Genomic DNA, 57671 nt, shown 5'->3' with positions numbered 1-57671 from the left:
GCAGGAATACGTCCGGACGCCCGGCTACGTCAGCAACACCGCGACTCACCTGCACAACGTCAGCGGCACGACCGACAAGGCCGCGATGCAGACCCAGTATCAGAAATTCATGATCCTCGGGTCGACGGTCGAGATGTTCGCCGAGTTCGTCTGGGCCTTCGCGGCGGCCTTCATCAATCCCGGCATGGCGATGGCCTGGCTCGCCGCCCGCATCGCGATCTTCCGCTTCATCATCAGGCTGCTGTTCAGCCGCCTGATGCTGGCGGCACTGGGTGCCGTCGCGACCGAGGCGCTGCTGGAGGCGCTGATGGACGCCATCATCCAGCGGATCCAGATAAGACTCGGCACGCGGCAGACGTTCGACGAGGCGCAGTTCTGGCACTCCGTGCGTGACGGCACCATCGCCGGCCTCGTGGTCGCCGTGCTCGGCCCCGCCTTCGGCAACATCGGCGCGCTCCTGAACCGGACCCACATGCCACCCCGGCTGCTCCCCGGCGGCTCGAAGCCGCCCGTACCGACGCCACCGCGACCCACCCCCACCCCGGTCCCCACCCCGACGCCACCGCGACCCACTCCCACCCCGGTCCCCACCCCCATGCCACCGCGACCCACTCCCCCGCCGCGCGCCACGCCGCAGCCCGTGCCGGTCGCTGTCGGCCGCGACGTTCCCGGCCCCACCGCCGGCGTCCCGCCCACCCGCCCGCAGCAGGTGCGCCAGCACACGACCGAGTTCGTCACCGAGGTCGCCGCCTCGATCGGCATCGAGGTGGTCGCCGGCGGCACCGTCGCAGCCGCCAACGGCCAGGGCTTCAGCGTCAGCGCCGCCACGGTGACCTCGGGCGCCATCAGCGGAGCGGGTGAGTCGGGCGCCGGATCGGCCGGCGCTGCCCTGCACGACAGGATCTACCCCGGCACCTCGTCCGTCGACCCCGAGCTGAACGACGAGAGCCCCACGACCGTCGACCCCACCGCCATGACCGGTACCGCCACGACGGACCCGGCCGCACTGTCCACGACGTCGGATCCGACCCTCCCGGCAACGCCGCCCGGTACGGGCGCGGTCCCCGCCCCGACCAGCACCGGCGACGCCCCGGACCGGACCGGCACCGACCCCGGCAGCGGCACCGGCAGCGGCACCGGCAGCGGCACCGGCAGCGGCACCGGCAGCGGGACCGGCAGCGGGACGAGCAGCGGGACGAGCACCGGCACCGCCAGCAGCAGCACCGCCAGCAACGGCAACGGCATCGGTGGCAGCGGCAACACCGCCGCCAGCAACGGCAGCAACGGCAGCGGCGGTGCTCCGGTCGCCAACGGAAGCCCGGCGCACGCCGGCGCCATCCCGGAGCCGGCACGGGCGACCGGCAGCGGCGCGCACGCCGCCGGGACGACCGCGACCGCCTCGACCGGGCCCCGGGCGACCGAGACCGGCAACGCGACCACCGGACAGGCCACCGCCACCGCCGGGATCGGGGGCCCCTCGCCGGTCGCACCCGGCGACGTGGGCATGGCCCAGTCCGTGCAGGACGCGACCAAGGGACCGGACGACTCGTCCTCCGGGGACTCGCCCTACGAGGACTCGCCGTTCGACGACCCGCGGTCCGATCCCCACTCGTTCGACGACACCGATTTCTCCGACACCTCGTCGGAGTCCGATTTCTCCGACACCTCGTCGGAGTCCGGCTTCTCCGACACTTCGTCGCAAGCCGGTCCGGACTCGTTCGATGCCGGCGACCCGTGGTCCGACGCGAGCCCTTCCACCGGCCTCGGCGCGGGGCTCGGGCAGGGGCCGTCCGACCGGGCAGCGGCGGGATCCGGCGTCCCGTCCGGCACCTCCGCCAACCAGACCGCTGGCACCGCCGCACCTGCGGGCGGGGCCACCGGTCCGGCCGCCGAGAGGACCGCACCAGGTACGACCACACCGGCCGGCATGGACACCACGCGCGCCGATCAGACCGCGCCGAAGGCACCGTCGCCGGCCGCGACACCGGTTCCCGGAACCGCGCCACAACCGCTGACGCCGACAAGCGTGGCGTCGATCCCGGGCGCCGGCGAGGGGACGACCGGCAGCGGTGTCGCCCCCGGCCGCGTACACCCGTGGGACCGCGAGGTGCCGACGGACCCGGCGTCCCGGGTGTCCGCGCTCGACGACTGGGTCCGGCAGCGGGAGCACCGGCCCGACGGCACCGGCGATCCCGCGCTGGACTGCGTACCGCTGGCCTGGGACGTGTTCGCGCAGGTGCACGGCCGCCGGGCCAACCCGGCCCGCGGCGCGGACCCGGCCGGCGCGGGCCTCGTCGACGCCGATCGGCGGAAAACCTCCGTCGCCGACACGTCCGAGCTGCTCCGGGCGCTCGGCGGCGACACCGCCACCACCAACGACGGCGACAAGGTGTTGGCCTTCCTGGCCGACCGGCCGGGCGCGATGGCACTGGTCGTCGCCCGGCCGCAGCGGGACCGCGCACACGTCTACTGGGTCGTGGCGGACGGTCGCGGGGCGGAGGTCGTGCCCCGGTGGGTGGATCCGCAGCAGCCGGGCTCGTTCGACCACGACGCCCGGGTGACCGGGCCGGAGACCGAGTTCTGGTCCCGCCAACTGCGGTCGCCGGACTCGAAGATCCTGGTGCTCGGTCCGGACGGCCGGGCGGTGGACATCGGCGCGGACCGGGTCGGCTCGCACACCCGCGCGCTGCTCGACGCACCCACCGGGGCGGCCGCCGCCGGCATGCATCCACGCCAGAGGCCCGATCTCGGTCAGACGTCGGACGACGAGTCCCGGCCGTCGACACCGTCGCGCAGGCTGTCCGGCCTGTTCTCCCGCCCGTCGACGCCGCGCCGGGCCACACCCGAATCCCTGCACCCGCAGACGAGTGTGCCGCGCGCCCGCACACCCGGCCCGCTGCCCGCCGAGCAGGTGCCCGGTGTCTCCGATCCGGAAGCCTTCCGGTCGCTCCGGCAACGCTTCCACCAACGACTACGCCTGGTGATCGAGGCGGCCGAGCAGGACGACTCCCCGGTCGGCGAGCCGGCGACGGTCGCGGCCGACCCGACCGCCGGCGCCGCGCCGATCACGCCGATCAGCGCCGGGGCGAGCCCGGTGACCGGGTCTCGGGGCACCCGGCTGGACAAGGGCAAAGGGCGCGCACTGCTCGCCGGGTCGGAAGCGGCCGAGCCGCCGCCCCGCGACCACGGAACGCCGGTCGACGACGACTTCGACGCCGCGCAGGTCCAGGAAGCAGTTCGACGGTCCCGCCGGCCGGACCGACCGGCCGATCAGGGCGCGTCCGGGTCGCGGCAGCACGCCGAGTCTTCGGCCCGACCGTCGGCCGCCGGGCAACCATCTGTCGTGGAGAACTCGGGATCCCCGGCTCCGCGGGCGCAGCGCCCGACCGCGTTCGAGGTCGATGGGGCCGAGCGGCACCTTCACGAGAACCTCAGCTCGGACGAGACACAGGACATCGTGGCCGCCAGGGAGGATGCCGAGACCCGCGCCGCTGGCACCTACAGCGCCCTGATCCAGGCCTTGGAGTATGCCAATGAGGCGGCCTGGCTGGACGCCTACACCAAGGACGAGGACGAGAGTGCGCTGAATCTCGTCGGTTCGGCCGACGGGATCGAGAGCTTCGATTCGCTGGCGCAGAAGTATGCCGATCTGAAGAGGCATGGCGGGACGGACCTGGCCACGTTTCTCGCCACGAACCGGGAAACCGTCCGGTTCTCGGTGTCGGCACCGGTCGTCGGATACTACGACGTCCTCGGTTACTTGTTGGATCAACTGCGCAGTCGACGACACGGGGTCGCCGACGGAGACGATGCGATCACCAGCCACTGGCGGCCCGGCAACCGCAGCTTCGGCCTGACCATCGACATGGTGGACCCGGACGGGAACCACTGGAGGCTGGACGTCCATACCGAACGGTCGTGGCAGGCCTCCGAGCAGACTCACAGGTTCGACCGGACGATTCGGCTGCGGTCGACGCCGATGCCGGCCCGGGTGAGCGCCTACCTGAACATGCTGCGTATCAACGAGAAGGTCGGCATCAATGCCGAGTTTCCCAACCTGCCGGCTCGGAGCCCTGGTTATCGTCTGCCGCCGAGCCGCGACAACGGCCTGCCGGAGCTCATCGCGGCGCAGCCCGCGGCATGGCAGGAATACCTCCAGGAGCTTCAGCGTGGCGGGCAGACCCTTGCCGATGTCTTCGCCGAGCACGGACTCACCCTGGCTCTCCTGCCGAATCGGCAGGAACTCGGCCTCCCCGAGGATTCGCCCCACTGGCGGGAAACGCCGCAGCCGCCTACCACCACCACGCAGAAGCCGCCCCCAGCGTCCGGGAGCCCGCAGCGGAAGGCGAGCGGAAGATCGTTCGACGCCCACCGGGCCGAGCAGGATCTGATCCACGGGCTGAGTCCGGCCGACGAGGCGGCGCTCCTGGACGCCGCCAGGTTGGCCAAGGCGCGAGCGTGGCAGACCCTTTCGGTGATGAACCGGGTGGCGAACGAGGTCAGTGCGGCGACCGGCCTGACGGTCACCCTCGTGGGCAAGAAGTATCGGGCCAAGACTCTGGTCTCCCTGGCGCGAAAGTTCCGCGACCTGAACCTGCGGACCGGAATCGATCTACAAACGTTCCTCGCCACCAACAAGGACACGGTCCGGTTCTCGATGCAGTTGCCGCCGGCCCGTTACGGTTCGACGGTCCTCGAGGTGCTCGAACGCCTGCGGCCGCACGGGTACGACTGGCGCAGCAGCGACATCGTGAACTTCTGGCGGCCCGGCGGTCGATGGTTCGGGCTGACCACGAGACTGCACGGCCCCGACGGCCTGGTGGAGTTGGAGTTTCCGACCGCGAGGTCGTGGCAGGCGGCCAAGGACGCGCGCAGGTTTCACGAAGTCGTCCGGCTGAAGGTGGCGCCCATGGCGGACCGGGTGAACGCCTACCTGAGCCTACTGCGGCTCTACCGGGACAGCGGCCTGAACACGAACCTCCCCGAGGAACGCCACCTGCTCCCCGACAGCCACGAGAAGGGCCTCGCGGAACTCGTCCGCGCGCGGCGCGGTGAATGGGAGTCGTACCTCACCGATCTGGAACAGGCCGGCAGGTCGTTCCTGGACGTCGCCCTCGATCATGGGCTCACCAGAGCGGATCTTCCGACTCCGGCGGAACTCGAACTTCACCACCGGCCCTATCATCTGACCAGCCAGTCGACCCGCCGCCGGCCGGTCGCCGCCGATCCGCCCGGCGCCCTGCCGCTGCTGACCGCCCTCCTGAGAGGACAGCGGCCGCGTACTGATCGAGGCGGCGGCACTCCGGAGAGCCGGGCCCGGAGCCTGTCCCACGACGCGGCCACCAGGCAGCCCGGATCCAGCTCCCCGGCCGGGCCGTCGAACAGCGAGGCGTCCCCGACCGGCCAGCCGGAACGGGACAGCAGTTCGCCGTACGACAGCCGGCTCGGGCGACGGGCAACCATCTCCGAGGTGCGGTCGCCGTTGGCCGTCGAGGCGGTGCCGTCGGGCCAACCGGCGGAGTCCGAACCACCCCGGACGGGGACGACGAAGAAGCGGCGGGCGACCATCACCGGCGAACCGACGGCGCCCACCGGCGCGCCGTCACGTCAACGGTCACCCGATCCGCAGGAGGTCGAGCGGGATCTGCTCGAGCAGTTGGCCCCGCACGACCGGCGGGTCCTCGAGGAAGCGGCCGGTGCGGCGCGGGCGCGGGGAGACCAGGCGCTCGATCTCATGCGGCAGGTGGTGACCAGGATCGATCCGACCGGCGACCGGGTTCGGCTGGTCGGTACGGAGAATCGCACCAAGACCCTCACGTCCCTGGCTCGGAAGTTCCAGATCCGGCAGGCGACAGAGGGCATCACCGCCGAGAGCTTCCTGGCCCAGGTTACCGACATTGTGCGATGTGCCATTCAGTTGTCCCCGGACGGATACGGCGCCACGGTCCGCAACGTGCTGGCCACCCTGGCCCAACGCGGCTACACCGTCCGGAGCGAGGAGGACATCAAGAACTTCTGGGCACCGGGCAACGACTGGTACGGGCTGCGGGTGATTGTGCGGGATCCGCAGGACCAACCGCTGGAGCTGCAGTTCCCCACCGAGGCGTCCTGGCAGGCGAGTGCGCGGACCCACCCGTTCTATGAGATCTCCCGGCTGGGGACGGCACCGATGCCGGACCGGGTGGCCGCCTTTCTGCAGAAGCTGCGCATCCACCGCGACATCGGCCAGGCCCTTCCGGACGGGCTGGACCTGCTGCCGCCGAGTCGGAGCAGGGGCTTCGCACAGTTCACCGGCAAGCACCCCCGATTGTGGCAGGCCTACCTCGGCGAACTGGATCGTGCCGGCCGGACCCTCTCGGACGTGCTCGTCGAGCACGGCCTCACCATGGCTGACATCTCCGGCACGGAAGGGCGTGACCTTCAGGATGAAGGCGGAACTGCTCGAGTATCACGCGTTGACTCCGGCGACGGCGACCGCACCGGTGGGACTGATCGCGGTACGACTGTGGCCGGGTCCGCTGCAGGCGGTCATCTGGCACGTGCCGCGGAGGCGGTGGGTCTACGCACCGGAGACGGCGGCACCGCAGCTCTTCGGCCATCGCCAGGCCGAGCGGAATCGCCCGGTGGGGCGGGCCGAGGCGGAGCGGATCGCCCGGGAACTCCTGGGGGTCGAGCTACCGACGGAGGTGGAACTCCTCCGGATCTGTCAGGAGGGCGCCGGGAACCGATAGTCGACCGACCGGCGTCCCCCGCGGAGCGGATCCCGGCGCGTACCCCGGCCCGGGGGCCCTTCCTCGACCGGTCCGGGTCGCGAACGGGCTCCCCGACCACCCCGGCCGGTCCACCGGCCGAGCCGGAGCGGCTGCGCCCCGAGGACCGGGCCTTCCTGCTGGGCGACGGCAACCACCTGCTGGCCGCCGTGATCTGCACCGAACTCGACAACGTCGATGGGCAGGCGTTCAAGAGCTCACTCGCGCAGGCCGAACTGAACCAGCTCCGCACCGAGCGGAACGGTTCCCGGCGGGTGGTCAGCACCTCCGGGCTCGCCAACGTCGTGGCCGAACTGCGCAATCAACTCCTGCGCCAGGTCGAGTCGCTCACCACCGCCGACCTCGCCCCGTTCCGGGCGCTGGACGACCCGCAGCTGGCCGCCGTACCGGCCGGAGACGACGCCGCGCTGCGGCGTGCGCTGGCGAGGCTGCTGCGATCCGACGCCGTCCACGCCCACTCGGACGCCGGGCCGATGCTCGTCGGTGTCCTGCTCGACCGCCCGGTCCTCGTGGAGGACGGCACCCGGTCCCGGATGTACGACCGGGCCGGTTCGACCAGCGACCCGATCCGGCTCTACCGCCGCGCCCAGACCGGCACCGGCCACGCCGATTTCCACGCCTTCCTCCCCCAGGCCCCGGCACCGGTCGCCGTCCCGCCGGCCCCGCACCAGGGGAAGCCGGCCGACGCGGCTGAGGTCGACGCCCCGGCCGACGCGGTCGACGTCAACGACCCGCCCATCGCGCTGCGGTTCGCTCCGGGTAGCCACGAGACCCTCGCGGAGGACGGCGCGAACCTGGACACGTTCGCGGTGACCGTCGCCGACCGGGTCGCTCGGATGGCCGCCAACCGGCCGCCCGAGGGAGCTCCGGTCATCGTCACGGTCGAGGGCTACGGCGACGACACCTGGAACGTTCGCGGCGGGTCGGGGCGCGGATTGGGGCGTCGCCGGGCGGAGTGGGTGGCAGCGGACCTGGAACAGCGCGTCCAGCAGCGGCTGTTCGAGACCATGCGTGGCAACGCGCCGATGGTTTTGTTCCGGCACCGGCCGGGAGTCCGGGCATCCGACGCCGCGCGCGGCGGCACCCGCCGGATGCTCCGGAGCCTGGTGCGGGGCAGTTGGCCGGCCCGGGAAAGAGCCGGGCACCTCGGCACGGTGACCGTGCACGTCGACATCGCCGACTCCTGGGACCACCATCGCCCGCCGGTCAATCCGAAGCTTCCGCCGATCCCCGAGGCAGCCGAGGTCGGCGCCGGCCGGCTCGACCGGATCGCCTACGCCGCGGGCATTCCGGCCCACACGCTGCCCGCCCTCGATCGGCTCGCCAACCAGCTCATCCGGCACGCCCGGCAGCGTGGGGTGCCGGAGAACGCCGAAGCCTGGGACCAACTCCCCGGCTTCCTGGTCAACAACTACCGGCACCTGGTCGGCGACGGGATGGTCGTCTTCCTCGGCGGCATCGAGGTGCTCGTCCGGCTCGAGCTGACGGATCCCCGCCGGGAGTCCGCACCGCCCGCGCCGGCGGAGAAATCCGCCGAGCAGACCACGGACGCCGCGGAGAAGCCGGCCGAGAAGACCCGGGTCGCCCCGGAGAAACCTGCCGGCCGGGCCGGTCAGGTACGTGCCAACGAGACGATCCACGGCACCTTCCAGGTCGGCGCCCACAGTGAGAGCCATGCCGGCCCGACCAGTTGGTTCCGCTTCGGCGGCTCACCCGGATTCTCGTTCGGCGTACCGCACATGCTGCTCTCGGTGCGGCTCGGCGCCGCCGTCCGGTTCGTTCGGAATCTCATCAACCGGTCCACCGGCACGGTGCGGGACGCGGAGGTCGGCCGGGTGGAGGACACCCGGGAGGATGCCGCGCTGGTCTCCGCCGCCGCGCGCTACCACCTGCAGGTACGGGACCAGGCGACCCAGACCTGGGCCGACGTCACCGCCACCACCCTCGAGACCGACGAACGACTGACCCTCTCCCTGCCGGAGAAGTACCTGGACCGGGCCGAGCCCGGCCACGCCGCTGCCCTGGCCGCCTCCATCCGGCCGGACGCGAAGGCGCCAGTCGGCGCCGACCGGCGCCTGCCGAAGGTCTTCTACGCCTCCGGCCTGACCAGCCTGCACCTGCTCGCCGACGACATCATCCGGCAACTGGAGCGGGAGCGCGGACCGATCCCGCTGGGCCATCCGCTGCGCTCCGCCGTCTGGCACCGGGTCTCCAATCTGGACACCCACCTGGACAAGGCGGTGAACCGGCATCGCGGATACCAGTTCACGCTGGTGGAGAACGGGCGGGTCGTCGCCGACGTGCGGATCCGGACCCGCCGGGTCGGCCAGGGACGCCCGGTGAGCGCGCCCAGCGACAGGGCGCACATCGAGGAGGTCCGGACCGCCATCTCCGGCACGACCGCCGGGTCCTCGGTCACCAACGAGGCCAGCATCGAGCCCAGCCTGGAGTTCCTCGTCGCCCGGGTGCCGAAGCTGAGGTTCGCGGTGAAGGTGCCGTACGCCCGGTGGAGCTGGGCCAACCGCAACAGCAACTCCGCCGGCCGGCTCGGCCTCTGGGTCCTCGTGTCGCGGTACGCCAAGTCCACCTCGGCCTACGAGATGGAGTTCACCCACCAGGCGACGGTGCAGGTCCGCCGACGGCGCAACGTGCTGGTCAAGGCCCGCGACACCGCGCGGCGCAACCGGCCCCGCAGCCGACACGAGCACCCGGGCGCGGACTACCAGCCGCGGGAGATCAACGGTCGGGCGATGGTACGCGTCCCCACGGCCGACGCCGTCGCGTACGCCATCGAGCCGCCGACCCCGCCGGGAGTGGTGCCGTCGACACCGTCGCCGTCGACGTCCACCACCACGGCACCACCCACCGTTCCCCACCACGCCCGCGACGGCCGGGGCATCGGCAAGGGGATCGTCGAGGTCGACCCGCAGCTCGTCGACAAACTGGTCGACCGGGTCGAACGGGAACTGGCCACGTTCGGCTACGTGGTCCGCGACCCGGACGCGCCCTTCGAACGCCGCTCATGGTTCAGCCGCAAGCGGGACAGCCAGGTCAACAACGGCGTGCTGCTGCGCAAGCTCATCTCCACCGCCGCCCTGGAGTCGCACTTCGACGGCGTCCACCAGGGCGGGTTCTCGATCACCGTCCGTAAGCGGCACACCGGCTGGTTCACCAACTTCGGCGTTCGTTCGGCGCGGGTGACGATCGAGGCCCGCCCGCTGGAGACCCAGAACAAGGAAGGTGAGACGGTCCTCGTCGACCCGACCGCGAATCCCCGGCTCTCCGACGAACATCACATCGTCAACCTGGAGATGGGGCTCGACTTCGGCGGCTCGGCGGCCGGCGGCGGTCAGGGGTTCGCGGCCGGGGCCAAGCTCCGGTTCCTGCCGACGCAGAAGGGCAGGCAACTGCAGGGAGCCGGCCTCGGCATGGAGTGGGACCGGGGCATCGGCGGTGACGAGTCGGTCAACCACGTCAGCAACATGCCCCGGCTGATGGAATACCAGGGCAAGCTGACCAAGTTCGACGTGACGACCCAGTACCGGGTCGTCATCGAGCACGACCGACAGTGGTCGTGGAAGCAGCTCGTCAAGCGGGTCCTGGGCCGGTCGGCCTACACTCGCCGGCTTCCGACACCCCTACCGCCGATCCAGAGCACGGCGACGGTCCACGTGGCCCCCGCCTTCAACACGAAACCGTCGCACGCCGCAGGCCGGGCCGCGCAGGTGCCGGGGCAGACGCACACCCCGGTCGCGGTCTTCGACAAAGCCGCCGTCTCCTACCTGGACGTCACCGGACTGCTGCCGATCGCGCGCAGCCGGATGCGGAAGATGGCCAAGCCCGGTGGCACGGCGGACGAGGAGCTCTCGACCTTCCTCAACCACGCCCAGGTCCTCTCCCACTTCCCCGAGGTGGCCAACGGCCGCTACACCACCGACACGTTCTTCGAGTCGAAGTTCTGGCGCGACAAGCACCGGACGGTGTCGCTCAGGGCCGATGTGCTCACGTCCGACTTCGTGGGCGCGACGAGCGACCCCTACGTGCTCGGCCTGATCAAGCTCTCGCTGACCCAGGCCGGCCAGTCGAGCAGCCGCCGGCGCGGCATCGCGGCATCGCCGCTCGACCTGGGCGCCGGTGGGGATCCCGGGAAGTCGAACGTGACCGGGCTGAGCGCGTCGCTGAGCCACGCGATGCGGTGGGGTCGAAGCCGCTCCCGGTCGACCAGGCAGACCGGCGGTCGCGAGTCGTTGGAACTCAACTTCCAGCGCGCGTACGCCTTCCGGGCGCCGGTCGAGTATTCCCTGCGGATCGGCAAGACCAAACGGGCGAAGCTGCTGCCGAACAGCAATTATCGTCCCGTCACCCGCCCGGTCACCGGCGTCAAGCCGATGACCTACCTGCTGTCCGAACCGGACGCCCTGGAGCACTACGCGAACGGCGACGTCCCGCTCGACGCGGAGCAACTCCTGGACATCGTCACCCGGTGGGTCAGCGGTGAACTCAAGATCTCCCACCAGCTGATGGCCCGCGTCCTCATCCGCTGGGAGCGGACCGCAGCCGCCGGGACGACGCCCGATCTCCATCACGACCTGCGGGTCGACACCGCCCGCGACCTGGCCCGCAGTCACGCGTGGACCGACCTGACGATGCCGGCCGCCGTGATCACGGAACTCGAGTCCGTCTTGAAGGTGGCGATCGCTCCGAACACCACCGCGGACCGGCAACTCAGCGTTCCACCCTACCTGCGCCGGGGCCAGGGCGCCTCCCTGGGCCACAGCGGCATCCACTCACTCGCCCTCGACAACGGAAAACTGTCCGACGTGGTGGCCGACGCCGTGGAGCGGCTGGAGCCCGGCCTGCTCGGCAAGACCCATGACCGGATGATCCCGCAGGACGACAAGATCCCGCAGCACGACGATCCGCCGCGCCGGCGGTGGTGGCGGTGGCGTCGCGCGCCGCAGGTCCCCCCGTACGTGGGGCGGTTGCAGGGCGGCCTCGACGCGGTCCAGGCCCTGTTCGACGGGGGGCGGGACCAGCCGCTGCTCGAACAGGCGCTGGAACCGGACGGGGTCTCGCTCTACTTCGCCAACCCGCACGCCTGGGTCGGCCAGGACATGGTCGAGGTACGGGTCACGGCCCGGCTCACCAGTGATCCGAAGATCGTCGACCTGGTGACGGGCAGCGGCCTGGAGACCTACCGGCACCGGTACGTCGAGCGCCGCAACGCGACGGACCGGCAGTTCACCCGCGGGACCTCGATCGGGTTCAAGGGCACCATCAACCACCGGCCCGCGACCGAGCCGACGGTGGAGGAGCAGCGCCGCTCCTCCCAGCAGCGGGTCACCACCGGTCCCGGTGTCCGGTGGGCCGACGGGGTGAGCCGGTCCCGGGCGACCACCGAGCAGTTCACCTACGAGTCGACGATCTACGACTGGGGCGACTACTACAAGGCGGCGGCCGACGTCGAGTTCACCGTCGAGGTCCGGCGGCTGAAGCTCGGCGGCCGGCGTGTCACCAACTGGCTGACCAGCAAGGTCATCTCGCGGTTCCGCAAGGGCGAGCGGCCACCTGTCCCGCCGGAGGCCGCCGGAAACCGGGTGGTCAGGTTCCTGGCCCGGTTCCGCCGGGCGGAGCGGTCGCTCCCGCGGCAGACGGTCACCGGCACGATGATGCTCAAGATCCCGAGGAGCGTCGCCGAGGCCACCCCGGCGTCGCCGCCGACCGGCCTACGAGCGCAGATCAACCCGACCAGGCTGCCCGGGGACGCCTTCGTCGACGCCGTACAGCTGACCGACGCCGAGAAGGCCACCCGTCACCTGCTCGGGGCGTTGTTCGAACGGGGGATCAAGTGGAACCGGTGGTGGCCCTCGCGCTGGGTGACCCGGTCCGGATACCACACCAGCGCGTCCGTACGCGCACTGGCGACCCGCGACCTGCTCGCCGCCAACCTCATCCCGGCCGCCATGAACCCGGACGGGGTGCAGATCGCCACCGGCGCCTTCGTACCCGGTCACTCGAGCCGACGGGCGGACCTCACGCTGCGCGGCCGGCTGGAGAACCTGGAGGTGATCTCCGAACTCGCCGGCACCGGCACCGGTCGGTACGTGAAGTACCAGCAGGGGGTCAGCGCGTCCACCACCCACGACACGCCCTATCTGTCGGCCGGTCTCAGCGCGGGCGGCCCGGCCAAGCTGAGCGTCACCGACGGCTCCAACCCCAGCGAGTCCTACGGCGCGCACCGCACCGAGGGCGACACCGACCTCAGCCGGCAGGCGCCCAAGTCCCACACCAGCACGTTCGCCGACGCGCACCGGCGCGAGGAGCACGTCAAGCAGCAGGGGCCGGCGGTCCTGGTGCGGATGCACGGCAGGTACCGGCTCGAGGGCCAGAAACGGATCGTGCACTGGTGGCGGCCGACGTCCTGGGGTCGGCACCGGGTCAGCGACGAGTTCAGCGGCGACGTGTACGTGGTGATGTTCAAGGCCGACTACGAGGCGATGGTGGCCGACCAACGCCGCGCCGAGTTCGGCCGGAGGCTGGACCAGGAGGGGCGGGAGCGTACCCGGCCGCCGGTCGGACGGCCCGACTCGCCGACCCTGGACCTGGTCGACGCGTTCGCCCGGGTCGACCGGGACGGCGCCACCCGGCCGGCCGCCGATCGGGACGACCTGACCGTGCGGGCCCTCGCGCAGGACCTCGGCGGGCAGGTCCCGGTCGGGCCGGGAGACGTCCTCGTCGTGGAGCTGCACGCCGCCCGACAGACCGCGCAGCTCCACCAGGTGCTCGACCGCTGGGCCGCCGCCGAACACCTCACGCCCGAACAGATCGCCGCCGTGCACACGGCGCATCGGGCGGATCCCACCGGCACGGACCTGGTCACCCGCATGACCGACGCGGTACACGCCGCCGACCCCACCGGTTCCCGGCGGGAGCCGCCGTTGCACGTTCAGCTCCAGAACGACCCGCTGCGTGCCGGGCGGGTGTTGGCCCGTGGCCTGCACCTCCCGGTCGAGCTGCGGTTGCGCGACGAAGCCGGCGCCGTGACCAGCCGGTACAGCGTCGCGCCGGACGGGTGGTACATCGAGCTCGACCCCACGATCGGCAGCGCCCAAGCGGCGGGCGCGGAACTCGCCGTCGACGGTCTCCGCCCGTCCCTGATCGACAGTGCCGTGCGGCTCGGCGTCACCCGCGACGAGCTGGTCGAGCTGGCCCGGCGGCGCAAGGGCTCGTTCCCCGAGGCGGTGGAACAGTTCATCGAGGCGCGGGAACAGGCGGCACCGCCGTCCGTGTCACCGCCGCTGACGACCGAGCAGGAACGCGCCCTGACCGACCGCGGACTCGTCGCAGCCGAGCGGGAGCCCGGGTCGGACTCCTGGCTCCAGGCCCTCCTGGCGACCGCGCGGCGGCACCCCGAACCGACGGCCGAGATCCAGCAGGTCGCCGCGGCGGCGACCACGGCCGGGCTGCGGACGATGATCGCCCAACGGCAGGGGTTGCCCGACGACGCGCCCCTGCCACCCCCGACGGCCGTCCCGGCCGTGCTGGGCATCGCAGTCGAGACGGTCGCCGCGGACGGGACCACAACCACCGGCGGGCCGACCACCGGCGGGTCGCTCGTGCTGGTCGAGGTGGGCGAGAACGAGTACCGCCCGACCGCACCGGCCGAGGACGCGGCATCCACCACCCGCACCACCGAACAGCGACGGCGAACGGTCACGATCGTCACGCCGGACCGGACCGCACCCATCAGCCCGGCCGCTCCGCCGTCACCCGCCCCGATCAGTCGGACCCTGACGGACGTCGCCGCCGCGGATCGGCCCGATTCCGACGGCGGCCGGGAAGTGCCGTCGCCCCGGACGCGAGAGGCGGCCGAGCCCGTCCGGACGGCGCTGAGCCGGTCCCGATCCCGGCAGATCGAGTTGGACCGCCAGCTCGCCAGGATCACCCGCCGGCTACGCGCCTACATCGACAGCCACCCCGACGCGCAGGCGCGACGGGAGCGGGTGGATCTGATGACGAAGGCCGACACCGTCGGCAGCCTCGCGGACACCACCCAGCTCATCCGGGAACTCACCGACCTGCTCGCGGAGTACCAGCACACGGACACCGAACGGCCGTCGGTGCTGGGCCTGCGGGAGCAGGACCGGGCCGGATCGGCACCCCCGCCGCGCGACGAGGCGCCGGCTCCACCGCGCCGGCCCCACCCGGGGGCGGCCGGCCCTGGCGACGGTAGTCGGGGCGCGCGCGGCGACGCCGAGAACCGGCTCCGGAACTACATCGTGAGCCACCCCGACCCCACGGGCGCGAGGTTGCGGAACCTCGACAATCTGCTCACGTCCGGCATCGGCGAGCAGACCCTGGCGGACATCCTCGCTGCCCGGCTGGCCGACTACCAGGTCAAGGACACCGGCCAACCACGGGTCGGGGGGCCGGTCTGGTGGCACGAGGGCACCGAGAATCAACTCGGGGGCGCGTACGCCCCGCAGCTCTACCAGCAGGAGTGGCTCGAGGACAACCGCGTGCAGGTGGGGTGGGTGCCGGCCGACGGGAACTGCGTGTTCGCGGCGACGCTCAGCACGGTCACGCCGGACCGTGTCACCGAGGGCGCCCGGCTGGTCGCCAGGGCCGCCGGTCTCGCGGAGCCCGGACGCATCGACGACCCGCTCGCGCTGCGGGCGTTCGTCGCCGCCGTGCTGCGGCGATCGCTGAGCCAGCCGGGCATCCGTGACGCGTTGCACCTGGACACGCTCGCCATCTACCCGGCGGATCACGAGATCGCCCAGGCCAGCGAGGCGCTCCTGACCATCGAGGACCTGGCCGCGTCGATGGAGAGACCCGGGGAGTACGACACCGCCCAGGGTGACCACTACTGGCTGATCGTGACCCAGATGCTCCGCTGGGCGAGTGACATCTCAGCCGCCGCCGGCGGCGACTTCCGGGTCGATCTCCAGGGACTCGCGGAAGGCGCCGGCCAGGCGGTGCTGACCGGAGGCGGTGGCACCGCGCCGACCCACGTCATCGTCCTGGTCAACCAGCACTACCTGCCCACCCGGCGTCGGCCGGGGGCCGGCGGTCACGATGCGACGGTTCTTCCGGCCACTGTGGAATGGGACCTGCCGCTGCCCCGTACCGATGGAGGTCCGCCGGTGGGGCTCGCGCGGCTGCGGGCCGAGGTCGAGACGGCCGCCCGACACGTCGACGAACTGGACGAGCGGGTGCGGACCGCGGTCGACGAGCAGGGCGAGGCCGGCACCGACCCGTGGGTCGCGTGGCGGGCCTTCGTCGACGGGCTGGCGGCGCTGCGCCAACGGATCGACGGGGTGACCGAGCAGACGCTGGCCGCCGCCCGCACCGAGTTCGGCAACCTGCTGCTCACCTACCAGCTCGCCCATCAGCGACTGGCCGACCTGGGCACCGTCCTGCCCCGCAGCCGCGAACTCGTCGCACCGGCCTCCCCGACCGACGCGCCGGCAGACGGGGTGCCGGTCGCGCCGGGGGTGCGCCGACCCCGCCGCCCAGGCGAGCCCGAGGGGCTGCTCGGCGGTGCCGCCGGCGTCGAGGTGGAGTTCAACGGCGTCGTGCTCGAGTTCCCGGCGGGTAGGACTCCGCCGGACAAGACGGAGTTGTTCCGCAGAGCAGGTCTGTTGGCGGCGACCTTCGACGTGCAGCGAAAACGATTCGTGCTGGAGGTCTTCACGGCGCCGATGGCTGTCCTGCCCGGCGAAGAGAATCGGGCGCGCCAGCGCGCGGTGCTCCACGCGTTGGCCGATCTGAAGGCGAGACTGGCCTCGGTGACCGAACCCACCCCGCTGTCCAAGGTGTTTCCGCGAGCGCGCGGTTTCACACACCATCTCGACGGGGTCCTCGTCCATCCCCTCGACGACGCACACCCGGGCCAATACGTGCAGTTCACCGTCGGCGCCCCGATGCATGCCCTGATCGCTCCGCTCGAGTTCGTCGCGGCGAACACCCACAACTCGGTGTCCCGCCAACATCTTTCGGACGGACTGAACTTCGCCGCGGCGGTGACCACAGAGTACCTGGCCTCCGTACTCGGTCAGCCCGTTCCGGCGTTCGCGCTGCCCTTCCTCACCGACGTACCGGGCGCCGAGGAGCTGCGTGGCTATCTCGCGCTGGTCTACCCGCAGGTGGTTGCGATCCTGCACCACGGCGTCGAACCGCGGCAGACCCGTGTGATCAGCAAGAACTACGTCGCCGCCGCCCTCCGTACCTCCGTATCCGTTCTGCGCGCCCAACTACCGCAGGACGCGCAGAGCTTCCTGCACCGGAAACGGACTGACATCACCGACCTCCTGCTGAGGTCCTTCACGTTCAGAGTCGAGCGTCCCGTCGATGCGATGACGTTGCTCGCGACGAGGCTCTTCAACCCTGACGCCGGAACCGTCGGTGACTATCTGCGCAACGCGCTGAGTCCGCTGGCCGCCGACGACGACCCAATCAGTCAGCTGGACGCGCTCGAGATCGGCGGCCCCTCCATGCCGGACGACAACGGAGGGAGGCTTCGTCATCCACTGGCCGTCATGGAGGCCCGCAACCTGGGTGGTCCCACCCTGGACGACACCCAACTGCGTGCATACCTCACCTCGTTCGACTACATCATCAATGCCGGATACGAGCGACCGGCGGCGGTACAGGGCCAGCCCGCCGCGCTTCGCGAGCGGGTACTCACTGCCCTCGGACGCATGCGGGCACGCCTGAGCGTGCCGCCCGCGGTCGACCGACTCCGAGAGGCGCTGGTCTTCACGTCCGAACTGGCCTCGGAGTGGCTGACCGCCGACGCGCGACACCCGGAGGCGCGGCTGAACGACGCCGACGGGGTGATCCTGCTGGAGCTGGTGGCGGCGGCGACGGCCGGCGACGACGTCCGTCCCCTCCTGGACCGCGCGCTGGCCGTGGCCCTCCGCTACGCGGGCACGCTGAACCTGGCGCGTTGGTCCGTCCTGGACAACCACGCCGAGATCCTGGTGACCGACCGCGACCGGTGGATCGACGTCGTCCGGGACCTGGGCGACCTCCGTTTCCAGCTGACCGGCCAGCCGTTCGAGCTGGATCTCGCGCCGCTGTCGGCCGACGACAGCGGCGACGAGGCGATGTCGGGCGACGAACTCGGACCAGCCACCGACGACGAGCCGGAGGGCGCCTCCGCCGCAGCCGATCACGCGCCGCTGCGGTTGCGGGGCGGATCCGCCTACGAGACCGGTGACCCGTCCGGCCCCGCCGGCGGGTCGGGCACCGCGCCCGGGGCCCGGTCGGGTCGCGGGACCGTGCTGGAGCACACGGAGCCGCTGCACCCTCCGCGGGAGCATCCCGACGAGCGCTACACCGTCGAGCAGTACCTCCGGGCGCACTGGGACACCACCGCACCCGGCACGACGGACCCGGTCCCGGCGGACATCCCCATCGTGGTGCTCCGCGACCGGGCGATCGACGTCGGGCCGCAGTTCACCGAGGATCTCGCCGATCGCGGCATCCTCGCGATCCTCGAGACGGTCGATGCCGACCAGCGGCGCCAGTACTGGGGTTACGCGCCCCACTGGGCCGACGGGTCGCTCCAGAACCCGGTCTCCGACAACCTCCAGGAACTCGTCGACCACCTTCGCTCGCGGTACATCGAGCAGCTGACCACGATGGCCCGGGCGGTGAGCAGGGAACGCCTGGCGGCCGGCGAGGAACACGTGACCACCGCCGACCTGTGGCGGATCGTGCACACCGCCGTCGGCCAGGTCGGCGGCTTCCAGATCGGTCCGGTCCGGGCCGACGCCCGGCTGCTGGACCCGTCGCTGGACGTGCGGGTCCTCGCCGACGGCCGGGCCAGCATCGACATCGCCCCGGTCGATCCGACGGTCGATCTGCCGCAGCTGCTCAACCGGACAGCCGCGGAGAGCTACCGCGGGACCGTCGACGGGCCCCAGGCGATGATCTTCACTAACGCCGCCTTCGACGACGTCGAGCACCTGGCCCGGCCCGGGGTCATCCTGGTCGCCCGGGAGGACGAGGACGACCCCGGGTGGCGCGCGATGTATCTGCGGATCACCACCGGTGAGCTGGTCCAGATGTCGAACGACGACCTGCTGGTGGCGATCGAGGCGGCACGGACCGCGGAACGGGAGGACCTCGCTTCGGCGGTCGCGGAGATCCAACGGCGCGTGTGGGCGCTCGGTGGCCAGGTGCGGGTGACCCGGGAGACGGTCGATCAGGCCCTCTGGATGGCCGGCCGGATGACCAACACCCTGCCCGGCGGCGCCCGGAACTATTCCTTCCTGGTTGCCGCCTGGATCCTCCACCTCCGCGACGCGGCCGGCGGCCAGCCGAGCCGGGCGTACGAGCCGCCCCCCGACGCACGCGTCGCGTACGGCATGGGCGAGAACGCCGCGTTCGTCGCCGCGATCGTGGCCGCCCGGGACGATCTGCAGGCGTTCCAGGGCTGGACCGAGACCGAGGAGTTGATCCTCGAACGGCTGGACGTCCGGACGGACGAGGGGCCCTCGCCCGAGTACGACACCGACGCACTGGGCGTGTTGGGGCTCAACATCCGCCGGCGAACCGCCGCCTACGTAGACGACCTGCCCGACAGCACCATCGACCAGCTCCGGCCCCGGTTGTCCACTCTTCTGCCCGACGTCGACAACGCCGACGCCGCGGACGTGCGGGCCTGGGTGATCGAGCAGGTCCAGGCCCACCAACCGCACCCCGAGGTGCAGCCCGTCCTGCTGGAGCTCGTCGGACGCCTGGTCGACCGGCCCATCCTGGTCTGGGAACAGCAGGGACCGCCGAACCTGTACTGGCCCCCCGGCGCAGACCAACCGATCCACCTCGTCCGGGTGCCCGCGAGCCAGCAGGGCCGATGGGGCCACCTGGAGCAGTACGCCGTGGCGGCCGCCCTCGGCGACGACTACGACGGACCGCGGCTCAGCGCGGACCAACACATCGAACGGGTGGCGCGAGACTGGATCAGCCCGTCGATCGTGCCGGTGGACCGACTGACCGGTGCCACGACCCGCCGCGACCACGTCATCCCGATCAACGCCCTGGGACATCGGACCGCCCGCGTCCTCGCCCGCACCTACGAGGTGTACCCGGACCCGGTGGACGAACCCGCCGACGACGTCCTGGGGCTGGAAGGCGGATGGAGCATCCGGGATGTCGGCGGGGGCGCGTGGGTCACGCCCGCCGCCGCGACGCCCGCCGTCCCGCCGCCGGTACGGCCGAACACGATCGTGCTGGGCTCGGGCGCACCGGGCGCGCCCGCGGTGCCGGACGGGATCAGACGGTGGGTGCTCGGTCAGGTCGCCCTCCAGGAACTGGCGGCCACCGTCGACGTGGTCACGCCGGGACGACCGCGCTGGTGGGCCTACGTCGGCCGTACCCTGAGCCAGGGCTCCGTCGGGTTGGCGCCGATACCGGCGGGATTCGTGCTGGCCCCGGCCGACGACCCCCGGCTCGACTCCGCCCGGGCCCTGCCGGAGGAGCTCCGCGCCCGGCTCGTCGTCGTGGGCCCGTTCGCGCCCGACGACGTCGTCGCCGCCGTCTCACCGTTGTCCCGGCCGGAACGGCTGGGCCTCGCCGTCGACCTGCGCTTCGCCGACGCCCCGGCGGCCGGACCGAACCTGCGCGAGGTGGCGATCGACCTCGCGAACCGGGCGTGGGTGCCGATCGTCCTCCCCGTCGGCGAACTCACCGCCGGGGGCGCCCTGCCCGGCCACCTCACCCTGGTGCCGACGGACCGGTCCGGTCGGCGGACCTTCGCCGTCCTGGCCGAGGCGGCGGAGATCCGCCCCGCCGAGTACGACGGACCGCCGGCGGACGTGCACGAACTCGTCCGCGCCGCACCGACGGCGCCGGGCACCTACGGACTCTCCGACGGTTGGGAGCTGGAGACGTTGCCGGGACGGCGGCTCTGGGTCCGCCCTGCCGACACCCCGGCCGGCCTCCGTACCGCGGTGCGCGGCAGCGACGCCACGCCGAGATTCGCGGTCGCCCACGGCGACGTGCACGTACCGGCCGGCGTGTGGGTGACCATCACCCAACTCGGTGCCGCGATCCCCGATGCCACCTTCCGACGGGTCGACACCAGATCAGTCGAGGTCGAGATCACCGGCGACGGCGAGCAGGGTTGGCCCGCCGGCCCGTGGACGCTGCGCCTGGGGCCGGACAACCGCACGCCGGAGCCGGCATCGGCGCAGGCGCTGACGGAGGCGACCCGCGCGATCACGGCCGCCGCGCAGGCGCCCGACACGGAGATCGTCCGGGTCACGGTCGAGGCCGCCGGCCATCCGGACCAGGGGCCGGGCGCCACGCTGGCCGCCGTGCGGCGGGCGGACGCGCTGTGGCGCGCCCTGCACGGCGGGGTGGACGAGCAGCACCGACGCCTGGTCCGGCCGCGGATCCACCGCGAGGTGCGCCCCACGGGGTCGGACTCCGCCGGCCTGACCGTCCGGGTCCGGGCCATCCGGTACGCCGTCGTCGTCCGTGGCGGCCGGGACCTCGCCCCGGATCCACCCCCGCCGGTCGGCAAGGGGCAGATGCGGGCGTGGCGCCGAGCCGGCGCCGGCGTCGTGGTGCTCGAACCGGGCCACCTGGAGGCTCCGGACGGCGCGGGCCACACCGCCCGCGACGGGCTCCGGCGGATGACCGACATCGCCGAGGCGGACCACACCCGACCGGAGGCCGGCCTGACGGTGCTCGCCGGCCTCTCGCTGGAGCGGTCGGCGGCGGGTACCCCGTTAGCCGCCGTGCTCGCCGGCGGCTTCACGCTCCAGCATCAGGAGCAGCTACGGCTGCTGACCGCCGCCGCTCTCCTCGACGAGGTCCACGCGCTCGCCCACCTGCCCGGGCCGCCCTCGGGCCTCCCCCCGGCGGAAGACCGCCTGACCGTGGTCCTGGTGGACGCCCGCCAGGAGGCGGTCCTGTTGCTCTACTCCGACCTGGTGCGGGAGAACCAGGCACGGCGGCTCGCGCGTCGTCCGTTCGTGCGGACGTTGACCGTGGTCGACCACGTCACCGGAAGCACGTACCGCTCCGAGTTCGCACCCCTCTCGGCCGCGCGGATCGCCGAGCTGCGCACGACGCGACTGCTCGCCCGGGTACGCCATGAGATCGGTCTGCTCGGTCCGGCGCCGGCCAGCGGCCCGGACCCCGCTCCCGGCTATCAGGACGTCGCGCCGCCGCAGTCCGAGTGGCCGCTTCCGAACGACGGCCCGCCCGGGGACGTGGACCCCTGGCGGCAACGGGCCCTGACGGGCGCATGGCCGATGCCCGGTCCGTCCGAACCGGTCTACCGGATCGAGGCGGACGCACGCTGGGTCACCCTGCCGGAGGACGGCGTCGATCCGTCCGTCGAGGTCGTCGTCGTGCACCACGCGGGCCGTCCGACGGGACTCTGGGTCAACACCCTGCGGGACGGTCGGACCAGGGCCCAGCTGACCGACCATCCCGTCGTCGCGGCGCGGGAGATGCAGCGCCACGTGAGCGAGAGCCACGGAAACTGGTCGGCCCTGATGGAGGGACGGTGGGCCGACCACCTGGAGGCGACCGGCAACGTCGCCGATCTGCACCTGCTCCGGAGCTTGGCCGCGTGGGAGGGCACCCGCAACGTGCGGCACCTCCTGCTGGACGAGCAGCACCCCGACCGGCCGCGGGCGGTGGCGGATGCCGTGGCCGCCGGCCTGCCCGGCCGGTATCCGTCGACCTTCCTCCAGGACCAGTTGCTCGGACTCGTCGACGTGCTGGGCTGGGCGGCGGGCCGGCACGTCGTGGTCGAACGGGGTGAACTCACCGCTGCCGGCGACGCGCTGCGGATCGGCGCGGAGTCCGTGTCCGCCGCCGACTATCTCGACCGGTTGCCCGACGCCGCGACCGGGCGGCCGCTTCTCGTCGTACTCGCCGACGCCTTTCCCTGGGCCGGCGACGGCGGACCGTTCGTCCGGGCCGTGGCGGAGCAGGTCACGGTCGTGCTTCCGGCCGGGATCGTGACGCACGGTCTCATGGTCAACGGTTGGCGCTTCCTCACCCCCGGCGCCCCGGGGTGGGGTATCGCCGGAAGTCTCGCCCACCTCGCCCAGACCACGGTGATGACCGAGCTGACCCGGCGGGTCCGGGCCGGCGCCGCGACCTCCGACGAGGCCGCCGGGCTGCGCCGGCTGTTCGCCGCGACGCCCGCGCCGCCGCCCGACCGCAACGACCACGGCTCGTCGGAGGTCGGGATCGTGGTCGGCCGCGATCTCGTCGGCGGCCCGGCGGCGCGGTGGTTCACCTGGATCGAGTGGTTCGGCTGGGTCCGCGATCTGGCCGCGCTGTCGCGGACCCGGCCGTTCCTCGTGCCGGACGACCGCCCGGTCGCGGCGGACGACATCTACCTCCGGGTGCCGACGGCGGCCGTCCGGTCCGTCACGGTCGGCGACGGGGAACAGGTGCGCGTCGTCGATCTGCAACGGGCCGCCGCCGGCGCGGTGAGCGCCTCCGTGTTGACCGAGGAACTCGCGGAGCGGCTGCCGCGGTCGGACCGGCAGGCCTGGGACTGGGCACGGGCCGCCGGCCTGGTCGTGCCACTGCCGCCCGACTCGCCGGGTACCGTCCATGTCGACGATCCGTCCGCGGCGGCGCTCTCGCCCGTCGTGCTCCGGGGCCGCCGGGCCGCCGCGACCGTTCCCGGGGCGGCACCCCTGGTCATCGTCCGCACCTACGGCTACGTCGAGGCCGCCCGGCTGCCCGCCGCCGACGGCGACACGGCGTCCTCGGTCACGATCGTCGAGCAGATGCGCGGCCTCGCGGCGATGACCCGCTACCGCCGGTCGGGAACCGTCGTGACGGACCTGACGCGCGTGACGCCGTCAGCACAGCCCTCGGCGCTGGAGGCTTTCCTCGACGGTGGGCACATCGTGGTCGAGGCCGGCCGGGTCGACGATGCCACCATCCGCATCCCGACGGGCGTGACGCTGGCCGCCGAGCACTATGCCGACGAGGTGGAGTGGCGGGATTCGCCCCGCATCCTGGTGCTCCTCGAACCCGTCGCCGCCGACGCACCCTTCCTGACCGAACTCCGCCGACGCGGCGTCGTCGTGCTCAGTCGGAGCGTCGACCAGGGCAACCCGTGGCGGGCCACGGTGCCGGGGCCGGCCGGCCGTCTGGTCGACGTCGTCCACGACGACCTGATCCGCGTCGTGCACACGATCCTCCTGCTCGGCGAGGGGGACGCGTACCGGCCACTCAGGGAACTGATGGCCCGGCACCTTCCCACCCCCGCCGGCTGGGGCAATCTTGCCCTGACCGACGCGGAGGCCGCCCAGGTCCACCGCGGCGAGGCGGTCCAGCGGTCGCCGTGGTCGAGGCGGTCGCGGACCATCGTGGCGGTCTCACCGAGGGTGTACCGCGAGGTGCCCCTGGCCGCGGTCGACGGCGGGCGGGTCGGCCAGGCCCGGCTGACTCTCGCCCAGCCGCCCGAGACGGCCTGGCTGAACGCGCTGCCGGCGCGACTGGACCACCGCGTTCTCGTCGTCGACCCGGGTGCCGTCGACGCGGGGGCGCCCCCGTCGTACCTCGTGGTGCAGGCGCTGAGCCAACCGCTGCCGGCGGTGCCGACCGCCGGGGAGCAGGACCTCCCGTGGGTGGCCGTCGTGCCCGGCCGGAACGCGGAGGCACGCGTCGCGGTCGCCACCGACTTCGCGGTCGCCGGGATCCCGGCGGTCACCCGGACCGACGACACCTGGAGTCTGTTCCTCCCCCGGTTCCTGGCGCCCCACCTCCCCCTCGACCCGACCGGACGGTCGGCGCTCCAGGCCGGCCTCACGCTCCCCGAGAGCATCAGCGTCGCCCGGCACAACGCCCGGATCACCAACGCCGCGTACCAGTCACAGGTCGACGAGTGGTTGCGGTTGTTCGGCGTCCCGACCGAAGCGGGACGCACCACTAGCCTCCCGGCGTTGCCGCACAACGAGCCGACGGCCGGCCTGCACCGCACTCCCGAGCCGTACGAGGTGGCGCAACACCGCTACCGCCAGCAGCCGCGACAGTCCGAGGATCCCGCCGACAACTGGCGGGCTACCGCGGCGGAGGCGGTCCACGCGGAGCTGAGGAGACTGGCCCACTGGCGTGGCCATTCCGTGATCCAGGACGTCACCGTCGACTGGGGACGGCTCACCGGGACCGGGGGCGAGAACAGCGACCGGCCCGGCCCGGTCGACCCCGCGACCCACCTGGCGGCGGGCGACGCCGACGAGCGGGGTCGAGGTCAGGTGACGATCATGCCGAGGCGGCCCGGCCGGACCCCGTGGCACGAGGTGTCCCAGCCGCTCGTGGCCAGCCTCGACGACGACGCCGTCGTGGTCGTACCGGACGAGGACACCCATCAGTGGGTGGTGCTGACCCGCGCGGGGGTCGCGTGGTCCTCGGAGCACCTGCACCAGGCGGTCGACCAGGCACACCTGTTGCTGTTGGCGATCCGGGCGGGGCTGGGGATCGGCCTCACGGGCCAGAACCAGCTCCATCTCCGGACCAGGTTCCACGAACAGGAGGCGGAGGCCGGCCCGGCCACCGGCGAGGATGAGATCACCGTGGCGGTGCCGAGCGCCGCCCGCCGCCGGAGTCGTCGTCAACGGCTCCCCCAGACCGACGGCAACTACCTCGCCTTCGTCGAGCGCCCCGACGGGTCCGACCACACGGAGCTGCGGGTCAGCCGCGATGCCGTGCGCCGGGTCCGGCTCGGCGACCAGGTGGTCGTCCTGCTCCGGACGGTGCGCCAGGGCCCGGGAGAAACCGCCTCGCGCCCGGCCGTCGTCCCGCCGATCGCGCGTGCCCGGCGGCCGAGGCCGCAGCGACGTCGTGACGATCAGCAGCCGGTCGCCTTCGGCGATCTCTTCCGGGACCGCTTCGAGGACGAGGACACGAGTTCCGCGCCCCCGGACGGCGGAGCGCGGCCGTCCCCGGTCGACGACACCACGGACCGCTCCGCAAAGGACTCGACGGCCACGGCGGGCGTGCCCACGGCCGAACCGTCCGCGGCGCCGGCACCGCCGGCCCGGCCGGCATCGCCAGCCCGGCCGACACCGCCAGCCCGGCCGACACCGCCAGCCCGGCCGACACCGGCCACGCCAGCCCCGCCGGCACCGGCCACGCCAGCCCCGGCCACACCGCCGCTACCCGCCCCGGGTACGCCTCCGTCGCCCACGCCGCCACCAGCCACGCCGGCCACGCCCGGCACCCCGTCCGGGTCCTCGCCGACCGCGGTCTCCCCGGGTCGCGGTGGGCCCGGCGAGGTCACGCCAGCCACGCCCGCCACGGCCACACCGGCCGAGCCCGACCGGGAGCGGACCGGTGAGGACGAGCCGAGGCCGGCGATGGCGACGGCGCACGTCGAGGTGCCGGTGCAGGGCGACGGCAACTGCGCCGACTACGCGCTGATCGTCGCCGCTCCGCAGGCGGTCCTCGGTCTGGGCGGGTGGACCCGGCAGCAGCAACAGCGGCTGCGTAACCTCGTCACCGATCGTCACGACCGGGCCGCCCACCCGCACGGCTTCGGCCGCGCGGAACTCGGCGACATCGCGCAGGGCCTTCGGCTCCGGCTGGTCGCGTTCATCGAACAGATGGACGACGGGACCCTGGTGTCGTTCCTCGAGGGATATCCGACCGAGGCTCTCGACCTGCGGGAGGCGCTGGCGAACGCGGTCCGCGCCGACTGGCGCACCGACGACGGCGACCTCGTCATGCCGCTGTTGACCCACCTGCTGGGCCGCACGATCATCATCGAGCAGGGTCCGCACACGTTCACTCTCTCGCCGCCCGGCCCGAGCACGGAACCGCCGATCCGGCTCCGCCGGATCTACGAGGTGTCCGACGGGCGACGCGGGCCGGGCGTACCGCGGGTCCTCATCGAGCACTACGCCGCCCTGGTGCCGGCCGAGGAGCCCGCCGCGCCACCGGCGGACGCGACCGCGTCGAGCCCGGCGGAGGACACCGACGGCGGAAGCGACGCCTCGCCGGACCGGTCCGACGACGAGCTGCCGCCGGCCGGGGCACCCTCCGAACGCCGCGTCGGTCCCGTCGTCCGGAACTGGGCGGCCCTGGCGGCGCGGCTGCGGGGTCGGTCGGCGGCCCGGACGCGCTACGACAACCTGGCCGACTTCACGGCGGCCAACGTCCCGTTCGTCTCCGTGATCGCGGAGCCGGGCCGGATCGACGGCGGGCGGATCCACAGCGCGCGGTCGGGATCCCCGATGGACCCGGCCGCGTACGTCGACTCGCTCGACGACCTGACCGGTCAGACGGTCGTACGGTTCGAGCACGCCGGGCTCCAGGCGGCCGTCTTCGCGACGGAGGTGGCCCGACGGGGACCGATCGTCCTGTCCCGCTTCGCCCTCGGTGGGAGCGGGCGTTGGCTCGTCCAGGTCATGGACTACGCGTCGAACCAGCTCCGCATGTTCGACGACGACCTGGCCGGACCACCCACCGTGCTGGCGAGACGGATCCGCGAAGCCGACCTGGCCGCCCTGCGGGACCGGATGCGGCAGGAGCGGGGCAGCACCGGCGAGGTGGACGACGACCAGGTCTTCCAGGACGCCCGCCGGTCCCTCGTCGGTGGGCAGCGACGGGCCGGGGACGGCCCGACCGGCGAGGAGCACGCCGCGCGGCCGGGCAACGCCGGGACGGCCCTGGCCGAGTCGGCTGACCGGCCCGCCTCGTCACCCCTGGCGGACAGCCGCGCCGAGGCCGTCCCGCCCACCCTCCGCCCACCGGCGCCGAGCGCCGAGCGCCCGACCGCCCCCGCCGAGACCCCGACCGTCCCGGTCGGCACCCGGCCGGCTACGACGCCGCGTAGACCCGCGCGGGTGGTCAGTCCGATCGCCGCGCCGCGGGCCGGCGCCGAACCGGCCGCCCGCCGGGCCGCGGCGCCGCCCCGGGCCACCTTGAGCCGCACCCTCATGCGCGAGGCGGCCCTCGCCGAGTACGAGGCGACGCTGGCCCAACTCCGCGACCACATCGCCGGCAGTCGCCGGGCCGAGAGCAGGTCGGCGACCCTGGAGACGTACCTGACGGGCGGCACGGGCGGCAGCGTCACCGGGATCCGGGACCTCACCAACGTCCTGCGCCGCCTGCTCGACCGTTACCGGCGGGAGGACCTCGATCCGGCCGGGGACCGCGCCGGCCGCCCCGAAGGGGCGAGCGGCGACCCCGAATCGCCCGCCAGCACCGAGGACGAGGACGATCAGGACGACGCGGACGACGACGCGGTCGCCCCGATCCGGCCGCAGCAACCACCGCCCGACTGGTGGTACGCGGGCCGCCGCACCCGGCCCGGCGAGCTCTACGCCCCCCGCGAGGGCCAGCGACGCTGGCTCGTGGACAACGGTCGGCAGATCGGCGACGTGCCGGCCAGGGACGACTGCGCCTTCGCCGCGACCCTCGAGACGGTGACCCCGCCGCTCGTCACCCACGCGGCCCGACTCGTCGCCCAGGCGGCCGGCCTGCCCGTCCCCCGGTCGATCGACGACGCCCGGGCCCTCCGCCGATTCGTCGGTGACGTCGTGGCGCGGATCCCCCACAACGCGGACGTGGACGCCGCCCTGAACCTTGCCGAATTCGCCATCGTCCCCGATGCCGGCACGGGCCAGACCGACGTCACCGTCTTCGCCGACGCGCTCCGCCGGTCGGGCTACTACGACGAGCCGGAAGGCGACTTGTTCCCGCACGTCCTCAACCGCGTGTTCCGCTGGGCCAGCCGGCTGTCACAGGCGACCGACGACGCGATCCACATCGACCTCCAGGTGCTGAGCCAGGAAGGAACCGGCTCGGCGGTCCTGTTCCCGGACGACGGCGGCCCCGCGACACACGTCATCGTGCTCGTCAACGAACACCTGTTGCCCACCCGGCCCCGTCCCGGCGAGGACACCGACCCCACCGGCGACAACGCCGACCCGATGGGCCTCCCCGCCCAGGTGCGGTTCGACTGACGCGCCGGACAGGTCCGTCGAACCTGGGTCGAGTACCCGGTAGGAGCCGGAGGCCGGGATGAACCCATCGACCGGGCCATCCGTTGTGAACCGGCCACGTCCCACTGACCACCACGGCCGGCCGAGAGGGGAGACGGTTGACCATCCCGGTACCGCTTCCGGCCAGGACACCCGCGCCTGCCTCCGAGTCGCCGACCCTCCCGCCGACCCGGCTCAACGACACGCCCGAGGCGCTGACCTCGCGGGCGAGCGCACTCGATCCGGGCCGGTGGACGGGTCGGTGGAGCGAGCTGGCCCCGCTGGCCGGGCCACCGGTCACCGGGCCACCGGTCGCGACGCCCGGCGACCGGACCACCGCCCCCGCCGACCGGGCCACGGCGAGCCCGGCCCGGCCCGGGTCCGGATCGACGTCGCCGGTGCGGTCGCCCGGCGTACCGCAGTGGTTGGACGACGGCGGGTGGGGCGCCGAGGACCGGGCGCGGCTGCGGCGGGCGTTGACCGACCGGTACGACGCGTACGCCCGGGTGGTCACCCGGACCCTCGCCGAGGAGCCCGGCCTACGGGCCGCCGCCGGCCACGGCGCCGACCTGGTGGGCGACCTGGTGGCGCTCTGCGCGTACGTGGCCGACCGGGCCGCGGTGAACCACGCCCTCCGTGGCTCCGCCGAGCGGCCACCCGGCGCGGAGGCGCTGCTCGCCCGCGGCGCGACGAGCGGCCTGCGTCGCCTGCCGACCGTCATCGGCCCGGTCTACGCCACCAGCAATTCGGCGGTGACCGCCGGCTACCGCGCCGGTGACGAACTCGTCGAGCCGGCCTTCGTCGACGTGCGGCTGACCGGTGGGGCCGGCCCCGACGTCGCGGTGGAATACGTCATCTGGTCGGTGAGCGCCCGGCGGATCGACCCGTTCACCCCGCAGGCACGGCCCGCCGCGACGTTCCCGCCGGGCAGCCGGTTCGCGGTGCTCGCCGTCGACGAACCAGCCCGCGACAGTCCGCTGCGGGTGCTGCTGCGCGACCGTACCGGCGAACGCCCGACGGCGGCCGGGCGCGGCGACGAGACACTGCGGCGACTGCGCGGGAACGCGACCGGCACCGGGCTGCGACACCCGGCCACCCTGGACTTCCCGATCGGTCTGGACGGCGGGGGGCGTCGCTTCGTCCCGGGCCCGAGCCCGCACGCCGGCGCCGCACCGGCCCGGCTCACCGACCCCGTTCCCGGAGGTTCACGACGATGAGTTCCCAAGTGGTGTCGGTGTCGCACAGCGAGCCGGGTGGGCTGCCCCGGATCGCCGACGCGCTGGCCGTCGCCGGTCCAGGCACGACGATCGTGCTCCAACCCGGCACCTACCACGAGGAGCTCCGGATCATCGGGGACGTCACGCTGGCCGCCGAGGACGGTCCCGGCACCGTGACGCTCCAGGCGCCGGAGGCGGTCGCCCTCTTCGTCGGCGCCGGCCGGGTGGAGCTGCGCGGCATCACCGTCGTCGGTGGTGGCGACCGGTTCCCGGCGGTCCAGGTCACCGGCGGGTCGTTGCGAATGTCGGACTGCGAGCTGCGGGCCGACGGGCTGGTCGCGCTGCACGCCGGCGACAGCCGCCTCGACCTCGACACGTGCGTGGTGGGCAACGCCGCCGGCGCCGGCCTGCTCCTGGAGGGCGGGATGACCGGAACGATCCGGGCCACCACGGTACGGGACGTCGGCGGTGCCGCGATGGTCATCTCCTCGGGCGCCGACCCGGAGTTCGTCGACTGCACGGTGACCGGCGCCGCCGGACCGGGCGTGCTGTCCACCCGCGCCGGGCGGGGCAGCCTGGTCGACTGCGTCGTGTCGGCGGTCGCCGGGCCGGCGGTCGCCGTGGAGAGCGGCGGAGCGGTCCGGCTGCTGCGTACCACGATCCGTGACGCCGGTGGCCCGGCGGTGGTCGCCACCGGCGGCCGGCCGACGCTGGAGGACTGTGTCATCCGGGACATCCGCGGGCACGGGGTGGTGATCGCCGGGGATGCCGACCCGACGCTGCTGCGCTGCCAGGTCGAGGGCACCACCGGGCACACCGTCCTCGCGCTCGAGACCGCCACCGGGCAGCTGGTCGAGTGCCGGCTCGACGCGACCGCCGCCGCGGCGGCGGTCGCGGTGACCGACGGCGCGGCGCCCACGCTGCGGGACTGCCAGATCACCGCCGCCGGCGAGGCGGCCGTGATCTTCGACGACGGGGCTCGGGGCGCGCTGGTGGGGTGTGCGGTGACAGGCGGCCGGACCGGCGTGCTGGTACGCACCGGCGCCGATCCGGTGCTCGAGGACACGGTCGTCGCCGACTGCCTGGACTTTGGCGTGCAGGGCGTCGACGGCGGGCTCGGCACGGTACGCGGCTGCACCGTCGAGGGCTGCGGCGAGGCCGGTGTCCGGGTCGCCGGCGCCCAACTGGTGCTCACCGACTCCCGGCTGCGCGGCGGCCGGCACGGCCTGATCGTCGGCCGGGACGGCCAGGCCACCGTCACGTCCTGCGAGGTCGGCTCGGCGGCCCGGGCCGGCGTCGTGGTCGAGGCGGCCGGCGACCTCGACCTCCGGCACAGCCGGGTCAGCGGCGGTGACCTGGTCGGCGTACGGTTCGCGCCGGGATCGCGGGGCGCGCTGGTACGGTCGGAGGTCGTCGACAACGGCACCGACGGCGTGCTCCTGGAGACGGCTGACGTCGTCGACCTGGCCGACTCCACCATCACCGGCAACCGCCGGGAGCAGGTCCGCCGGGTGGGGGCGGCGACCCACCCGAACCGGCGGGACGTGCCCCGGTCCGGCGACCTCCCGACCCACGAGCCGGCACCCGTCCTGCCGTCGCCGGACCCGGAGCCGGGCCGGCGTACCTCGGATCCGGCCCAGGTGCCGTCGGCGCGGCCCGGCGCGGCGGAGGCCGAGCCGGGTGGCGTCCCATCCGATGACACCGATGCCGTCGCGCCGCTGCTGGCGCAGTTGCACGCGCTGGTCGGCCTGGCCGCGGTGAAACAGGAGGTCGCCACGCTGGTCGGGCTGCACCAGGTGGCCCAGCGGCGGGCGGAGGCCGGGCTGCCCCGCCCGCCGATGTCCCGGCACCTGGTCTTCGCGGGTGCGCCCGGCACCGGCAAGACCACGGTGGCCCGGCTGTACGGCCAGATCCTGACCGCCCTCGGGGTGCTCGAGTCCGGCCAGCTCGTCGAGGCGTCCCGGGCCGACCTGGTCGCGGAACACATCGGCGGCACCGCGGTGAAGACCACCAAGAAGTTCACCGAGGCGCTCGGCGGCGTGCTGTTCGTCGACGAGGCGTACACGCTCAACCCGATCGAGGGGGCGAGCGGGCACGACTTCGGCCGGGAGGCCGTCGACACCCTGGTCAAGCTGATGGAGGACCACCGCGACGAGGTGATCGTGATCGCCGCCGGATACTCGCCGCAGATGCGGCAGTTCCTGGCCGGCAACGCCGGCCTCGCCTCGCGTTTCTCCCGCACCATCGAGTTCGACAGCTACACCACCGACGAGCTGATCACCATCGTGGAGCGGCTCTGCCGCACCCACCACTACGTGCTGGAGTACGACACCCGTGGCGCGCTGGCCGGGCTGTTCGACGCGATGCCCCGGACCGAGTCGTTCGGCAACGCCCGGGTGGCGCGGAAGATCTTCGAGGAGATGATCGGCCGGCAGGCGTACCGGCTGTCCGCGGAGGGCGCCAGCGACGGGGTGGAGCTGGCCCAGTTGCTGCCGCAGGACCTGGGCGCCGCCCCGACCGCGACCGCCGGCTCGGACGCGGCCGGCAGCGCCGCGGTGGACGGGCTGCTCGCCTCGCTGCACGCGATGACCGGCCTCGACGCCGTGAAGCGGGAGGTCGCCGACCTGGTCGACCTGCTGGCCAACGTCCGGGTCCGGGTCCGCGCCGGGCTGCCCGCCCCGGCGGTCTCCCGCCACCTGGTCTTCTCCGGGCCGCCGGGCACCGGCAAGACCAGCGTGGCCCGGTTGTACGGTCGGCTGCTGGCCGCCCTCGGGGTGCTCGGCGGCGGCCAGGTCGTCGAGGTGGCCCGCGCCGACCTGGTCGGCGAGTACATCGGACACACGGCGCACCGGACCCGGGAGGCGTTCGACCGCGCCCGTGGTGGCGTGCTGTTCATCGACGAGGCGTACACGCTTAGTCCCCCGGACGCCCGCAACGACTTCGGCCGCGAGGCGATCGACACGTTGGTCAAGCTGATGGAGGACCACCGCGACGAGGTCGTCGTGATCGTCGCCGGGTACGAGCGGGAGATGGTCGCGTTCCTCGCCGCCAACGCCGGACTTCAGTCGCGGTTCACCAGGCACATCCACTTCGCCCACTACACCCCCGACGAGTTGGTGGCCATCTTCCAGAGCCTCGCCGCGGCCAGCGGATACGAGTGCCCGTTGGAGACGCTGGACGCGCTACGGGCGCACTTCACCGCGGTGCCGAAGGGGCCCTCGTTCGGCAACGGCCGCTACGCCCGTCAACTGCTCGACGAGGCGGTCACCCGGCAGGCCGGCCGGCTACGCGGGCGTACCGATCTGTCGGTGGAGGAACTCCAGACCCTCCAGGCGGTGGACGTGACGGCGGTCCGGACAGCCTGAGGTGACCACCGTGCGCGACCACCAGGATCCCCTGGACGACCGGCGCCGGGCCGGGCTCCGGAACGAACGCCGGGCCGCCGACCCGAGGGTCTTCGGGGACGCACCGGTGGCCCCACCCGTGCCTTCGGGCCGGGGCCGCCGCCTGGTCGGGCGGTTGTTGAGCGTGCTGGCCGCCGGCTCCGTCGTCGTCGCGGTGGCCGTGAACACGGCGGACCGTGGCCCGGAGCCGCCGCCGTCCGCCGAGCTGCTCCCTCCCGATCCGGCCGGATCGCCGGCAGCGCCGGTCGCCGCACCGACGTTCCCGCCGGCCAGGACGAGGACCACCCCGGAGCCCACGGCTTCCGGACCCGCCACGCGGGAAGGTCCCCCGCCGCGCCGGCGGGCCACCGGTGGCCCCGCGCCGGCACCGTCCGCGACCGGCCGGGCCGGCGTCTCCACGGGGACAGGGCCGACCATTCCCCACGCCGGCGCCGTGGTCCAGGTGGTCAATGCCGGTACGGGCAAGCCGATCGGAGTGGCCGCCGGCTCCACCCAGGACGGCGCCGCGATCGTGGCGATCGGTGACACCGCCGGCACCGCCCCGCAGTGGCGGCTGCTGACCGCCGGCAACGGGTGCTTCCAACTCGTCAACATCCGCTCCGGCAAGGCACTGGACAACCCGGACGGCGACGCCGTCAACGGCGGGCACATGCAGCAATGGACGGCGTTCGCGGGCAACCCGAACCAGAGCTGGTGTTTTCACCCGTTGGGTGCCGGCGGCTACTCGATCCGCAACCTGAGCAGTGGCTTTCTCCTGGACCTGACCGACGGTGGAACTGCCGACGGCACACCGCTCCAGCAGTGGAGCGCCGACCCCGCTCACCCGAACGCGAACCAGACGTGGCGCCTGCAACTCGTCCGGCGCTCGTGACGGGCACCTCGCCCTCGCCGACCACGCCCCGCACGTCCGCGGGACGTCCCCTTCCCCCAAGCCGGAGACTCGAATGACCGTAGCGAACACGATGCGCCGCACCATCGGCCTCGCCGCCGCCTGGGTGGCGGTGCTGATCGCCCTCAGCCTGCCCGGCACCGCCGAGGCCCATGTGCCGACCGTCACCGGCGTCGCCGCGTGCGATGCCGCTACCGGTAGCTGGGTGGTCACCTGGACGGTCACCAGCAGCGAGCACGATCTGGCCGGCGAGCTCACCGAGGTGTCGGGGACGCCGTCCGAACGGCCCGTGTCCGGCATCGCGGCCGGTGCCGCCCTTCCCGCCGCACCCCGTGCGCTCACCGGGCGGCAGACCCTGCCGGGCGGGGCGAAGCGCGCCAGCCTGGCCGTGACCGCGATCTGGCAGCGCCCCACCTTCAGCGTGCGCGAGTCGGCTTCCGCGACGGTGGGCCTCGGTGGCACCTGCCAGCAGCCCCGTGCGGCGCAGCCCTCGGCCCGGCTCGCCTCCACCTGTGCGGGCTCGGTGACGGTCAGCCTCGTCAACGCCGCCGACGCCGACGTGGCCGCGCGGTTCCGGGTCGGCGCCCAGCGTGGATTCACCAGGTCGATCGAGGTACGGCCGGGTGGCCGGGAGACCGTCACGGTGCCGCCGGGCAACGGTGGCGGGATCACGGTCACGGCGGGCGACCGGAAGATCGCCTCCGGCGCGTACGCCGAGCCCGCCTCGTGCGGTCCACAGCTGCCCAGGACGGGTGTGTCGCTTCCCGGCGTCGTCGCGATCAGCGTCGCGCTGATCATGGTGGGGGTGGCGATCCTGTTCAACGTCCGGCGCGGCACTCGTCCGGCGGAACGGACTGGACCATGACGGGAATCCCGAGGCTGAGAATGGCGGCCAACGGGGGGCATTGACATCGGATGCACGTCCCGGCAGGCGGTCACCTGAACCCGTACGTTCTGGTGGTCGATGCGCTCCGCGCCACCGGCGGTGAGGTTTCCCTGCTGCTGCTGTCCGCGGACGGCGGCGCGCTCGACGGGCAGCGCCGCCGGGCATTGGGCGAGGCGCAGGTCCACGGTGTGCGGTGGTCGACCCGGACCCATTCGACCCGCGGCGACGAGGTCAGCTTCTCGGGCCTGGATCGGCTCGACCCCGACCGCAGGCCGAGTCGATCCGGGCGGCGACACCGATGCTGGTGATCCCGCTGGCGGTGGATCAGCCGGTCCGGGCGCACTTCGTGGGCAGCGCGGGCTTCGGGACGGCGTCGGCGGAGCAGCCCGGTTGCCGGGCGGACCTAACGTGAGATCCAGTCGCCCCGGGCCCCGCCGGCGGCGCTCGAAGGAGTGGCCATGCCCGTTCGAGTCCTGCTCCGCCCCGCCGCCGCCGTCGTAGTCGTCGCGCTCGCGACCAGTGGCTGCACGTCCACGAGAAGCTCCACGGAGTCCACCGCGACCACGACCGTGACCGAGGCCCCCACCGGCGGGGCGGTGACACCGGATGCCGCCGCGGCGAGCGTCGCTCCCCGCACGTCCGGCACCGGCTCGACGAGCGGCGACACGAAGGGCAGCCGTCCGACCGACAGCACCGGCGGCGACGCCGGCCGGTCCGGCACCACGTCGGGCGGTCCGGCCATCGTCTACTTCCGGATCGCCGGCAAGCCGTCCTGCCCGGCCGGGACCACCGTCAACCCGATCGCCGGGCAGCCGGTCCTCGTGGAGTGGAAGGCCACCGACGTGGACTCCGTCGCCCTCTCGGTCGACGGCCCCGGCATCTACGGCGACAACTACCCGGCGACGGGCAGTGAGACCTTCCCCTTCCCCTGCTCCGGCAAGGAGGGTGACATCCAGAAGCACACGTACCTGCTGACGGTCCGCAACGCGCGTGGCACCCGGACGAAGACCCTCGTGGTCAGCGCCCGGGTGCACGACGTCCCGGCGGTGTGACCCGCGGTCCCGCCGGTCAGGCGTTCGACCGCCGGTTCATGGCGGCGAGCAGCCCGACGTCCGGGGCGAGCGCGCCGTCCCGGCCCAGCGAGCGGAAGTCCGCCTCGACCGCCGCCCGATCCAGCGCCCCCGCCCGTACCGCGTGGTAGCGCACGACGGACCAGCGGAAGACGTCGAGACTGCGGCATGCGCCCCGACCGCACCCGCCGGTCGAACGCCGCCGGCGCGACCGCGCTCGTCGGCGGCGGGCGGTCGAGCATCGGCGCCACCGGCCGGGTGTCCGCGGGAACCGTGACACGCGGCCGGTCGCCCCGTCAATCGGCGGCGCGGGCGGCGGGTGGGGTGGCCATCCGGTGGTTCTGGCCGGGCACCCGGAAGTGGTGGAAGGTGACCGTGGCGCTGAGGTCGAGCGCGTGCACCCAGTGCCACCAGCCGACCGGGACGAGCAACATCTGGCCCGGTTCGAGGATCGTCTCCAGCACGGTGGCCTCGGCGTAGCGGGGATGCCGGTCGAGGTCCGGCCGGTCCGCGTCCACCGCGCTGAACGTCCCGCCCCGCGGGTAGACTAGGTGCCGCTGGTACGACGGGACCAACCGGACGTGCTTGCGGCCGAGCACCTGGCCGAGCAGCACCGTGCTGTTGTCGACGTGCAGCGGGGTCACCGTGCCGGCGGGGCCGAGCAGCAGGTGCCCCCCGGCGGCCGGGTCGACGAGGTGGGCCGGTGGCCGCACGTCCTCGGCGAGCGCGCGGAGCGCCCCGTTCCAGTTCTCGTTGCGGGGCACCATGTAGTAGTCGTTGGTCCGTGTGCCGGAGCCGAGCATCGCCAGGTAGTCGCGGAACGGCATGGTGGTGCGGTGCCGGTCGTACTGCCAGGCGTGCTCGGGGTTGGACTCCCGGTCGGTCATCACCTCGACCACGGCGTCCGGGCAGCGGTGGGCCATCGCGTCCAACGTCCAGTGCCGCGCCGGCCAGTCGGTCATCAGGCCGTCGAGCACGACCGGGCGGTTGGCGTAGTAGTAGCGGCCGAAGAACTCCGCCGCGCTGAGATGGGTACGCCGGTCCAGGTCACGGCCGCCGTCGTCGTCGCGCAGCACCCGGTAGGTGTCGAGCACCGACTCCATCCAGTCGTAGCGCAACGCGAGCCGCCGGCAGACGGCGAAGTACGGGTGGCTGGTCAACGCCGCCAGCTCGGCGTCGACGGCGTCGGCGTCGGCGCCGCCGGCGACGGCCGCCGCGCGGGCCTGCTGGGTGGCTACCCCCATCGCCAGGTTCTCGACGAGCCACTCCCGCCAGGCGGGAAGCAGGCCCGGCGCGACGGCCACGGTCACCGGACGACCTCCAGGCGGACCGACGCCGACGGCCGGGCCGGCGGTGCGGTCGCGCTCGTGTCGACGACGCTCGGCAGCGGCGTGAGCCGTGGTGCCCGGGTGTACTCGGAGCAGTTGACGTAGGAGTTCTTCACGTGGGCCGGAATGTGGTCCGGCGAGGTGTCGGTCATGTCGGGCAGTCAACCGGCGCGCCGTCCCGGCCCGCCAGGGACGCCGGTCCCGGCCGTCCCGGGACGGTGGCGCCGCACCGAACGGACGACGCGCCGGTCCCGCCGGCCCGGGACATCCACCCCTGGCCGGCGGGACGTCACCGCGGGCAGGCTGCGCTCCGCGTCCGCCGGCCCGGCGGACGAAGTGATCCGGAGGAATCCCAGTGGGTGTGATGGTGCAGGCGCCTCGCCGCCGTCGGCGGTGGAGGGCGCTGATCGCCGCGATCGTCAGCGGCAAGGCGGTCGCGCAGAGCTGAACCCGGTGGCGGGCCGGTCGCTTCCGACCGGCCCGCCACCCGAGCACCCGCCGTTCCGGTGGTCCCGTCGGCGCCGGCGGGCTGACACAGTGGACCCGACATGCCAGACGTATCCCGGACCCGGCGGTGGGTCGCGTGGGCGGTGGTCGCCGGCACCGCCCTGCTCACGCTCGGCGCGGTCGCCGCCTGGGCGGTGGCGACTCCCCCGTTCGACGCCATCCAGCTCTACTCCCTCGTCGACCTGCTCGACGGCGTCGTCTACGGCGCCGTGGCCTGGCTCATCCTGAGCCGGCAACGCGCCGGCGGCCGGCTCCCCGGCCTCATCGCCTGCGCGGCGGCGCTGGGCAGCGCGCTCTCCGCGTTCGTCGCCCAGTGGCACCTCGCCGTCGGCGGCCCGCCGGTGCTGGCCGCCCTGCACCAGTGGGCCTGGCTGCCCGGGTTGTACGCGTTGGTCCTGATCATGCCCTGGCTGCTGCCGGACCGGCCGCTCGGCCGGATCGACCGGCTCGCCGTCGCCGCCGGCACCGGCTACCTGGTGGTGACGCTGGCCGCCGCCGTCACCGCGCCGTCGCCGCTGGGCGTGCTACCGCTGACCCCCGAGGCGCGCGAGGTCCGGACCGCGCTGCTGCGACCGCTGGTGCCCGTGCTGCCGTACGCGCTGGTCGGGCTCGGCCTGCTGGCCTGCGCCGGGTTGGGGTGGCGGTGGCGGCGCGGCCCCGCGCCGCAGCGGCACGGCCTCGGCTGGGCGACCGCCGGCAGTGGGCTGCTCACCCTCGCCTTCCTCGCCACGCTGCTGCCACCGGTCGTCCCGGCGATCCTGCCCGCGCTGCTGATGCTCGCCTCCCAGGCGTTCTTCCCCGCCGCGGTGGCGGTGGTGGTGCTGCGCCAACAACTGTGGGGGCTGCGGCTGGCCGTCCGGCGCACCCTCGTCTGGTATCTGATGACCGCCGTGGTGATCGCCGCGTACTGCGCGACGGTGGCCCTGCTCGACCGGTTGCTGCCGCGTTCCCTGCCGCTGCCGCAGCTCGTGGTGACCGGCGCGCTCGCGGCGGCCTTCCAACCGATCCGCCAGGCGGTGCAGCGGCGGGTGGACCGGCTGGTGCACGGCGAGGCGCCCGAGCCGCTGCTGCACCGGGTGGTGCACAGCGTCGGCAGCACCACCGACATCGGCGCGACCGTCGCCGCCGCGCTCCGGCTGGCCGAGGTGCGCGTCACCGAGGGCGGGCAGCATCCCCCGCCGAGTGACCACGGCACCCCGGTCACCGTGCCGCTGACCAGCGGCGACCGTGAGGTCGGCCACCTGCACGCCTGGCCCCGGCCCGGCGAGCTGCTCGGCGCCCGGGCCCGGGAGTCGCTCGCCGTCCTCGCCCCGGTGGTCGCCGCCGTCGTGGACCTCGCCGGCACCAACCGCGACCTGGCCCGGTCGCGGCAACGGCTGGCGGAGGTACGCGACGAGGAACGCCGATCGCTGCGCCGGGACCTGCACGACGGCCTCGGCCCGGCGCTCAGCGGCATCGGGTTGGGGCTGGCCGCCACCCGCAACCTGCTGCGCCGCGACCCGGACCGGGCGGAGAGCCTGTTGGACCGGTTGACCGACGAGCTGACCGCACGCGCGGCGGAGGTTCGCGAGCTGGCGCACGGCCTGCTGCCTCCGGTGCTCGCCGACGGCGGCCTGCGCCCCGCCCTGGACCTGCTCCGTGACCAGTACGCCCGGACCGGCCTGCGGATCGTGGTGCACGGACCGGCCACCCTGGACCCGCTGCCGGAGCCGATCGCCACCGCCGCCTACGGGGTCACCGCCGAGGCGATCCGCAACGTGCAGCGGCACGCCGGGGTGGACCAGTGCGCCGTCTCGCTGGAGCGGCGACCCGACCTGCTGCGCGTCACCGTCACCGACCAGGGTCGGGGCATGCCGCCCGGACCCGCCAACGCAGGCGTCGGTCTGCACGCGATGCGGGAACGGGCCCAGGCGGTGGGCGCGACCCTGACCGTCGGCCCGGCCGGCGCCCGCGGCACCATCGTCTGCCTGACCATCCCCCTGGAGCAACCGTGAGCGACAGTCCGATCCGCGTCGTCGTGGTGGACGACCACCCGGTCTTCCGGCTCGGCATGAGCGCGCTGCTCGACACCCTGACCGGCATCGAGTGCGTGGGCGAGGCCGCCGACGCCACCGACGCCCTGGCCCTCGTCGCCCGGGTACGCCCCGACGTGGTGCTGATGGACCTCCACCTCGGCCGGGGCTCCGGCATCGAGGCGACCCGGCTGCTGCGCCGCGACCACCCCGCGATCCGGGTCCTGGTGGTCACCATGCTCAACGACGACGCCTCACTGGTCGCCGCGCTGCGCGCCGGGGCACGCGGCTACGTCCTCAAGGGCGCCTCGGCCGCGGACGTGGAGCGCGGCATCCGGGGCGTCGCCTGCGGCGACCTGATCCTCGGCGCTCCGCTCGCCGACCGTGCCGGCGCGCTGCTCGGCGCCCGCTCCGACGCGCCGTTCCCCCAGCTGACCGACCGGGAACGCGAGATCCTCGGCCTGCTCGCGCGGGGCCTGGCCAACCCGCTGATCGCGCATCGGCTCGGGCTGAGCGCCAAGACGGTACGCAACAACGTGTCGGCCATCCTGGTGAAGTTGCACCTGGGCAGCCGGGCCGAGGCCATCGCGGCGGCCCGGGACCACGGGCTGGGCGCGCCGAGCACGGGTGAGGCGCCCCCGGTCACCGACCGGCACGCCTGACCGGGGGTCAGCCGCCCAGGAGCGCACGCTCGGCGGACGGTTCCGCCGGCAGGTGGACGCCGCTGATCTCCGCACAGCGGTCGAGCAACTCGTCTCCCAACGGGTCGATGCGCGAGCGCACCGGCCGCCAGTCACGGGCACTGACGTACCGCCCGGTGACCAGGGCGTCGGGGCCGGCGCCCACGGCCAGGCGCACCTGGCTCCGGGCGGCGTCGTCGGGGCTCGTCGGCGCGGCGTCGCCACCCATCCGGGTGCGTACCCAGCCGGGGTCGACCGCGTTGCTCAGGGTGCCGGGCCACCGTCGGGCCACGGCGACCGCGAGCGCCAGGTCCAGCAGCTTCGAGCTGGCGTACGCCTGCACGCCGTTCCACGGGCGGACGTCGTACCGAAGGTCGGTCAGGTCGGCCACCCCGTCGGCGGCCATCGCCGAGGACACGAACACCAACCGGCCGGGCCGGGGCAGCAGGGCCGTCAGCAGGTACGGCGCGAGCACATTGACCTGGAAGGTGGACTCCAGCCCGTCGCCGGTCAACTCCCGGGCCGGGGCGTCGAGCCGGGCGATCCCCGCGTTGTGCACGACGGCGTCGAGACGGCCGAACGCGGCCAGCGATCGGGCGAGCGCCGCGGTCTCCTCGATCGAACTCAGGTCCCCGACCGCGATCGCGGCCGCCGCCGGAAGCGCCGCCTTCGCCACCGCCGCCCGATCCTCGTCGCGGGCGTGCAGGACGACCCGATGCCCCTGGTCGACGAGTTGCGCAGCGGTTCGCCGGCCGATGCCGTCCACCGAGCCGGTGACGAGAATGGTGCCCATGTCGTTCCTTCCGTCCTGCGACCACGCCCTGACGTGCGGGGCTCGATGATCGATGGGAACTCCCGCCGCTTGGCGGCGTCTAAACGCGGCCACACCAAGTCCGGCCCAAGTGGTGGTTGCTGTGCTTCGGCCATGAGAAGACTCCTCGCCACCGGCCTGGCGCTCACCGTCAGCGCCGGCCTGACCGTGGTCGCGGCCGGGACCGCGCTCGCCCGACCCAACTGCGACGTACCCGTCCCGCCGCCGGCCTGCGACGACAGCCCGACCGAGCCGCCGCCTCCGCCGGTGGGCAGCGACAAGTATCCGACGGGCGCGCTGGAGTCGTGGGAGTACGGCGACGGGGCGGTGCGGGTCAGTGGCTGGGCCAGTGACCCCAACGGTGGACCGGTGCAGGTGACGGTGAGGACCGACGCGCCGCCCGCGGCGACCCGCCCGGCCGACCTGTGGCACGCCGGGCGGGGCGCCTTCGTCGGCTTCTCCTTCACGGTGCCGGCTTCGCCGGTGGCCGGGGTGCACCGGTTCTGTGTCACCGCGAACAACGTGCCCGACGGCACCGAGCCCGTGCCCGAGGTCGCCCCGCTGTCCTGCCCGCAGTACACGGTGAAGCCGACGCCGCCGAGCGACCTGACGCTGACCGCCGGGTACCAGGCCGGCAAGCGCACCCTGGACGTCACGTTCACCGACGACTCGCTCCGGGAGGACGGCTACCGCATCGACCTGAGCTGGCTGCAGACCCGGCCGAACGAGTACCCCCCGACCACCGAGGTCGGCTCCGCCCGAGCGATCATCTCCGGCACGCCGGACACCGGCCGACGCACCTGGCACTTCACCGACATGCCGCAGGCCTTCGTCCACGTGGTGGTGGTCTCGACCGAGGCCGGCCTGACCTCGGACGCGCTCACCGGCGGCGTCTCCACCCGCTGACCACCTCGGCGCGGCAGGTGTCCCGGGTCGGCGGGACACCCGGGCACGGACCGGAACCCGACCGGACCGGCCGGGACCGTCGAACGTGTGTGGCTTACCCCTCCCCCGGTCACCGACGAAGGTGGCCGATGCCGTGCTGGTCGAGCCAGGTGACCGTCCGCAGCACGAACGTCGGCGCCGCCGAGCCGGCGCTGACGTCGGTAGCGATCAGCGGTACCTGGGCGGCGACCGGGAGCAGGGTGGACTGCCAGCAGGCCGGCGTGGCGCAGGCCGAGCGGTCGTCGACGCGCCAGGCGGCGGCCACGTTGCGGCCGTCCGGGTCGGCCGGGCGGTATTCCAGCCACCGGCGCAGGTCGTTGCCGCCGTCGACCCCGGCGGCGAGGACCAGGTTGAACGAGCCCTGGACGCGTAGCAGCCGGATCTGCTCCTGCACGCCGAAGTTCGGCAGGCCGGCACCCACGCACTCGGGACCGCCGTCGCGCCAGCAGGTCCAGACCGCCGCGGGATCGGTGCCGCCGACCGCCGGGAAGGCGTAGGGCGAGACGTCGAAGACCACTGCATCGTCGTCGCCGAACACCTCCGCCGCCGCGCTCCAGAACGTGCGGGTGGCGGAAATGTCGCTCTGGCGCAACGACACGATGGGTGTGATGCCGGCGCGGACGAGCCGGTCGACGTACCGGGCCGCCTCGTCGAGGTAGCCGACGCGGTTCTGCCTGTCGATAGGGCTGCCGGTGTAGACGTAGCAGGCGTCGCTCAGCACGACCCGCACCGCGTTGACGCCGCGGGCCCGGAGCGCGCCTACGGACGCGTCGTCGACCGGGCCGTCCCAGCGGATCGGTCCCCAGGCGCACTCGCCGGGCACGGCCGACCGGATGATTCCGCGTGGCCGGTACGGCCTCGGGTCGGCGGTGACCGTGCGGATGCGGTTGCCGGATGCCTTCAGCGCGGGTGCGGCACCGGGTGCCTGCGGCGGGAGCACCCGGACGCCGCGGACCTCGGCGGTGGCCTGGGCGCCGGCGCTGTCGTAGGCGGTGGCGGTGACGCGGGTACCGCTGTTCGGCGGCACGCCGCGCCAGTCGAACGCGTACGGCGCGGTGGTGTCCACGGCGAGCAACGTGCCGCGCTCCCGGAACTCGACCCGCTCGATCCGCCGGCCGGCCACCGCCGTGGCCTCCGCACGGATCGGAATGACGCCCGGCGCCGCGAAGAAGTCGTTGGGCAGGGGCGAGGTGAGCGCCACCGACGGCCCGTCCGGCAGCGGGCTGGGCACCGGGCTCCCCGAGGCCGAACGGGTCGGGCCGGGGTCGTCCACGCTGCACGGCTGGTCGCTCAACACCCAGTCGCTCGGCTCGGGTGCAGCGTCCCGGTAGTTGCCGCCGAACCGCACCGTCACCGAGGCGCCGGTCGGCAGCGTGGACCCCGCCGGTGGGCGGAGCATGGTTATCGGGTACAACTCGCCGCTGCCGAGCGTGTATCCGTCCGGCAGCCGGTCCCGGCCCATGGTGATCGTTTGACCGCTGGCCTGCCGGAACCGCAGCCACCAGTCGGTGACGGGAGAGCCCAGGTTGGTGACGGTGAGCTCGGCCCAGAAGCCGCTGGACCACTCCCGGGTGATGGTGTAGTCGACAGTGCAGGCCGTCGCGGCGTACGCCGGATGCAGCACCATCGTCATGGTCCCGCCGACGACGACCGCGGCGGCTGTAGCCAGCGCGAAGATCCTGCGTCGCATCATGGCCCCCGTTTATTGATAGACATCACTTCATCAAGCCTCAGCGGTCGGGGCTCGGTCTGTCAATACCGTGGCCGCATGCTCGGCGGGGCGACCGCTCCCGCTCCGGTCATCCAGCCCCGAAGCAGACGAACGCCGCCGCGGTGGCCCGGGCGGGACCGTCGCCCGCCGCACCGAACGCCCGCTGCGCGTCGGCGAGGGCTCGCGCCGGGCCGGCACCCGCCCGCATCCGCGCATGCAGGTCCAGCATCAGTGCCGTGGTGGGCTCGGCCGGCACGGGCAACACGGTCGCGATCAGGCACCGGGTGCCGAGTGCCAGGAGCACCGCGGTGAACCCCATGACCTCGTCGCCGGGGCGTAGCCCGGTCAGACCGGACTCACAGGCGGAGAGCACCACGCAGCCGGGCGGCCGGGCGACCGCCTCCCACTCGTGGGCGAACAGCGGGCCGTCGGCCAGTTCCAGGGTGGAGAACTGTGGGTTGTCCGCACGGAACGTGCCGTGGGCGGCGATGTGCACCAGCCCCGCCCCGTCCAGTGCGGCGGTCAACGCCGCGGCGGTGGCGTCGGGCCCGGTGAGCCGCCGCGCCCCGGGCAGGACCTGGGCGAGCCGGCACACCTCGGCGTGCCCGGCCGGCAGGCGCGGGCCGGCGGCCAGGACCGGCGGCCCGGCCGGCAGTTCCCGCCGGTCCGCCGCGAGCCAGGCGGTGGCCGAGGGGGCGACGGTCACCGGACGCCCCGCGCAGGTGGGCAGCGCCGACCAGGGCACCGCGTGCAGCGCCCCGACCGGGACGATCACCAGGGCCCGGTCGGCCAGCCGCCGCCGCAACGGGGCGAACAGCAGCCGGTCCAGGGCGGCCGCGGCGTGGACGGCCCCCGCCCGCGCGGCGGCCGCTTCGCTCGTGGTGACCAGCCGGCGCAGGGCGAACCGGTGCCGGCGGGCCAGGTCCGCCGCGGCGGCCAGCGGGCCCAGGTCGTGCAGGCTGGCCCGCCCGTCGCGGACCAGCACCGCCCGGATCCGGTCGCCGTGGGCCACCATCTCGACCAGCACCCGGGAGCCGAGCCGCGCGGCGAGTGCCCCCACCCCGGGCGGGGCCAGCACGGCGCTCCCACCGGGCACCCGCCGGGCCAGGTCCCGGATCCGCTGCTCCAGCCGGGCCTGCCGGCCGCGCAGGGCGGTTGCCGGGCGGCCGGCCAGCACCTCGTCCTCGAGCAGGCCGCTGACCAGTCGGAGCTCAGCGAGCGCCGCCACCAGGTCGGGGTCGGCCGGGGGCAGGGCCGGCCGGGCCCGCAGCGCATTGGCCCGCCACCGCTCCGCCCACGCCAGGACCCGCGCCGGCGCGCCCGCCCGGACCGCGATGTCGAGGCCCTCGGCTGCCAGTTCCTGACCGTACGCCCCACTGTGGGCACGCAGCTCCGTCGCGCCGAGCGACATGCGGTGCCGGTCGAGCACGGCCAGCCCGCGGCGGAGCGCCCGGGCGCCCCCGGTCTCGTCCCCGCCGAGCCGGCGCGACAGGGCCAGGGCGTACCAGCCCTGGGCTCGCCGGTCGGCGGTGCCGCGACGGCGGGCCCGGGCGGCCACCGCCAGCAGGTTCCGGGCCCGGCCCGGCCGCCCCAGCGCGGCGGCCACCAGGCCGGCCTCGATCCGGGTGGTCAGCGCCGGACCCGGCCAGCCGGTGGCGTCGAGCTGGTCGGCGGTACGCGCCATGGCGGTGAGCAGGGGTGCCGAGCGGGTGCCCCGGCGGTACTCGGCGCGCAGCTCGACGTGCCGGGCGAAGACGGCCCAGGTACGCCGGCCCTGGCGTCGGAACCGGGCCCGGGCCGCGGCGGCGGCCTCGGTAGCGGTGTCCAGGTCCGCGGCGAGCAGCGCCGCGCGGGCCCGGGCCAGCAGCGCCTCGGCGAGGTCGGAGGCCATGCCCCGGCGCCGCAGTTCCCGGACGGCCGCCGTCGCGACCACCACCGCCTCGTCGACCAGCGGCACCGACAGCAGCAGCTCGACGCGGTCCAGCAGCAGCGCCGGCCGGGGTACGGCGAGCCGCCGGTACTCCTCCTCGACGGTGGCGAAGCAGCGCAGCGCGCCGGCGATGTCGCCGCGCTGACCGGCCGCGATGCCGCAGTTCCACCGGGCGTCGGCCGCCGCGAGGTCCAGGCCCAACCGGTGGAAGGCGGCTGCCGCGCGGGACAGGTCGTCGTCGGTGCCGCCGGCGGCGCCCCGGTGGGCGTTGAGCAGCCCCCGGTTGTTGCGCGCCCGCGCCTCCAGCAACAGATCACCCTCGCGCAGGGCGATGTCGACGGCCAGGCCGTAGTCGCGTACCGCCTCGTCGTAGCGACCCCGGTAGTGCAGCACCACGCCTCGCTGCATCCGGGCCCGCCCCGCGTCGGCGCCGACGAGCTGCGGCAGCGCGGCGGTCACCGCGCGCAGCGCCGCGGCGGTGTGGCCGGCGTTCGCCAACACGTAGCCCAGGCTCATCCGGGCCAACGCCCGGGTCCGGGGCGTTCCGGCGGCCCGGACCGCGCGGCGCAGGTGGTGCAGCGCGCCCGGCAGGTCGTTGAGCTCCCGGAGGGCCAGACCGACGGCCCGCTCGGCGGTGGATCGCTCGTCGGCCCCGGCCGCGGGCCCGGCGGCCAGCACCCGCTGGGCGATCGCGATCGCCTCGCGCGGGTAGCGCTGGACGGCGTCGAGCGCCGCCTGGGCCGTGCCGGCACCGGAACCGGTGCTCTCGGGCATGCCCCACAGAGTCCCCGAACCGATGGCCAGCCGTCAATGTCTGTGCGAGCCTGTCGGGAATCCGCGCCAACCCTTAACGTCATTGACATCCGACTATGCTTTGGAAGAATCGACGGCACCCGGGAAACGTGGCTCACGCCGGCCATTGGCGGACGCTTCTGCCGACCGCATGGAGGACCCGTGTCGCCTGACCATCCCGCCGCGCCGCGCCCGGCCGGCCACCTGTCCCGACGGCGACTGCTGGTCGCGTCCGCGCTGGCCGCCGCGGCGTCGTTCGCGGCCGGGTCCCGTGCGGCCCCGGCCCGCGCCGACGGCGCGGACGACGCCGCCTACCAGCGCGCCTTCGACGAGGCGCTGGCTGCCGACAAGAACGTCCGCCGGCACACCACGCCGGGCCGGGAGTTCCTCTACCGGCCGCGGCAGCTGCTCGCCGCCGACGCCGACGCCCAGCGGGTCACCGCCCGGCTGCGTGCCCTCGGCCACGTGGTGGTCGTCGGCGACGGCTTCGCCGGGGTCACCCGGCTGCTCCTCGACCGGGAGACCGACGTTCCCGCGCTCGTGACCAAGCTGCGCGACCCCCAGCAGTGGCCGGGGCAGCCGGTGCCGAAGGTGCAGCCGCACCACGTGCTGCTGGGCCTCGGCAACATCATGGGCAACCCGGGCGGCCCGCCCACGACGGTCGCCGCGCTGTCGCCGCCGGACCCGGCCCGGCTGGGTGAGGGCGCCGGGGTGACCGTCGGGATCTGCGACACCGGCATCTGGCGGCAGGCCGGCGGCTACCACCCGCAGTGGCTCGGCGGGGCGTACCTGCCGGAGGTCGACGACGAGGACCCGCTCTACGTGCACACCGACGTGCTCGCCCCGCAGGGCGGGCACGGCACCTTCGTCGCCGGGGTGGTGCGGCAGGCCGCGCCGGGGGTCCGGGTCGACCCGGAGCAGGCGCTGACCGCCACCGGCCTCGGCGACGAGGCGTCGGTGGTGGCCGCGATGGCCCGACTCGCGCCGGCGGTGTCCGTGGTCAACCTGTCCCTGGGCGGGTTCACCCAGGACGACCAGCCGTCGCTGCCCCTGGCCAACGCCGTGGCCGCGCTACCCGCGACGAGCGCCGTGGTCGCGGCTGCGGGCAACGCCGGCACCAGCCGGCCGATCTGGCCCGCCGCCCTGGGTCGGGTCGTCGCGGTGGCGGCGGTCAGTCAGGGCTCCGGTGGCGTGGCGCCGGCCACCTACAGCGGGTACGGGCCATGGGTCGACGTCTGTGCGGTCGGCGAGCGCCACAGCACGTACGTCGAGGGGCAGTTGCCGCTGCCGGGCCGGCCGACCCGGGTGTTCCACGGCTTCGCCACCTGGACGGGCACCTCGTTCGCCACGGCGCACGTCTCCGGGCGGCTCGCCGCCCTGATGACCGCCGGCGGCCTGAGCGCCGACGCGGCCCGGCTGGTGCTGCTCGCGGCACCGCGCTGGCACCCCGACTACGGCGTGCTCGTCGGATGAGCGAGCGGGCCGCGAGCGAATCAGCAGCACCGTGCGGTGGTCCCGGTCGGCGGACGGCGTCGCCGTGACCGACCCGAGCGTGACCGGCCTGGTGACCGCCGCGGCGGCCGGGGACGAGTCGGCGTGGGTGGAGCTGGTCCGCCGCTACACCCCGCTCGTCTACTCGGTGATCCGGTCGTACGACCTGAGCCGCGCCGACGCCGCCGACGTCAACCAGACCGTCTGGCTGCGTCTCGTCGAGCAGCTGAACCAGGTACGCGACCCGCAGGCCCTCGCCTCCTGGCTGGCGACCACGGCCCGGCGCGAGTGCTACCGGTTGTCCCGCCTCGGCCGCCGCACCCAGCTCTTCGACCCGTACGACGAGGCGCTGGACGCGTACCATGGCTTCTCCCGCACGGCGGACGTGGCGGCCCCGGACGAGGAACTGCTGCGCGCGGAGCGGCGGCAGGCACTGCGGGAGGGCTTCGCGCAGCTGCCGCCGCGCTGCCAGAAGCTGCTGGCCCTGTTGACCGCCGACCCGCCGGCCAGCTACCGGGAGATCGCCGAACGGCTGAGCGTGCCGGTCGGCAGCATCGGGCCCACCCAGGCCAGATGCCTGCGCCGGCTACGGGACTGCCCGGCGCTCGCCCCGTTCCTCGGCACGGCCACGACCCGGACGAACGGAGGTGAACGCGATGGAGCCGTTGCCGCCGGCCGATGACGCGGCCCTGACCGCCGAGCTGGGTGCGGCGCTGCGGGAGGCCGGGTCGGTCCCGGAGGAGTTCCTGACCGCCGCGCGGGCGGCGTTCGCCTGGCGGAACGTCGACGCGGAGGTGGCGCTCGCCCAACTGACGTTCGACTCGGCGTGCGACGCGGCGCCGGCGCTGACCCGGTCGGCCGGGTCGACGCGCACGCTGTCGTTCCGCAGTGCCACGGTGACGCTGGAGATCGAGGTGACCGACGCCGGCATCGTCGGTCAACTCTCCCCGCCCCGGGGTGGGCGGGTGTCCGCCCAGACCGCCTCGGGCACGTACGCGGAGGCGCCGGTCGACGCGGTGGGCTTCTTCTCGCTGGGCGCGCCCCCGCCCGGCCCGGTCCGGCTGCGCGCCCACACCGACGGCTACGCGGTGGCCACCACCTGGGTCTCGCTGCGCTGACCCACCGTCCACCCGGGACGGCGGCGCTCGCCGGGACGCCCGGACCGTCCCGGCGAGCGCGGCGACGGGGGCCGCGGGCTGCCCAGGCCCACGACCCCCGCCGGTGGCCGGGGCTACTGCCGCCCGACGCTGATCAGGTACTCCACCCCACCGAGGTCGGTCCGCTCCGCACCGCTCGTGTCCGGGCCGAACTGGGTCACGTCGAGCGCGAACTCCTTGTCCGAGGCGACCGCGGCCGCGAAGGTGAGGGAGAACTCGACCCGCTCACCCGGTTCCAGCAGCAGGTTGCCGAGGCTGGCCTTCGCCGGTTCGACGACCTCCAGTTGGTTCTTGCCCACCTCGCGTACGCCGGTGCCGACCTTGCCGCCGGCCTGCCACCGCTCGAACAGGGTCGGCCCGAGGTCGACGACGACCCGGCCGCCCACGCCCTGGATCGGCTCGCCCGGCTGCGTGAAGACCAGGTCGTTCTTGGTCGCCACCCGGAGCGAGTTGCCGATGGCGAACGGCCGCACGACCGGCGTCCCGCCCGCGACGAGCCGCACCGAGTCGACGTTGCGCCAGGCGATGTTGTTGTTGTTGCGGGTGTTGGTGCTGATGTCCGGACCCTCGAAGGTCATCGGATCGGTGGCCGACACCCACCTGGCCAGCAGGCAGAAGTGGCCCGGCCCGGGCACCCCGGTCCACGGGATAGTCACGGTCGTGGTGCCGGCGAAGACGGTCACGTTCGTCGCGCCGATCTGGGTCCAGTGCGTCGGCCAGACGGCACCGCCACCCGGCGTCGTCCGGTAGAGCCGCAGCACGCCGCTGTCCGTGCCGGAGCCGTACGGGCCGGGGCTGCGCAGCTTGACGAAGATGTAGTTGGTGACGCCGACGATCGGGTTCTGGCTGACGGCACACTCGACGGCGGTCGGGCAGACCTTGATGTCGGGGCTGGCCCACAGCGGGTTGAACGAGTGGGGCTGGACGCCGACGTCGGCGGCGACGTCCCGGATGTAGACGTCGGTGCGGGCCGCTGCGGCCTTGTCCTGCCGCGCCTCGACCGGCGCGGCGGCGGCCGTGGTGACCGCCAGCAGGGCGGCCAGCGCCGTGCCGGTGAGCACGGCCAGTGCCGAGCGGCGGACACGTCTTCCTACGTTGCCCATGACAGGCTTCTCCCATCGTCGAGGACCGCCGACCCGGTGTTGTCGCCTACCCGGCCGACGCGGTGACGTTGTTCAGGAGCGCGGCGCGGCGCGGTTGATACGTCCGGCGGGACCGCTCACCGTCAGATGGAGCGAGGAACGACGAATTAGACGATTGTCGATGCGTCTGCTTCATCTCGGTACGACACTGCGGACGGCATCGTCGTCACCGCAGGCCCGAGCGGCGCCCCGTCGTCGACTCCCGACTCGGGGAGCGCCAGCAATGGCCGATCCGATATGGTATTTCCCTGGTTGGTCGGCGGAGTTTGGGGGACCTTTGGACGTCCGGGCCGGCCGACCGGCAGAGGATGAGGACGTGACCCGACCAGCGTCCACGTCCACCAATGACCCGCCCCGGCCCGTCAGGAGGCCCGGAGCCCGGTCCGAACCGCCGCGGACCCGGGTCCGTCGACTCTGGGCGAGTCGCCTGGTCCGGGACGAGGGCGGCGCGGACCGGTTCACGCTGTTTCTCGTCGCCGCGGTGGTCACGATCCTGGTGACCAGGGCGTTCCTGGGCATGACCGGCTATCCCCAGGTGGGCAGCGGCGGGCTGCACGTGGCGCACGTGCTGTGGGGCGGCCTCGGAATGCTCGCCGCCCAGCTGATGTCCACGCTGTTCCTCGGCAGCGCGGTGAAGAACGCCGCCGCAATCGTGGCCGGAGTCGGGTTCGGACTGTTCATCGACGAGGTCGGCAAGTTCCTCACCGCCGACAACAACTACTTCTACGAACCCGTCGCCGCCATCATCTACGCCGTCTTCGTCGCGACGTACTCCGCGGTGAGACTCGCCGTCGACCGGCGGCCCCTGAGCGAGCGAGAACGACTGGTCAACGCGGCGCAGCGGACGGCCGACGGCTACGCCGGCTCGGCGACGGGCGGTGCGCGGCTCACCCGGATCCGCGAGCAGTGGCGGGCGGCGCTGGCCGGCTTCTGCCGCCGCTCGTTCGTCCGCCGCTGGACCGCCCCGGCGATCGCGCTGATCACCCTCTTCTCGCTGGGTCGCCCGCTCGTGCTGCTGTCTCGGCACCCCACCCTGCCCAACGCCATCTATGCGGCGTTCGCATCCACCGCGTTCGCGCTCGGGGTCCTCGGGCTGTGGCGCTCGACCCGTGGCCGGCCGGCGGCCGGGCTGCTCGAGGTGGCCCTGATGGTGGAGCTGCTCGTGGTGCAGGTCTTCTGGCTCCTGGACAACGAGTTCGCCGGAATCCTGCCGGTCGCCTGGACCGTGGCACTGCTCATCGTGAACCGGCAACACGCCGCCCGCGAGGCCTGATCGGCACCATGAGCCAGTCGGGTGTGGCAGCCCGATCCGGAGATCGACATCTACCACAGTGGTTGACGCAGCTCGCGGCCATGGCGACGGCGTACGCGGCCAGACCCGTGCGATCGCGTCGGCCATGCCTCCGAGGCCGTCGGAGCGACCGGCGCGACGGGTTGCGCGACCCGTGTCCCGGTCGGTGGGGCCGGGCCCCCACCGACCCGGGCATGTCATCGGGCGCCTTCGGGGCATGTGCCGAAGGTGATCGTGGGGAAATGGTGCGGGGCGCCGCTTCCTCGCCTAAGCTGCGTCACATATGCATCGACGATAATCAATAGTAGGTGTTGGTGGCCGCGGCCAGTTCAGGCAACTACGGGCCCGGCATCCACCGACCCCGATGGGAGTATCCGATGACCTGGCGTCCAACCATCGCCGCACTCACCGGCCTGTGCCTCGCCCTCGCCACCACACCAGGCCCCGCCGGTGCCGCACCCCCGGCTCCTCGGGACGCCGCTCATGTTAACGTTCACACCAACCCGCTCGCCGGCCCACCCGGCGCGCCCCCCGGGGTCTGCCCGGGCGGCACCGGGTACGGCCCGCCCCTGCCGGCCAGCTCCGTGTCCGCGACGAAGATCCAGAGCGGGTTCTCGTTCCTCGAAGGACCGGTCTGGATCGCCGACGGCGGCTACCTGCTGATGTCCGACATGGCCGCGGGCACCGGGCCGAACAACGTGCAGCCCTCCACGATCCGCCGGTTCACCCCGCCGGCGACCTTCGACACCTTCATCGCCAACGCCGGCAGCAACGGCCTGGCGCTCAGCCCCGACGCCCAGCAGATCATCGCCGCCACCCACGACCAGCGGAACGTCTCCGCATACCGGCTGAGCGACCAGGCCCGCAGCACCGTCGCCGCCGACTACCAGGGCCGGGCGTTCAACTCACCCAACGACGTCACGGTCCGTTCCGACGGCGTCGTCTACTTCACCGACCCCAGCTTCCAGCGCGGCAACCGACCCGACCAGATGAGCGGACGTACCAGTGTCTTCCGCGTCTCCGGCGGCCAGGTGTCGCTGGTGGACGACCGGCTGCGGCAACCCAACGGCATCGCGCTCTCCCCGGACGGCAGCACGCTCTACGTGGGCGCCTACTCCGAGAACAAGATCTACAAGTACGTCGTCCAGCCCGACGGCAGCACCGGCGCCCGCAGCGTCTTCGTGAACTACCTCGGCGGTCCCGACGGGGTCACCATCGACTGCGCCGGCAACGTGTACTGGGCCTCCGGCTCGGACGGGCTGGTCCACGTCTACTCGCCGGCCGGCGCGCAGCTCGGCACGATCCGCTCCGGCGGCACCGGCACCACCAACGTGGCGTTCGGCGGACCCGACCGGCAGACCCTCTACCTCACCTCCGGCCGAACGAACGACTCCGGCCTGTACAGCGTGCGACTCAACGTCCCCGGCTACCCGTACTGACCGAGCACCCCGGGAAGGAAAAGCAACCGTGCGGATCATTCCTCACCAGCTCCGACACCGCGTCCCGCTCGCCCTGCTGATCTGCGCCGGCACCATCCTGACCGGCGTACCCGCCAACGCCGCGCCGGCCGCGCCGGCCGCACCGGCGACCGGGAGCCGGCCAGCAGCCGGGCTCGCCGCCGACACCAGCCCGCCCACCCGGCCGACCGGCCTGCGCAGCACCCGGCTGACCTGCCAGTCCGTCACGCTCTCCTGGTACGCCTCCCGGGACAACGTCGGCGTCGCCTTCTACGACATCTATCACGACGGCCAGCTCGTCACCTCGGTCTCGGGACGGACGCTGACCGCCACGCTCAGCGTCGTGCAGGGTGTCACCTGGGGCTGGTACGTCAACGCCCGCGACGCCGCCGGCAACGTCTCGCAGGCCAGCTCCACGCTTTCGGTCACCCCGCCGTTCTGCCAGCAGGACACGTCTCCGCCCAGCACGCCGACCAACCTGGCCGCAACGGTCAACGGCACGGACGTGACCCTCACCTGGTCGGCCTCCACCGACAACGTCGCGGTCACCGGCTACACCATCCTCCGCAACGGTACGGCGGTCGGCTCCACCACCGGCACCGCCGGCAACCCGCCGGCGACCACGTTCACCGACACCGGGCTGACGCCCGACACCGACTACCGGTACACCGTGACCGCCCGGGACGCCCAGGGCAATGTCTCGGGGGCGAGCGCCGCGGTCACCGCGCACACCGGCTCGGGCTGCACGAGCCCGATCTGCGGCGCCACGGTGATCACCACCGAGAAGGACCTGCCCTGGGGCCTGGTGCAACTGCCCGACGGCACGGTCCTCTACGGCCGGCGCGACCTGTTCGACATCGTCGCCATGAACCCGGACGGCACCGACAAGCACAGCATCGGCACCGTGCCGAACGTGGCCGGCACCAACGGCGAGGGCGGCGTGCTCGGGCTGGCCGTCTCCCCCAACTTCACCACCGACCACTGGCTGTACCTCTACCACACCACCACGACCGACAACCGGATCGTGCGCATCCGCTACGACGGCACGCTGCAAACCGACACCGAGCAGGTGCTCGTCACGGGAATCCCGCGCAACAAGTACCACAACGGCGGCCGGCTGCGCTTCGGCCCCGACGGCAAGCTCTACGCCGCCGCCGGCGACGGACAGGACCCGGACGTGGCCCAGGACACCAACAACCTGGGCGGCAAGGTGCTGCGGCTCAACCCCGACGGCACCGTGCCGGCGGACAACCCCTTCGGCAACCACGTGTGGAGCTACGGCCACCGCAACCCGCAGGGACTCGCCTTCGACTCCCAGGGCCGGCTCTTCGAGCAGGAGTTCGGCAACAACGTCATGGACGAGACCAACATCATCGTCAAGGGCGGCAACTACGGCTGGCCCGCCTGCGAGGGCACCTCCGGCGACTGCGCCAACCCGAACTTCAGGGCCCCCATCCGGACGTACCCGGTGGCCGATGCCTCGTGCAGCGGCATCGCGATCGTCCGGGACGTGCTCTACATCGCCTGCCTGCGTGGCAACCGGATGTACCGTGCGGAGATCAGCGGCAACACGCTCACCAACCTCCAGCAGTACTTCGTCGGGACGTACTTCCGGCTGCGCACCGTCGAACCGACAGTCGACGGCAACCTGTGGCTGACCACGAGCACCGGCGGGGACAAGGACAGCATCCCGAACAACAGCAACGAGAAGATCCTCAAGGTGACCCTCGGTGGGGCGGCGTCCGGCCCCACGAGCTGAGGGCGAGCCGGGAATCCGGCACCGCCAGCCCTCGGAGGGTGCCCGCGTCGCGCGGGCACCCTCCGATCCGGAAACCCAAAACGGTGCGGGCAAGCAAGGTCACCAGGCCCGCGATGCTCCACGGTGTTCCTCCCGAACAAGCAAGGATCTTGCCGCTCTGTAGCATGCCGCGCATGTATGCGCTTTACGCCTGGGGAAACTTCATCAGCGAGGTCGGACTCGACCGGCGGCCGGCCTGGCTCGACCCGGCGGTACTCCGCGGCGAACAACAGGTCATCGACGAAAGCCTGATGATCGGCGACACTGACACGCTTCTGGTCGACGGTCCCGGCACTCTCTTCGAGATCGATGGCGACGACGAGAATCTCGTGCCCGGTAGTGAGCTCATCGGCCGTGACCTCAGCGGTGTCGAGTGGCGGGTCTCCCGCATCCGGGCAGCCACCGACGGCACCCGCGAGGACGCCCTGCGCATCGTCGCGGTGATCGAGGAGGATGGCGACTACTTCGAGGAAGATGAGCGACACGCGTACAACTCGGTCCCGGTCGGCGAGATCGTCACCCTCTGGGAAGACGGTCACGGCCAGTGGACGCTGGCCCTGGTCGAGCTCTGAAACAGGGTGACCGCTCCCGGTAGGACAGCAGTCGACCAAGACGCACTGCCCAGCACGGGAGCTCCGCTGCTGACCTGTCCTGCCAGCATTCCGCTGTCCACCCGCAGCCTGACCCGCCTGACCGACCTGATCCGCGACCGGCGCCGCACGCTCGGGGGCCTGCGACCTGCCGCAGATCGGATCAGGGAGCGAGACCAGCGGTCACCGCGTGATGATCACGTGGAAGTTGCGAGGACCGTGCACGCCCTCGACCCGGTTGAGTTCGATGTCGCTGGTGGCGGACGGCCCACTGATCCAGGTCAGCGGCCGGCGCGGATCCAGGCGGGCGAGGGCGTCCGGCACGGTGGCGACGACCTGGTCGCTACGCAGCACGCACACGTGCAGGTCGGGCAGCAGCGTGATGATGGGGCGGCCCTGGTCGGCAGCCCCGTCGAGCACGACGGTGCCGGTGTCGGCGACGGCGAAGTTGGCGCCGGACACGGCCACCCGGGTGCTCAGGAACGTCTGCCGCAGGTGCCGGCGGGCGGCGGCGGCCAGGGTGGCCGGGTCGTCGGTGAGCGCCGGGTCGACGCCCGGCATGGCCCGCAGGAAGATGTCCCGGATCTCGGCACGGTTGCGGTGGATCGCCGGCACCAGGAGGTGGCTCGGCCGGTCGTCGCCGAGCTGCACGATCAGCTCGGCGAGGTCGGTCTCGACCGGCTCGATCCCGGCCTCCGCCAGCGCCTCGTTGAGGCCGATCTCCTGGGTGGCCATCGACTTGACCTTCATCACCCGGTCCGCGCCGGTAGCCCGGACCAGCTCGGTGACGATGCGGTTCGCCGCCACCGCGTCGGCGGCCCAGTGCACCGTCCCGCCAGCGCGGACGACCGCCGCTTCGAGCTGCTCCAGCAGCTCGGGCAGGCGGGCCATGGTGTCGGCCTTGATCGCCCGCCCGGCCGCGCGGAGCTGCGGCGACTGTGCTGCGCTTGGACAGCGGCAAATCCGGGGCACGGATGGTGTCGTGGTTGGATCGCCCTGGCGAGGCTCTGGCGTGACTGGATGGTTTACCCGGGCAGTCGGTCCCAACTCAGGTCGGCCTGCCCGCTACCGTCTGCGTATCGCGGCGGCCACGCTTCCAGATCCGCAGCGAAATAGCCCAGTCCTGAACAGCACGAGGAGACACCGATGGCCGACGCCACCAGCGACGCCGATCCCACCGCTGACGCCGAAGCGGGAACCGAGGAACAGCCGCAGCCCTTCGAGAACCGGGCGGCACGACGGTCCAAGGGCAAGGCCACCGTCAACCACATCGGGGGTACCGCGAGCCGCGTCCACGGCCGTTCCGGCACGGTGCAGAGTCCTCGCCAGTATGGCAACCGTCGAAGCGGCTGATCTTCGGACCTCCTGGTAACGGCCGTGTTCGGTAGCTGTGGCCGCTACCCGCGTCCAGCCGCTGCCGCAGATTCGTAGCAGGACGGTGAGGGCGAGCCAATCGCGTGACGATGAGGGCACGGTTAGTACCGACGCTGTTGCAACAGCAGACTCGACTCGGCAGGAGCCCTGCGTCGGCCTCCAAACGGGCGGTGACCGTCGGGTCGCGCGTGACTCGCGGCAACCAGGGCAACCAAGTCGATCCGCACCACGGCAGCGTACGCGCGGTCGTGTCATGCTCGCCGCTCGCGCGCCGACAGCGGCATGTGCGGGTGTCTCGGGTGACGGGCGTGCCTGGTTAGCCGTTCCCGTTGCCGAGCGGAGGTACCAGCCCGATCTACCGCCCGAACTCGGCGGAGATCTACTACCCCGAGGGCAACGACTGGGGTACGCACTTCCCCTTCTACTTCGGCAGTTTCGA

26 protein-coding genes (1 of these 26 running past the window's edge) are annotated in these 57671 nt (G+C 73.4%); 18 read left to right on the top strand and 8 right to left on the bottom strand.

What is annotated here, in order from left to right; genetic code table 11:
* The 7 genes from ACH495_RS10175 to ACH495_RS10145 all read left to right on the top strand — a co-directional run.
* Positions 1-28732 carry the 3' portion of a hypothetical protein gene (locus ACH495_RS10175; protein ID WP_396857382.1) on the top strand. 218 nt of this gene lie to the left of the window's left edge, so only the last 28732 of its 28950 coding nucleotides appear in the window; the start codon falls outside the window, past its left edge; it ends in the stop codon at positions 28730-28732.
* 137 nt (positions 28733-28869) lie between these two features.
* Positions 28870-29967: a hypothetical protein gene (locus ACH495_RS10170; protein WP_396857381.1), complete on the top strand. Its 1098-nt coding sequence runs from the start codon at positions 28870-28872 to the stop codon at positions 29965-29967.
* On the top strand, positions 29964-33332 hold the full coding sequence (locus tag ACH495_RS10165) for an AAA family ATPase (protein WP_396857380.1): 3369 nt from the start codon (positions 29964-29966) through the stop codon (positions 33330-33332). Before ACH495_RS10170 ends, ACH495_RS10165 begins: the two co-directional genes overlap by 4 nt.
* Before the next feature lie 10 nt (positions 33333-33342).
* Positions 33343-34242 carry an RICIN domain-containing protein gene (locus ACH495_RS10160; protein ID WP_396857379.1) on the top strand — a complete coding sequence of 300 codons (900 nt, stop codon included), beginning with the start codon at positions 33343-33345 and terminating at the stop codon, positions 34240-34242.
* 73 nt (positions 34243-34315) lie between these two features.
* Positions 34316-35125: a hypothetical protein gene (locus ACH495_RS10155; protein ID WP_396857378.1), complete on the top strand. Its 810-nt coding sequence runs from the start codon at positions 34316-34318 to the stop codon at positions 35123-35125.
* A 50-nt stretch (positions 35126-35175) separates the two neighbouring features.
* Positions 35176-35454 (top strand): hypothetical protein, encoded by a 279-nt coding sequence (locus ACH495_RS10150; RefSeq protein WP_396857377.1) that lies wholly within the window; start codon positions 35176-35178, stop codon positions 35452-35454.
* 150 nt (positions 35455-35604) lie between these two features.
* A complete protein-coding gene (locus ACH495_RS10145) occupies positions 35605-36198 on the top strand; it encodes a hypothetical protein (protein ID WP_396857376.1) in 594 nt (197 codons plus the stop codon).
* Positions 36199-36214: 16 nt separating this feature from the next.
* Here the strand turns inward: ACH495_RS10145 and ACH495_RS10140 are convergent, their stop codons facing one another.
* The 3 genes from ACH495_RS10140 to ACH495_RS10130 all read right to left on the bottom strand — a co-directional run bounded on the left by ACH495_RS10140 (position 36215) and on the right by ACH495_RS10130 (position 37696).
* A complete protein-coding gene (locus tag ACH495_RS10140; protein ID WP_396857375.1) occupies positions 36215-36352 on the bottom strand; it encodes a hypothetical protein in 138 nt (45 codons plus the stop codon).
* Between the two features lie 160 nt (positions 36353-36512).
* Positions 36513-37526 carry a cupin-like domain-containing protein gene (locus tag ACH495_RS10135; RefSeq protein WP_396857374.1) on the bottom strand — a complete coding sequence of 338 codons (1014 nt, stop codon included), beginning with the start codon at positions 37524-37526 and terminating at the stop codon, positions 36513-36515.
* Positions 37523-37696 (bottom strand): hypothetical protein, encoded by a 174-nt coding sequence (locus ACH495_RS10130; RefSeq protein ID WP_396857373.1) that lies wholly within the window; start codon positions 37694-37696, stop codon positions 37523-37525. Before ACH495_RS10130 ends, ACH495_RS10135 begins: the two co-directional genes overlap by 4 nt.
* Before the next feature lie 396 nt (positions 37697-38092).
* Here ACH495_RS10130 and ACH495_RS10125 point away from each other — a divergent pair, with 396 nt between their 5' ends.
* Positions 38093-40045, top strand: coding sequence for a histidine kinase (locus ACH495_RS10125; RefSeq protein WP_396857372.1), 1953 nt, complete (start codon positions 38093-38095; stop codon positions 40043-40045).
* On the top strand, positions 40042-40725 hold the full coding sequence (locus ACH495_RS10120; protein ID WP_396857371.1) for a response regulator: 684 nt from the start codon (positions 40042-40044) through the stop codon (positions 40723-40725). Before ACH495_RS10125 ends, ACH495_RS10120 begins: the two co-directional genes overlap by 4 nt.
* Before the next feature lie 7 nt (positions 40726-40732).
* Here the strand turns inward: ACH495_RS10120 and ACH495_RS10115 are convergent, their stop codons facing one another.
* Positions 40733-41536: an SDR family NAD(P)-dependent oxidoreductase gene (locus ACH495_RS10115; RefSeq protein ID WP_396857370.1), complete on the bottom strand. Its 804-nt coding sequence runs from the start codon at positions 41534-41536 to the stop codon at positions 40733-40735.
* 132 nt (positions 41537-41668) lie between these two features.
* On the opposite strand from ACH495_RS10115, the gene ACH495_RS10110 reads away from it, so the two are divergent.
* Positions 41669-42460 carry a hypothetical protein gene (locus ACH495_RS10110; protein WP_396857369.1) on the top strand — a complete coding sequence of 264 codons (792 nt, stop codon included), beginning with the start codon at positions 41669-41671 and terminating at the stop codon, positions 42458-42460.
* Between the two features lie 109 nt (positions 42461-42569).
* Here the strand turns inward: ACH495_RS10110 and ACH495_RS10105 are convergent, their stop codons facing one another.
* Positions 42570-44192 carry an Ig-like domain-containing protein gene (locus tag ACH495_RS10105; RefSeq protein WP_396857368.1) on the bottom strand — a complete coding sequence of 541 codons (1623 nt, stop codon included), beginning with the start codon at positions 44190-44192 and terminating at the stop codon, positions 42570-42572.
* Positions 44193-44298: 106 nt separating this feature from the next.
* Positions 44299-46914, bottom strand: coding sequence for a CHAT domain-containing protein (locus tag ACH495_RS10100; protein ID WP_396857367.1), 2616 nt, complete (start codon positions 46912-46914; stop codon positions 44299-44301).
* A 180-nt stretch (positions 46915-47094) separates the two neighbouring features.
* On the opposite strand from ACH495_RS10100, the gene ACH495_RS10095 reads away from it, so the two are divergent.
* From ACH495_RS10095 to ACH495_RS10085, 3 genes are all read left to right on the top strand, one after another.
* The gene (locus tag ACH495_RS10095; protein WP_396857366.1) at positions 47095-48405 is read left to right on the top strand and encodes a S8 family peptidase; all 1311 of its coding nucleotides are present in this window, start codon (positions 47095-47097) and stop codon (positions 48403-48405) included.
* A gap of 64 nt (positions 48406-48469) precedes the next feature.
* Positions 48470-49105, top strand: coding sequence for an RNA polymerase sigma factor (locus tag ACH495_RS10090; RefSeq protein WP_396857365.1), 636 nt, complete (start codon positions 48470-48472; stop codon positions 49103-49105).
* Positions 49080-49541, top strand: a complete 462-nt coding sequence (locus ACH495_RS10085; protein ID WP_396857364.1) for a hypothetical protein — start codon at positions 49080-49082, stop codon at positions 49539-49541. The genes ACH495_RS10090 and ACH495_RS10085 overlap by 26 nt, the downstream gene beginning before the upstream one ends.
* A 113-nt stretch (positions 49542-49654) precedes the next feature.
* On the opposite strand, the gene ACH495_RS10080 is transcribed toward ACH495_RS10085, so the two are convergent.
* Positions 49655-50683 carry a hypothetical protein gene (locus ACH495_RS10080; RefSeq protein WP_396857363.1) on the bottom strand — a complete coding sequence of 343 codons (1029 nt, stop codon included), beginning with the start codon at positions 50681-50683 and terminating at the stop codon, positions 49655-49657.
* A 355-nt stretch (positions 50684-51038) separates the two neighbouring features.
* Between ACH495_RS10080 and ACH495_RS10075 the strand changes: the two genes are divergently transcribed.
* The 4 genes from ACH495_RS10075 to ACH495_RS10060 all read left to right on the top strand — a co-directional run bounded on the left by ACH495_RS10075 (position 51039) and on the right by ACH495_RS10060 (position 55840).
* Positions 51039-51995, top strand: a complete 957-nt coding sequence (locus ACH495_RS10075) for a hypothetical protein (RefSeq protein ID WP_396857362.1) — start codon at positions 51039-51041, stop codon at positions 51993-51995.
* Positions 51996-52597: 602 nt separating this feature from the next.
* Positions 52598-53452 (top strand): SMP-30/gluconolactonase/LRE family protein, encoded by an 855-nt coding sequence (locus ACH495_RS10070; RefSeq protein ID WP_396857361.1) that lies wholly within the window; start codon positions 52598-52600, stop codon positions 53450-53452.
* Between the two features lie 28 nt (positions 53453-53480).
* A complete protein-coding gene (locus tag ACH495_RS10065) occupies positions 53481-55229 on the top strand; it encodes a PQQ-dependent sugar dehydrogenase (protein WP_396857360.1) in 1749 nt (582 codons plus the stop codon).
* Between the two features lie 173 nt (positions 55230-55402).
* Positions 55403-55840 (top strand): hypothetical protein, encoded by a 438-nt coding sequence (locus ACH495_RS10060; protein ID WP_396857359.1) that lies wholly within the window; start codon positions 55403-55405, stop codon positions 55838-55840.
* A 201-nt stretch (positions 55841-56041) separates the two neighbouring features.
* On the opposite strand, the gene ACH495_RS10055 is transcribed toward ACH495_RS10060, so the two are convergent.
* Positions 56042-56749 (bottom strand): LUD domain-containing protein, encoded by a 708-nt coding sequence (locus ACH495_RS10055; protein WP_396857358.1) that lies wholly within the window; start codon positions 56747-56749, stop codon positions 56042-56044.
* A gap of 255 nt (positions 56750-57004) precedes the next feature.
* Here ACH495_RS10055 and ACH495_RS10050 point away from each other — a divergent pair, with 255 nt between their 5' ends.
* A complete protein-coding gene (locus ACH495_RS10050) occupies positions 57005-57211 on the top strand; it encodes a hypothetical protein (protein ID WP_396857357.1) in 207 nt (68 codons plus the stop codon).
* The last annotated feature ends 460 nt before the right edge of the window (positions 57212-57671 follow it).

The organism is Micromonospora sp. NPDC018662 (genome assembly GCF_044391475.1).
GTDB lineage: Bacteria > Actinomycetota > Actinomycetes > Mycobacteriales > Micromonosporaceae > Micromonospora.
This window is presented reverse-complemented; position numbering and strand designations above follow the sequence as displayed.

Coding starts and splice junctions, on each gene's coding strand:
- ACH495_RS10115 (WP_396857370.1), bottom strand. CDS start 41,536: ATGGGCACCATTCTCGTCACCGGCTCGGTGGACGGCATCGGCCGGCGA.
- ACH495_RS10150 (WP_396857377.1), top strand. CDS start 35,176: ATGCACGTCCCGGCAGGCGGTCACCTGAACCCGTACGTTCTGGTGGTC.
- ACH495_RS10130 (WP_396857373.1), bottom strand. CDS start 37,696: ATGACCGACACCTCGCCGGACCACATTCCGGCCCACGTGAAGAACTCC.
- ACH495_RS10165 (WP_396857380.1), top strand. CDS start 29,964: ATGAGTTCCCAAGTGGTGTCGGTGTCGCACAGCGAGCCGGGTGGGCTG.
- ACH495_RS10080 (WP_396857363.1), bottom strand. CDS start 50,683: ATGGGCAACGTAGGAAGACGTGTCCGCCGCTCGGCACTGGCCGTGCTC.
- ACH495_RS10085 (WP_396857364.1), top strand. CDS start 49,080: ATGGAGCCGTTGCCGCCGGCCGATGACGCGGCCCTGACCGCCGAGCTG.
- ACH495_RS10125 (WP_396857372.1), top strand. CDS start 38,093: ATGCCAGACGTATCCCGGACCCGGCGGTGGGTCGCGTGGGCGGTGGTC.
- ACH495_RS10145 (WP_396857376.1), top strand. CDS start 35,605: ATGCCCGTTCGAGTCCTGCTCCGCCCCGCCGCCGCCGTCGTAGTCGTC.
- ACH495_RS10055 (WP_396857358.1), bottom strand. CDS start 56,749: ATGGCCCGCCTGCCCGAGCTGCTGGAGCAGCTCGAAGCGGCGGTCGTC.
- ACH495_RS10060 (WP_396857359.1), top strand. CDS start 55,403: ATGTATGCGCTTTACGCCTGGGGAAACTTCATCAGCGAGGTCGGACTC.
- ACH495_RS10105 (WP_396857368.1), bottom strand. CDS start 44,192: ATGATGCGACGCAGGATCTTCGCGCTGGCTACAGCCGCCGCGGTCGTC.
- ACH495_RS10155 (WP_396857378.1), top strand. CDS start 34,316: ATGACCGTAGCGAACACGATGCGCCGCACCATCGGCCTCGCCGCCGCC.
- ACH495_RS10110 (WP_396857369.1), top strand. CDS start 41,669: ATGAGAAGACTCCTCGCCACCGGCCTGGCGCTCACCGTCAGCGCCGGC.
- ACH495_RS10100 (WP_396857367.1), bottom strand. CDS start 46,914: ATGCCCGAGAGCACCGGTTCCGGTGCCGGCACGGCCCAGGCGGCGCTC.
- ACH495_RS10050 (WP_396857357.1), top strand. CDS start 57,005: ATGGCCGACGCCACCAGCGACGCCGATCCCACCGCTGACGCCGAAGCG.